We start from the raw sequence: 57,671 nt of genomic DNA, 5'->3' as shown, positions 1-57,671 counted from the left end.
AGTTGCAGTTTCAACAGATACTGAGCAATCTCACTGGGGGTGGTTACAATTAGATAAAAATAATGGTGGTATTAAAGGTATTACTTATCCTTTAGTAGCAGACACAAACAAAACCATTTCTAAGAACTATGATGTTTTAGCTGGAGATTATTTTTATGACGAAAATGATATGCTACAAGCTGAAGGAGAGTTAATTGCTTACCGTGGTTTATTTTTAATAGATAAAGAAGGTATTGTACGTCACCAAATCGTAAACGATTTACCTTTAGGCAGAAATGTAGATGAAGCTTTACGTATGGTTGATGCTTTACAATTTACTGAAGAAAATGGTGAGGTTTGTCCAGCAAACTGGAATAAAGGAAAAGAAGGAATGAATGCTACACATGAAGGCGTTGCAGATTTTTTAGAAAAACATGTGAACTAACACACTGTAATCAATATGCAAAAAAAAGCCTACTAAATATTTAGTAGGCTTTTTACTTTAAATAGAATTTCTAACTTATTTATTCTAAATCAAAACGATCAAGATTCATCACTTTTGTCCAAGCGGCTACAAAATCGTTTACAAATTTATCTTGACCATCATTTGCTCCATAAACTTCGGCAACTGCTCTTAACTCTGTATTAGAACCAAAAATTAAGTCGGCGCGTGTTCCAGAGAACTTCATGGCGTTGGTTCTTCGGTCACGACCAATAAACTCTTTATCTTCAGATGTTGTCGCTTTCCAAGTTATTGAAAAGTCAAGAACATTAGTAAAAAAATCATTAGTTAAACTTCCAACATTATCAGTAAAAACACCGTGTTTAGAGCCATCATAATTAGCACCTAAAACACGTAAACCTCCAACAAGTACTGTCATTTCAGGAATTGAAAGTGTTAGTAAGTTAGCGCGATCTACTAATAAATCTTCTGCAGCAACATTTAATTTTGAATTCATATAATTTCTAAATCCATCTGCTAGCGGTTCTAAATATCCAAAAGATTCTAAATCAGTTTGCTCTTTAGTAGCATCTCCTCTGCCTTGAGAAAAAGGTACACTAATGTTATGTCCTGCATTTTTAGCAGCCTCTTCTACCCCTGTATTACCAGCAAGAACAATTAAGTCTGCCATAGAAACAGTTCCACTAAATTCATTTTGAATGCTTTCTAACGTCTTTAAAACATTATCTAATTCGGCTGGGTTATTAACTTCCCAGCTTCTTTGAGGTTCTAATCTAATTCTACCTCCATTTGCTCCTCCACGTTTATCAGAACCTCTATAAGTAGAAGCAGAAGCCCATGCCGTAGAAACTAATTGTGATACTGATAACCCTGAAGCTAGAATCATTTTTTTCAATGAAGATATATCTAAATCACTTAATGTATAATCAACTTTAGGAATAGGGTCTTGCCAAATTAATTCTTCCTGAGGAACTTCTGGTCCTAAATAGCGATCAATTGGTCCCATATCACGATGTGTTAACTTATACCATGCTCTAGCAAAAGCATCTTCAAAAGCTTTGTGGTCGTTATGGAAACGTTTAGATATTTCTAAATACGTTGGATCAACTTTTAAAGCCATGTCAGCAGTAGTCATCATTAATGCTTGCTTAGCATTTGCATCACCAGCTTTTGGAGCCATTCTCGCATTTGATGCTGCAGTTGGTGTCCATTGATGTGCTCCTGCAGGACTTTTAGTTAATTCCCAATCATAATTTAGTAGTACATCAAAATAGTCATGATCCCATCGCGTTGGATTTGGTGTCCAAGCACCTTCAATTCCACTTGTAATAGCATCATCTAAAACTCCTGTTCCAAAAGTATTTTTCCAACCCGTACTCATTTCTTCAATAGACGCTCCATGCGGCTCTGCACCAACATATTCATCCGGATTAGCAGCTCCATGTGCTTTGCCAAATGTATGTCCGCCAGCAACTAGTGCTACAGTTTCCTCATCATTCATTGCCATACGCCCAAACGTTATTTTTATATCATGAGCAGATTTTAATGGATCTGGATTTCCATTAGGTCCTTCTGGGTTAACATAAATAAGCCCCATATGTACGGCTCCTAAATGCCCTTCTAAATCACCATCACTGGTATCATATCTTTCATCATTTCCTAACCATTGATTCTCACTTCCCCAATAAATGTCTTGTTCTGGCTCCCAAACATCTTCTCTTCCTCCAGCAAAACCAAATGTTTTAAAGCCCATAGACTCTAATGCACAATTTCCTGCTAGAATCATTAAATCTGCCCAGGAAATTTTATTTCCATATTTTTTCTTAACTGGCCACAATAATAATCGTGCTTTATCTAGATTTCCGTTATCTGGCCAACTATTTAATGGAGCAAAACGTTGATTACCCGTAGCGGCTCCCCCTCTACCATCACCAACACGATAGGTTCCAGCACTATGCCACGCCATACGAATCATAAACCCACCATAGTGACCATAATCTGCAGGCCACCAATCTTGAGAATCTGTCATTAAGTCAATAACATCTTGTTTTAGAGTTGCATAATCAACACTATTAAAAGCTTCGGCATAATTAAAATCTTCTCCCATAGGATTAGACTTAGTAGCATTTTGGCGTAGAATATTCAATTTTAATTCATTTGGCCACCAATCTCTGTTAGAAGTTCCCCCACCAGCTGGCTCTTTTTGAGCTCCACTCATAAATGGGCATTGACCGATGTCTCCATTCATTTTATTGTTTTCCATTATTATAGTTTTATATTTTTGATTTCATAAAATTAGCATTTAATCCGTCATAATCAAAATTGATTGTTCCTATAACAAAATAGAAATTGCTTATTATTCAGTCTTATTAAATATTTCAAAAAATGAATTAAAACACCTATTTTTACAATTCACTTAATATATATATAATGGCAAAAATAACTTTAGGAGGAAACCCAGCAGAAACGTCTGGAGATTTACCAAAAATAGGCTCTCAATTATCAAATTTTAAATTAGTAGCGGTAGACCTTTCTACAAAAACTCTAGATGATTTTAAGGGTAGTAATCTTATCTTAAATATTTTCCCAAGTGTAAATACAGGAGTATGCGCTACTTCGGTTAGAACATTTAATAAAACTGGTGCTTCGCTAAACAATACTAAAGTGTTATGTATTTCCAGAGATTTACCTTTTGCTCAAGATCAATTTTGCGGTGCAGAAGGATTAGAAGACGTTGTAATGCTTTCAGATTTTAGAAACGGAGATTTTGGTAAAACCAACGGGTTAATCTTTACAAATAGTGCTTTTGAAGGATTGCTTTCAAGAAGTATTATTGCTGTTAATGCTAAAGGAGAAGTTATTCATACAGAACAAGTTTCCGAAACTGGAGATGAACCTAATTATGAAGCTGCTTTAAACGCATTTAAATAGTTTTAATAGAATTGATTTGAAAAACAAAAAAGATTCCTTTTTGGTTAATCGATTAAAAAGTGTTGGTTATGCTTTTAAAGGAGCTATACTCCTATTAAGAACTGAAGCTAGTATCAAAATACAGTTTGTTATTGCTCTTTTTGTAACTATAGCAGGATTTATTTTTAATATATCAACTAACGAATGGATTATACAATGCTTAGCTATAGGTATGGTTATTAGTATTGAAGGTGTAAACACTGCCATCGAGGAAATTGCAGATTTTATGCACCCAGAACGTCATGAAAAAATTGGACTTATAAAAGATATTGCTGCTGGCGCTGTTTTTATAGCTAGTATTTTTGCTATAATAATTGGCTTTATAATATATATACCAAAGATTTTTTAATATACTATTACCGCTAGGATAAACGTTAGTAATTTGTATTTTTGTCGAGTTGCTTTTACAACTCATTTTAAATTAAAAGTTTTTCGTTTACACGGAAAGAAAACATGGCCAAGAAAAAAACTAAAACCAACAAAGCACCAAAGCGAAAAATTAAAAAACCTAATTTTAAGTTATCTAGTCAGCAAAAGCTTGTATTAGGTAGTTTCTTAGTTATTCTAGGCGTACTTTTATGCATTGCTTTTATTTCTTTCTTCTTTACTGGTGAGGCAGACCAAAGTAGTTTATCAAATTTTACATCTCGCGAAGAAAAAACTCAAAATTGGTTAAGCAAAAGCGGAGCTTGGTTAAGCGATTTATTTATACAACGTGGTTTTGGAATCGCTTCATTTATATTTTCTGGACTAATATTTCTTTCTGGCGTTTATGTTTTAATGGACTTAGGTAAAGCAAAATTACGCAAGCATTGGTTCTGGGGCATTTTAATTATCATTTGGCTGGCAGTACTTTTTGGTTTTTTTGGTAATAAAAATGATATACTTGGTGGTACCATAGGCTACGAAATTAATACCTTTTTACAAGACTATATTGGTAAAATAGGTACTTCTCTCCTACTTCTATTTGGGTTAATCACCTATTTAGCTGCTCGCTTTAAAGTTACATTTGAAAGTATTACAAAACTTTTTAAATCTGCCAAAAAAGATATAAAAGATGAGTTCTCTCAAGCTAATGATGAATTTTCTATACCATTAGATAATAATTTATCTGAAGAAGCCGAAGCTATTAAAACGGCATTTGATATTCCTTTAGAAAATAAAGATCAAACTGTAAAAAAGGAAACCAAACCAGAAGTAGTAACACCGTTAGAAGTAAAAATAAGCGAAGAAGAGGTTGAGTCTGAATTAGAAATGAAGGTTGAAGAAGTAGCAGAAGAGCAATCTGAAACTGATAATCTCGCTAATAAATTGGTTGAAGACTTTGGGCAATTTGACCCAACTCTAGAATTAGGTAATTATCAATTTCCTCCACTCGATCTTCTTAAAAAGTATGATACAGAAGGTATTACAATCAATCAAGAAGAACTTGAAGAGAACAAAAATAAAATTGTTGAAACTTTAAACAATTACAAAATAGGTATAGCCAGTATAAAAGCAACCATTGGTCCTACCGTTACATTATATGAAATTGTTCCAGAGGCTGGAGTACGTATCTCAAAAATTAAAAATTTAGAGGATGATATAGCATTATCACTTGCTGCACTTGGTATTCGTATTATAGCACCTATCCCAGGAAAGGGTACTATTGGTATAGAGGTTCCAAATAAAAACTCAACGATTGTTTCAATGCGATCTGTAATTGCTTCAAAAAAGTTTCAAACTTCCGAAATGCAATTACCTATTGCTCTAGGTAAAACGATTAGCAACGAAACTTTTGTAGTCGATCTTGCAAAAATGCCACACTTACTTATGGCGGGGGCAACAGGACAAGGAAAATCAGTTGGATTAAATGCGGTTTTAACATCTCTTTTGTACAAAAAGCACCCAGCTGAAGTTAAGTTTATTTTGGTTGACCCTAAAAAAGTTGAGCTTACTCTTTTTAATAAAATTGAACGTCATTATTTAGCAAAATTACCAGATAGCGAAGACGCCATTATTACAGATAACACTAAAGTAATCAATACATTAAATTCATTATGTATTGAAATGGATAATCGTTATGAGTTACTGAAAAATGCATTATGTAGAAATATAGCAGAATACAATGCTAAATTTAAAGCTAGAAAATTAAATCCGAATGATGGTCATCAGTTTTTACCATACATTGTTTTAGTAGTTGATGAGTTTGCAGATTTAATTATGACTGCTGGTAAAGAGGTGGAGACACCTATTGCGCGTTTAGCACAATTAGCACGTGCTATTGGGATTCACTTAATTATTGCGACACAACGTCCGTCGGTAAACGTTATTACTGGAATTATTAAAGCTAATTTCCCTGCACGTATAGCTTTTAGAGTTACTAGTAAAATAGACTCACGAACCATTTTAGATAGCTCTGGTGCAGATCAATTAATAGGGCGTGGAGACATGCTATTTACTCAAGGTAATGATGTTATACGTGTGCAATGCGCCTTTGTAGACACACCAGAAGTAGAAAGAATAACAGAATTTATTGGCTCTCAAAAAGCATATCCAGATGCATATCAATTACCTGAGTATGTTGGTGAGGAAAGTGGCACAAGTCTTGATATAGATATTTCAGATAGAGATAAACTGTTTAAAGATGCTGCAGTAGTTATTGTTACTGCGCAACAAGGATCGGCATCTTTATTACAACGAAAATTAAAATTGGGATATAATCGGGCTGGTAGAATTATAGATCAATTAGAAGCTGCCGGTATTGTTGGTCCATTTGAAGGCAGTAAAGCCAGACAAGTATTAATATCAGATTTAATTGCTCTTGATCAGCATTTAGAAAATGAAATATAATTTAAAAATGAAAATGAAAAAATTTATAACCCTATTATTAATCATGCTTTCTGCAAGTGTATTTTCTCAAAGCAAGGGAAAAGCTTTATTACAAGAAGTATCTGCAAAAGTAAAAAGCTATGATAATATTTCACTAGATTTTAAATATGTACTTGAAAACACTTCTGAAAACATAAAACAAGAAACACGTGGTGATGTGGTTATGGAAGGCGAAAAATATAGGTTAAATATTTTAGGAATTACTCGCCTTTTCGATGGAAAAACCATGTATAGTATTAGTCCTGAGGATGAGGAAGTGACTATTTCTTCTGATAATACTGATGAAGAAGATAATATTACTCCAAGTAAAATGCTATCGTTTTATGAAGATGGTTATACATACTCCATGGATATAGAACAGAATATAAAAGGCAGAAAAGTACAATATGTAAAATTGACACCTATTGATTCAAATTCCGAAATTAAGCACATTCTTTTAGGAATTGATAAACAAACAAAACACATATATAACCTGATTCAAATAGGAAAAAACGGAACAAAAACAACACTTACTGTTAATTCTTTTAAAACAAATGAACCTTTGTCAAAAACCTTATTTACCTTTGATAACAATAAGTATAAAGACTATTACATCAATAAATTAGATTAGGTGTTTTTGTGAAAATTCTTGACCGTTACATACTAACCACATATTTAAAAACTTTTCTCAGCGTGTTTATAATTCTCATGCTGATTTTTGTTTTACAAGCTATCTGGCTATATATCAAAGAGCTAGCGGGAAAAGATTTGGACATTGATGTTATACTTAAGTTTTTATTATATGTTACTCCTACATTAATTCCTTTAATTTTACCACTTACTATTCTTCTTTCGTCTATAATGGTGTTTGGTAATTTTGCTGAAAACTATGAGTTTGCTGCCATGAAATCAACTGGTATTTCTTTGCAACGTGCCATGTCTGGTCTTAGTATTTTTATTGTAGTAGTAGCTATGGTAACTTTTGTTTTTTCAAACAATATTATACCATGGGCAAATTATAATTTTTATAATTTAAGAACAAATATTAAAAAAACTAAACCAGCACTTGCTATAGCCGAAGGTCAATTTAATCAAATTGGGAATTACAATATAAAGGTTGAAGAAAAAAGTGGTGATAGAGGTCAGTATTTTAGAGACGTATTTATACATATTAAAGGTAATAATGGGAAGAAAAACAGAACTACCATTAAATCTAAAACCGGAGAACTTGCAAGTGAAGAGACTTCAAATGTATTAAAGCTTATTTTATATGATGGTAATTATTATAATGATATACCTCGTAAAAAACCAAACGAAAGAGAAAAGCATCCTTTTGCAAAAAGTAAGTTTGAAAAATATACTATTAATATAGATTTATCTCAGATAAATACTGAAGTAGATTTTGAAAACAAATCACATTCAGATAGATTTAACATGCTTAATTTAAGCGAATTAGACTACACTATAGATTCGCTTACCCAAAAAAGAAATAAAACCCATCAAGATCTTTCTAAAAATTTATATCAACGAACTAACATTTCAAGGTTAAAAAATATTAACATAAAAAAGCATAAAAAAGAACCTAAAAATGATTCCATTTATACTGGAGAAATATTAGACCTTTTTGAAACTAAAAACAAATCTCAACTTCTTGATTTAGCATTAAGAAACATAAAAAGCACAAAACAAATAATTCAATCTAAAAAGGCAGAACATAAGTTATCAAAAATAAATTATAACAGACATATAGTTTCTTTTCACGAAAAATTGGCATTAGGGTTTGCATGTATCATTTTATTTTTTGTTGGTGCTCCCCTTGGTGCACTAATTAGAAAGGGAGGTTTAGGATTACCTATGGTAATTGCTATACTATTATTTTTAACTTACCATTTCATAGGTATTTTTGCAATAAATAGTGCAAAAAGTGGCGATTTCAACCCTGTACTAGCTAGCTGGTTTTCTACTCTAGTTATGCTTCCTTTAGGTGTGTTTTTAACAAAAAGAGCAACTGAAGATAAAGGTATTGCAGAAGGAGCTGGAATACTTGAAATGCTTAAAAAGTTCTTTAGACTAAAGAAAACTGTAATTAATCAAAAAGAAGAAATCTTTAATTCAAATTCTTCTGAATATAAAGATTTACAGGCTTATGAAAATAATAAATTAATTGATATTATTAAAAATTATAGAGAATATAGTTATTCATCAAAATATAGAAATACAGCTTTATCAATAATAAACTCTAGAGGTATTTCAAATCAACAATTAAAGTTTTCAGGGGATTTTTATAATCATAAAAAAGAAGAAACTATACGATTAAAAAACAGTTTTGAAGAAGATTCAAAACTAGCTTTGATTTTATATTTAATATCAAATATATTAACTATACCAGGAGCTATACTCGAAAACAATAAATTTCCATTGCTTGGAAGCATTTTAATTATCATTGGTTTAATAGTGTATGTATTGTTTTTATTTGCTCTGATAAAATCATTTATAAGTAACTCTAACTTCTATAAACATATTAAAAAAGACTCGTTTTCTAATGCTCTCTTATTCATTATTGTTGGACTTCCGCTATACTTCTTTATATACATCTATCAAAAAAAGAGAATGGAAGAAGAATTGTTTATTAAAGAAGTTTCTGCTTCAAAACCAAATTTAGTTTCAGAAGATGTTAATATCAATACTGAAGCTAAAAAAAGTAGAAAAGACTACAATGCGCATTCTAAATTTGCAATTATACTGTACGGTATTGGTGTTGTTTTATTAGTACTATTCTTTGTGTTTAAAAACAATAAAATGCCATCGCTACAATCGGCATCAATTCAACTTAGTATTGTAGCTTTATTCCTTTTCATTATATATTATTTAAAATCGATTCTTAATTTAAACAACTTTTATAACCATATTGATAAGAAAGAGAAAAAACCGAGTATTATCCTTTTAATAATTGGTCTTCCTTTATATATGATAGTCTATCCTTTTTTAAATGTGAAGATTAAAGAAGACTTAAAGCAAAATTGTTTAGATAGTTTAAAATAAGCAATATCTTTGTACTATGATTTTAGAACCTATGACAACAAATAAAACTTCGGAATTTAAACTGAATACAATCCATGAAGCAATAGATGATATCAGAAATGGAAAAGTAATTATTGTTGTTGATGACGAAAACCGTGAAAATGAAGGTGATTTTGTGGCCGCAGCTGATAAGGTTACCCCACAAATGATAAACTTTATGGCAACTCATGGTAGAGGTCTTATTTGCACTCCGCTTACCGAAAATAGGTGTAAAGAACTGGAACTTAATATGATGGTTCGCAATAATACAGACCCTATGGAAACTGCTTTTACTGTATCTGTAGATTTAAGAGGAAATGGAGTAACAACAGGCATTTCTGCAAGCGATAGAGCAAAAACGGTAAAGGCGTTAATAGACATAGACACTAAACCTTTTGAACTTGGTAGGCCTGGGCATATATTTCCTTTAGTAGCTAAAGAAGGTGGTGTTTTACGACGTACAGGACATACTGAAGCGGCTATTGATTTTGCACGTTTAGCAGGTTTAGAACCTGCTGGTGTAATAGTAGAGATTATGAATGAAGATGGTACTATGGCACGTTTACCACAGCTTATGAAGGTTGCGAAGAAACTAGATTTAAAAATTGTTTCGATTGAAGATTTAGTTGCGTATAGAATGCAACACGATTCATTAATTGAGAAAAAAGAAGATTTTCAAATAGAAACTCGATTTGGAAGTTTTCGTTTAAGAGCATATAAGCAAACTACTAATAATCAAGTGCATATAGCTTTAACAAAAGGCCAATGGAAGGACAACGAACCTGTACTTACCAGAATAAATTCTACTCTAATTAATAATGATATTCTTGGTACACTTACTAATAATGTAGATAAGCAACTTGATAATATGTTTAAGCTTATTAACAGTAACGGTAAGGGGGCAATTATTTTTATAAATCAAGAATCTCAGTCTATGAATATTTTGAAGCGTTTATCCTTTTTAAAGGAAAGCCAAAGTCCAAATAAAGTTTCCAAAGCACCAAAAATAAATATGGATAACCGAGATTTTGGTATTGGTGCACAAATTTTACACGACTTAAATATTCATAAATTAAGTTTGGTCTCAAATACCGAACAAACCAAACGTGTTGGATTAATTGGTTATGGTTTGGAGATTGTAGAGTATGTGAAATATTAAAACACTATTCTTCACAATATCTTAAATCGTTATTTATATTTAAATAATTTTATTTAAAACCTATAAACTCTTCTTCTGCTTCAATAATAGATTTGACATAGTCTTTAAAAGTAGAATAATCTTCTGGAGTAATCGCATTTGCTGGTGTTTTTGAATGCCTTTCAACTCTTAAGTGATTATCATTAATTAGTTTAAAGCTAACACTGTAAGAATGGTCTTTATAGGTAAATGTATTGCTCTTTGGGATTTCAATAAATTTTTGTCCTTCTTCAATAAAAACATCATAGTAATTATAATACTCATCAATATTCTCATATTTAATATATTCAATTGGGTAATAACGTTTATCAAGGCTTACAATATTATTTGTGTATGGGTTAGAAACCTTTGGTAACTTAAAAATATTAATAGAACCTATTTTATTAATTTTTTTATCAATTGTCACCTCTGATGTATATTTAATAATTTTATCATCGTCAATTCTATTCGCATTATATAATTTATTTAATACAAAATCTTCATTAATTAACCCCTTTAGCTCATCAAAAATAGATTTTTTCACCACTTCTTCATTTGGTTCTGATAAAACACTTGCATAATACGAATTTATATGTCCTTTAAACTCTGTATCTATGGTCATATTAATTTTGTTTTCTTTGACAAAAACATCAACTTTATTTGTAAATACTGATTTATCTCTTGTAACATCATTAAGCTTAAACAAATCATATTTTTTAACTTCCCCGTTAGTCTTAAAAGGGATTTCTAAAGCGGTAGCCCCTCTTAATGAATTAGGTAAAGATTTATATGGTAAGTACTTATCTGTAAGCTCTAAAAACTGCTCTTTTTCATTAATTTCAACTTTTACAATACAATGATTAAAATCTGTGCTAGGAAGTATCAAATTATTTTGGCCATAATCAGAAGTTAAAACCAACACTAAATTTGCATTCAATTGCGCCATATTTGCTAGAGTGACATATAACGTTGAAAAATCTTTACAGTCGCCTAAATTTGTTTTTATAGTTTTTGTAGGTTTTTGAGGCACAAAACCACTTTGTTTGAAATTTACATAGCTATAAGTAAAATTGTTTTTAATGTAATTGTAAATTGCTTTAGATCTTTCATCTTCAGAAAGCTTTAGATATCCATTTGGAAAAATTTTATTAAATGCCTTTTTTACAGTAGACGTTTCTTCAATGCTAGCTCTTACTAAATCTGAATACCAAACTGCGATGTCATTCCAACTTGGTATTGTACTAATATGCAAATATCTAGCAATATCTTCATTGTTAGGCATATAGTCTTCAGTTTGAGCTAAGCCTTCTAAACCTTCAAGACTCCAATCGTACACATCATAATTTCCTATTTGAGATTTTTTAGGCTCTAAATTTCCATTTACAGCTTTGTAAAATATCTTATGGTTTTTTGGTACAATTAATTTTAGTGAAGTTTTTACTGTAGGGTGAAAAGAATCAAACATGAATTTATCTGTATAATCCTTATAAAATCGACCAGTACTAGAAAAAGAACCTTCATAATCTATGTGAACAACATCACCTGTAGAGAGCCCATTAAAAACTAATTTTGATCCACTTTTTTCAGCTGGAACTACACTTTTATCTTTTTTAACAATCTCAGATTTACTTATAAAATAACTACCAGATAATCCTAAATTATATTCTTTGAATGATTCAACTCCTGCATCAGAAGTTATTTCATAAATATATGTAGTTCTGTACCTTCCTCCTCCTTCACTATATAATTCTACTGTATAATCATCTAGCAAAATATTATATCCGTAGTTATTAGTTTTTATTTTTTCACGATTGCTTTCAATGTATGAATAAACATTTTTCAATGCAAAGTCGTTTATAATATTCGATTCATTCTTTAAGTCTTTAATTTTTTTTCTTAAAGAACTCTTTGCACTGTTAAATCTCAATGATTTTTCGTATGCTTGTATCGCTTCTTTGTTTTTGCTTAATTGCACTAGCGCATCTCCTTTTAATTCTAGTGCTTGAAATGAATAAGGGAAATTACCCAATGCCATATCAATATATTTTAATGATTCTTTATAGTTTTTATAACTATGAAGTTTTTTTATAACCTTTATTAAATATAAATTATCTGCGGACAAGTGTTGTAGATTTTTGGTATATAGCTCTATAACCTTATCTTTTTTATTTAATTTTTCGTAATACCTTGCTAATTGTGTTATAGCCGACATGTCAAAATAGCGTTTATTTATATCTTCTAGCAATGCCTTTGTTTTGTTGTCTTCTTTAAACAAAGAGGAATATAAAGGGGAATATGCCAATAATAATCTCAAATTATCTTGAGATAATTCTAAAAGTGAGTCTAGATTTTTTCTAACGTTTATTAAATCTTCTTTTCTAGCATAATAAATAAAATCAGCTGTTAAACGTAAAATATCATTATTTACAGTTTCTTTAAATTGCTTTAAAAAAGCTTCTAATTCACTTATAGACATCCTATTTAGTTCTCTAAAATCTATTACTTTTAAAACTAGTGGCAAATAATAGTTTGGATCATCTAATTCTAAATTCTTTTTTAATTCGTTGTAGCTTGTTGTATCTCCTTCGCTGCTATAAATTAACATTAGCATTTTTCTAATTAGCGAACTTTTTGGGTACTTAATAATATAAGGGCTTAGTAAATCCTTTGCTTCCTTTTGCTTAGAATTACGTAAGTAAACACCATTTAAACAATACACATAAAAAAAGTTATTTGGTTCTTCCTTTATTTTATTTAAAAAATATGTCTCAAATTCATTATCTAAAATTTCTATATTTAATTTAGATCTGTCATTTTTATTATAATCTGTAACTGTCGATGAGTAAGTTATTCCTTCTGGCTCTTTACCATTTTTATCTATAAACTTTGCTATGAAATAACTTGAAGAATTACTTTCTGCTAGTTTAAATAATAATCTATTAGTTCCTTTAGGTATTGTTAAGTTTAGCTTATATGCATCTAACTCTGTTATAACGTCTTCTGTGTTTTCGAATACAATAACATCATTCAGCCATACTTTAAAAGCTGACCCACAGCCAATTCGTAGCGAAACCTCTTTATCTGCCTTTGCAGTAACAAATGTTTGTGCATAATTTACACCAGACCCAAACTCCTCGTGATTTGTAAAAAATTGGTATGCTTCTTTTGCATTATTTGATTTATACCAGTTAACATAACCATTACTTTTAGCATCAAAGTCTGTTTTACTAAATGGAAGTGTTTCTGGAGGGTAATAACTGTCTAAACCACTTTCGTTAAGGTTTTCAAAAACTCCACAATATTCCCAATCTTTAATAACTTTAATAGAATCATTTAAGCTAAAATAGCGTTCCCAATTATTACTATGGCGAGCTACAACGGAATTTAAATAAATAATCGCATCTTTAATTGTAGCGTTTGTAATTTTTGATTTTGAAACTTCTTCTAAGATTCTTTTATTTTTACCATTTAAGCCCGTTGCCAAATAATTATCAAAAAAATAGGTTTTATTCCATAAAGCATATAAATAATATTCAAAATCTTTTTGACTTAAAACCTTGTTAATGAATGGTTTGTTAGAAAAAAACTGTCCATTCTCTTCTCTTAAAATCTCATTAATCACCAACCCTTGTAAATCATCACTTTTTAAATTTTCAAAAATAGAATTTGCAGACTCTCTATCGTTATTCAACAACTTATTCCAAAACTCATTGTATGTGTTTTGGGAATAAATTGAACTAAAAGTAAATAATGCACATAGAAAAATTAGTGTATGCTTTTTCATAGGATTAGGTTAAAAAATATTAATTATATGTTTTCGGTAATTATTTTGACCATTTTAGTAACTCTTTGCTTTACTTCATCTTCTGTCCAAGACAATTTTATTAAACAAGATATGTTCCTAGCAATGTAGTGGTCAGACTGCTCAAAAGTTTTTGTTTGAAGATAATTTAAACCGTTTTTAACCTCTTCAGAAATTGGATACAACGATTTTATTTTTTTAAGGTGCTGCCATTCTCGTATATAATGCCAATTGTTATCGAAATAATGAAAACAACCATCAATACCGTTTTCTTTTAAAGCTTCCGAAACTTTTCTTGAAACCTGTAAATCTGGTAAAAAGAAGCTTAAAAAGGAATAGCTTTCTTCTCCGCCTTCTGGAACGGTTCTGAAGGTAATTTCTGGAACTTCTGAAAGCGCTTCACGAATTATAGTATAGTTTTTCTTTTGAATTGACACAAACTCATCTAAACGTTTTAATTGTGCTAAACCAACTGCGGCATGCAATTCTGAGATTCGAAAATTATAACCTAAAAACGGATGGGTTTCTGCTCCTCTGTCATTACCTACATGGTCATGGCCGTGATCTGAATAATGATCTGCATGTCTATAATAGTCTTCATTATTTGTTAGTACCGCACCACCTTCTCCTGCAGTAATTATTTTTACAAAATCGAGTGACAAACAGCCTAAATCGCCAATACTCCCTAATGGCTTCCCTTTGTAAGTTGCTCCAGTTGCTTGTGAAGAGTCTTCAATAAGAATTAAATTGTGTGCTTTACAAATATCTTGAAGAGCTTCTAAGTTAGCCATACTGCCACACATATGTACTGGCATGATAGCCTTTGTCTTAGATGTTATTGCTTCTTTAACTTTATTTGGACATAGTGTTAAGGTATCATCTATATCTACTAAAATAGGAACAGCTCCAAGCATCATAATAGCTTCAAAGCTCGCCACGAAAGTAAATGTTGGCATAATAACCTCATCTCCTGCTCCTACTCCTGCAGACGCTAAAGCTACAGATACTGCTGCAGTTCCGCTAGATACTAACTGTGCGTGTTTTACTTGTAATTGCTGCTCTAATTGTTTTTCTAGTGATTTGGCTTTCCAATGTCCGTTTCGCATACCATCGAAACCATAGCGCATTAATACGCCATTATCTAAAACATCATTTAATTCTTCACGTTCGGCTTGTCCAAATAATTCAAATCCTGGCATAACTTTATTTTTATTTTATGTTGGGTGCTTTTGCGTTAGGGATTGTAGTGAAAATCCTTTTTTATTTTTATTGAAAAAGATTGTAGCGTAAAGCCCGACCCTTGTGGTAACGCCCAATATTTATAGTTCTATAATTGTTTCTTCAATTGGTTTTCTTACTTTTTTGAAAGACGAAAACATGTCGTCTTTTGCCCTATAACCTACAGGTAGCAATAATACAGATTTTAATCCGCTTTCTTTTAATTTTAAAATAGTATCGTATCTTTCTGAAACAAAACCTTCCATTGGACAAGAGTCTATACCTTCTACTGCACAAATTGTCATTAAATTACCTAAGGCAATATATGCTTGATTTTTAGACCATTGTTGACGTTCATCAATAGACTTATTACTCATCATTTCTATGAGGTCTTTTCTGTATGGCTCCAAAATACTGTCTGGCGTATTTCGTATTGTTTTTATATTTTTATAGTAATTATTTATGTCGCTGATTTCAATATTATCTTGAACACAAATTACTAACAGATGAGATGCCTCTAAAACTTGATTTTGATTGTATGAATGTTCGACTAAGGAAGCTCTCAAGTCTTTATTTTCAATAATTATTAAGCGTAAAGTTTGCAACCCGAAAGATGTAGCAGTTAAGTTAAATGCTTGCTTTAAAATGTTTAACTTTTTTTTAGTTAGTTTTTTATCGGCATCAAACTTTTTAGTGGCATAGCGCCATTGCAACTGTTTTATAGTATCCATTTTTACTCTTTAAATTTATGCAAAAATAAGGTTTGAAATATTCTTTTTACTATGAAGCGAGATAAATTAAACTTAAATATACATAGGCAAAATTTATTTTTAAAAAAGTAGATTTTTATTTGAAAGAATTAAAAAAGGGTTCTATATTTGCACCCGCATTCAAGGAATACTTGATGAGACACTACTGGAGAAATGGCAGAGTGGTCGAATGCGGCAGTCTTGAAAACTGTTGAGGGTCACACCTCCGGGGGTTCGAATCCCTCTTTCTCCGCTGAAACGATGTTTCAAAAGAAACATAAAATTTCAAAAACCCTTTAAACTCAGTGTTTAAAGGGTTTTTCTTTTTTTGGTTATTTTTAAAAAGCACCTAAATGCGCATAGAACAGTTACCCTATAGGTTACCCTCTAGTTTTTTAGGTTCGATTCCAACCCCTAGGGTAACTACTTTTTAAGAATTCGTAGCGAATTCGCCTAAAACACTAGGCTATCAAAATGTTTTTAAATCAATTAGTACTAATTTAAAAACTAAGCTATGCTTAAAATTATTTATTTTATCAAATCGGAAAAGTCAAATAAAAATGGTGAATGTCCCATTTATGCCAAAATTTCTTATCAAGGAAAAAGCATTACAATGAGTACCGGAAAATATATTACCAAAGAAAGGTGGAACTTTACAAGTCATCTTCGAGCCTCATTAAAAATACAAAAAGAAAAGGTTATTAAAGCATCATTGGACTCATTAGCAATGCTATTTGAAACTAAATTCAATTTATTACTAAAAAATCATGCTACTATTAACCTTAATGAAATTAAAATTGACATTCTTGGAAAAAAACTAATTAAAGCTAAAACCAAAATTGGTCTACTAGACATATTTAATATCCATAATAAAGATTTTGAAAGAAAAGTGAGCTATGGAGAACGTTCTCCAGCTTCTTTACAAAAATACTATCGAGCCCAAGACTTAATTAAAATATTCTTACGTAAAAAATACAAGATTGAGAATATAGCTGTGGAAAAAATCACTGGTGCTTTTATACATAATCTCGAATCTTTTTTGAAGTATGAAAGCGAATATCAAGGCAGGATTGGGATACAAAATAATTCGGTAGTGAAGTATTTTAAAACTTTTAAAACCGTATGTAATTTCGGAATTAAGCTAGACCTAATTGTTAAAAATCCTTTTTCAAAATATGACGGCAAATTACAGAAAAAGGATGCTACATTTTTAACACAAGATGAATTGAATAAAATTGAAGAAAGAGTCTTTAAAGTTGAACGGTTGGAAAAGGTAAAAGATATATTCCTTTTCAGTTGCTACACCGGTTATGCACCTATTGATGCTGAAAGCTTAACATCAGAGAATTTAATCTGTAGTAATGATGGAGATTTATGGATAATTACAGACAGAATTAAAACTGGTATTAGAGCTAATGTCCCTGTTTTACCTCCAGTTCAAAGAATTATTGAAAAATACAGATATAAGCAACTAATACTAAATTCCGTATTGTTCCGTATTGTAGGTATTGTCCGTATTATTTTTATTCAGTTCAATTCGGATTGAGTACATCCATATCATATACGGAATTCCTAATAATGAAAGTAAAATAAATTTTTTGAGGTTTTACTTAAATATCTTTTCGTCAACTCTGCTTTCAAAGTTTTCTCAAATTAGAATAAGTTTTTAGAATGTATTATTAAAAATGGAGAAAAAATTCAAGTCTTGAATGTAAATTGCGGAATGGATAAATATATGATTGAAAAAAAGATTACCCTTTTAGTTAACCTAGGTTCTCTTAAAAAAGCAAGTCCTTAATATTACTAGTGAAATCCGTTTAAGTTCCGGAGTGAGAGCCACTATACAATACACCCCATATTTTACTCTTTTTAACTAATATTAATCAAACTTAACTAGCATAATCATTTAATTTATAGTCTAATTTATATATTTGAATTTGTAATCTTTTTATCTTATCTCATATGAAAACAAAACTACTTTTTATACTTTTATTTTTCTATTTTCAAATAAGCTTTGGACAATGGACAAATCTTAATACCGGTATTAATGATGATTTGACTAGTGTTGTTTTTTTTCAAGATAACGGTTTAGTTTCTGGCTCAAAAGGCTTGTATTACACATTAAATGGTGGAGACGGTAGTTTAAACTGGCAACGTTTTGAAATTTCAGATAACATTCAAAATTCTACGCTATATAACAATACTGAGTTTACAGCCTGTTATTCGAACCCAGAAAACACTGAAAGTAGTTTTAAAGTATATGCCACTGGACAAGACAAGGTCAATAAAGTAGCCGTATTGATGAGTATTGAATTTCCTTCTATGGCTTATGAAATAGTTAGTCTAAATGGTATTATTGATTCTAGGCTTGAAGACATTAAATATTCTACTCAAAGAAAAAAATATTATGCAGTTGGTAATAACTCTTTATTGATTTATTTTACTGATAGTGTCTTAGAATATTCAAAAGTTGAAGTAAATAACAATTATGGAAATTTTACGTCTTTAAATTTTGATCGATATGGCTATAACCCAATAATTGGCTGCCAAGAAAGATATCTTGATTTTGATGCTCAAAGACTTACTTTTGATGTTTTTGAAACACCAGGGGTTTCACATAAAGATGTTATATATTCACCAAATAATCCTAACTTTATATATTCGGTTAGTAATCAATATCTTTTATATGGTGGCTCTGTTATGTATCCCAGAAACAACTACTTTTATGGCCCATTAAATGGCAATGAAATATTTAGATACGGAACTAGCGAAAGACTTTTTGTAGGTACTGATCATGGAATTTTCATTTCAAATAATGGAGGAGGTATTCTTCAATGGCAACCAAGTTCTAACAATTACTTCATAAATGATTTCTGGAACACTAATGGAACACAAGTTTTATATGCATGTGGTAAAAATGGTGTGGTTCTAAAAAACGAGATCCCATTAGAAGAAGTTGAACCTTATGCTGAAATTAAATTTAGTGGAGGCTGCTTTACTGAAGGATATTCACACAATATATCAATAATAAAAGGAGATACGCAGAGTTGTGAATGGTATGTAAACAATGAACTTGTATATAGCTCCTGCGATAAAAGCTCAATTTCTTACAAATTCTCTAATCCAGGAGAATATGAAATAAAACTGATTTTAAATTATAATGGTACAATTAAAGAAATAGTTAAAAACATCCATATTGTTATAACCCCAAAAATAAACAAAACAATTTCTATTTCAGATGATATTTTATGTAAGATTGAAACCACTGAAATTTTTATTGAAAATTCAGAGCCAAATGTCCAATATATTCTTAAAAACAAAGAAACAAATGAAGTTTTTGGTACAAGCCCAATAGGAAATGGCGGCACAATAAATTTTATAACAAGTCCCATAGATTTAACAGGCGAATTTTATTTTACTGCTAAAAATGTTTTAGCAGATTGCTCTATAGATTTTACAGATTCATTCACAATAACCGTAGAAGAAACTAAAGCAGAATTTGTAGCTTCTCTAATCAATGCCAAACAAAATGAACCTGTTGAATTTTATCAACACGCCACAGATGCACAAAACTTTAGCTGGAATTTTGGGCCCAATGCAAATGCTTCAACTTCTAACTTAGAAAACCCAATTGTTTCTTATTCTGCTGTAGGTGATAATACTGTAGATTTAGAGGTTTGGTCTAATGAAGGTTGCTACGATGAAATTACTGCGCTGAAAGGCCCCTATACATATGAAGATGAAGGGCATACCGAAGATTGCTGGATACTTGATTCTCCTGATATATCCTCTATGTTTTCAGTTTCAGATGGCTTTATTGTAACAGGTAACAATAAAGCTCAAAATTTAAATTCGAAAAAGGGAACTAATTACGTTTATAATCATACTGGAGGATATGCTGCAAAATATGATTTTAACGGGATTTTAAAGTGGATAGTTTACACAAAACCTAACGATAAGTATACTGATACTTATGGCACTATTCGAAAGGGCATTGAAGACCAAGAAGGAAACATATATTTAGTTGGAAATTCAATAGCTTCATTCTATGATTCAACCGGGAAAGAGACTAAATTAAAAAAGAATTTTTTTGATCAAAATAAAGGATATTATATAACTAAACTTGATTCAAACGGAAAATTAATTTGGTATATGCATATAAAGTACAGTTATGCACTCGAAAAACTTTTTATTGACAAAGAAAATAATTTAGTGATTACTGGGCAATTAAATTACTATAATGATTCACCAATTTATGATATATATTTAAACGGAAATTTAACTGATACTATGTCGGTACATCCAAAGCCTAATGATGGATTACCCTACTTTAGTCATTTCATTGCAAAATTTAACTCTGATGGTTCCCTAATTTGGAATACAAATATCTTTATAAGTGATAGTGGTGGTAGTCATTCTATTGTAAATGTTGATTTTGATAATTTAAATAATCTATATCTTACAGGGACCTTTAGAAGAAGAATTGCTTTTTGTTCTACAGGCAGCAATGTTAATGAAACGCTTCTTTCTGGTGTTGATAATTCTGGAGAAGTTTTATACTTGGCAAAGTATAATAACCAAGGCATATTACAATGGAAACTAAGGAGTAGAACCTTTAATTCTTTGCTTGACGGCACACGTCCCTCTTCTATGATTACCGATGGAAACGGGAATTGCTATGTAACAGGTGGAAACGCAATAAATGGGTCTTATTCTGCCGAAATAGAAAATTACATTCACACATTTGAGAATACAGATGGTTCTTTAACGCAAGAAAAAGTAGGCAGCTTTTTTGTAGCTAAGGTTAATACAAATGGAATATGTGAATGGATTAGAGGTGGTGTCTTTTCTTATTATGGAAACCGTTCCGATATCATAAAAAATGGTGAAGAAATTTGTGTTTTAGGAAAAATATCCGATAGAGTAGAAAAATCCGTTGAAACCGTTTTTAAAGACTCTAATGGAAACAGTATAACATTAAATATTAATAGAAATGATTATTTTATTGCCATTTATGATGCTTCAGGAAATATAAAAAGAATCATACAAAACGGTGAAAATGGAGATAATGTTTTTTCCAACATGCAACATTTTAGTAATAAATCGACTAATTTTTTTAAAGGCAAAGGAAATAATTATTATTTAAGTTTTCATTGCAAAGTTGATGACGCTGGAGAAAGTTACAGCAATTTTGGTAATATTATTGCACCTTCAAATGACTATTTTGGCAAAGTGACCCGTTTTACTGAAGACTGTGGCATTATTTATTATCCTACCCTATTATCTAATGAAAAATTTAATGTAAACTCCTCAAATTATAGTGTTTTCCCAAATCCTACTCAAGATTTTTTAAATATTACATCTAATTCTCAAATAACGAAATTAGAGGTCTATAATAGTTTAGGACAAATTGTTTTATTAGAATTAAATAAAGCTTCTATAAACGTTTCCTCATTAAATACTGGGCTTTATTTTATAAAAATAGAAGATATACTTGGAAACTCAGAAACTAAAAAGGTTGTAAAAAAATAAAAACCTCTCATAAACAAAAAAGCGTCCCCTTCTTCAATAAAGAAAAAAGGAAAGCTTTCCATCGGTTCAACTACATAAACCTATAACAAATACTAGGTGTTTACTAACAACACAACTTCTTTTAATTTCCAAAAAAGCCCTAAACAGTTAGTTACCCTTTTAGTTACTCCAGGCTCTTTTGAAAAATCAACCGCTTAATACCACAGGTAAAATAGAGGTAGGTTCTAGAGTGTGAGGTTCTAGAGGAGGGAAAACATTTCATTTAAGTTTTTAAAAATTCTTACACTAGATGTACCTTTCATTATGAAGTTATCAAGACATAAAAAGGAAAGTTTTTTAAGGACTTAAAACTCCTGCGAAGATTACTTTATAGAACGTTTAAGAAATATTTTATTTCGATAGCAATAGATACAGCATATTCTTCCTGCAAAAGTAATTATTTAAAGAAACCTTGTGGTTTCAATCAATTGATAGTTTTCAACCTCACTCAAATACCTAGTAAAAAAGGTGTTAAAATTTGAAAAAAAAACAAAAAGATTGTATATTTAAATTCTCCCTTAATTTTCAATCGACGACAAGACAATAGAATTCTTGTCACTCCAAAGAAAGTATATGCTTTTTAATACAAGGTATTTACCCTATCATTTAATATAATTATTTAATAATACTAGTTATGCCAAAGAAAAAAATAATTAACGCACATGCTCATGTGTTTACAAGTCAATTTGTACCTCCGTTTTTGGCCAAAACCATTATTCCATGGCCTTTGTATTATTTTATTCACACACGGCATGTCGTAAATCTTGCCAAACGCTATTATAGTTATAAGCATGCTTTAAAATTTCCAAAGTTTAAAGGTTCAGATAATGATCAAGACAAGGATAAGGAATGGAATAGGATATACAAGCTTAGACAAGAAGAACGCGATAGTGCTATTAGAAGGTTCAATTTTAAAAATAAACCATATCTATATTACCCATATAAACTGTTTGTACTTTGGTTATCTGTAGTGGCCGTTATCTATGCAATAACAGTTATGGCTAGCATTTTTGGTTTGGATGAAACTACCTCAAAAGTTATTGAATGGATAAAAAATAAAATGGGAACGTATTACCTCTATTTTGAGATATGTCTATGGTTAAAACTTTTGTGGGTTGGGGTGATTATGGTTTTTATAAACTGGAGCCGAAGGACAATATGGAGCCTGATTAAAGGGCTCTTTCCTGTTTTTAACAAGATTGTCAGTACACAAGGTATGGAACTTTTAGAGCGTTATTTACTCATGGGAAGATTTGCTCTTTACAAAACGCAACAGAAAGTTGCAGAACGAGCCTTACACCAGTTACCGCCTGATTCTGATATGGTTATCCTCCCTATGGATATGGAGTTTATGGGGGCTGGTACACCTAAATTAAGGTCTGATTTATTAAAAAAGAAGGATGAAAAAATAGCAAATGGTTGGCATGAAGACGATTTTAAAGACACTTATAAATACCAAATGCGAGAGCTATGGGAATTTGTAAAAACAAGAAGAGAAAACGAACATGAGGAACAATACCATCCATTTCTGTTTTTAGACCCTCGACGAATTAAAAAGGAAGGAAAAGCATTTTTCGATTATAAAATAATGAACAATAAAATGGTGCTTAAACCTTGTTTTGTGAAAACCTATATGGAAGATAGAGCTTTTAGCGGTTTTAAAATTTATCCGGCTCTGGGTTATTATGTATTTAATGAACATTTGCTTCCCTTTTGGCGTTATGCCTCTGAAAATAATATTCCTATTATGACACATTGTGTTGTTGGTGTGATTTACTACCGAGGTAAAAAGAAAAAGGAATGGAACTTCCATCCTATTTTTAAGCAGCATTATAAAGATAGACGTCATAGTCCAGCAGAACCTATGTTACTGCCGCAGCAAAAAAATGTAGAGTTTCAATTCAATTTTACACACCCAATGAATTACCTGTGTTTATATGAAGAACGTCTTTTAAAACAGGTTTTAGCAAAGGTGAAGGATAAAGAAATAAGGAACTTGTTTGGATATAAAGACTCCGAAACACCACTTAGTTATAATTTGAGTAACCTTAAAATTTGTTTAGCACATTACGGTGGTGAAGAAGAATGGACAAAGTATTTGGAGACGGATAGAGATGTTTACACACGTTCAATAATAACTAAACCAGATGAAGGGATAGAATTTATACCAGAAGAGTTGAATGATCCTATATCTTGGGATAAAATTAACAGCCTATGGTTTGATACAGATTGGTATGCTATCATTACAAGTATGCTTATGAAGTACGAGAATATTTATGCTGATTTAAGCTATATTATTAGCAAACCATCTATTTACCCATTGCTGAATGAAACTTTACAAAAAGGGACCAATTACGAAGCTCAAAAAGAGATTTATGATGCAGAGACCATTAAGAACAAAAAAGCTTCTCATATGCAAGGTAGAAACAGATTGCGTAGTCATATTCTTTATGGAACAGATTTTTATGTGGTTAGAAATCATAATTCCGATAAAGACTTATTTATTGAAACTAAAACAGCTATAGACGAAGAAAGCTTTGATTTAATAGCCAGAGAGAATCCAGATAATTATCTATCCCGTCAATAATTTTAGAATATTATGATTTATATAGATAGACAATCCGTTAAAAAGCCAGCCATTCTTGATTCTGAGCGAATGAAACAAGAGTTTGAAAAGTTGAAAGCTTTTTATGATATAAATAATATTAAAAGTGATTTTAAGCGCTATAAATTCAGCAGAATAACCGATCAGAAAGAGGTAATGGATGCTTTAGAGCATTTATTTAATGGAAAATGCGCCTACTGCGAAGATCCAATAAAATCAACAAGTAAAGGGGATAATGACTTATATAGACCAAAAGATGGCTCCATGAATATAGATGGCTCTTTTGACCCAGATCACTATTGGTGGTTGGCCTATGAATGGTTGAATATGTATTTATCTTGCTCCGCATGTAACAGAAGATACAAACGAAATAATTTCCCGGTAGAAGGAAATCGGGCAGCGGTTATGGGGGATCTATCTGTTGAGAAGCCTTTACTTTTAGATCCTTGTAATCCTAACGACTTTTTAGAACAGCATATTGGATATGAAAAAGAAGAAGCCATTGGTTTTACGAAACGAGGTCAGCAGACAATAAAAATACTGGGGCTAAACAGAAGTGCTTTACGCCGGCAGAGACGTCAAGAATTAAGGAATTTAGCTAAATTAATAGCGCAATATAATGAGGTTAAATCACTACCCAATTTTGACACCTCAAATAGTATTGCTCTAATTAAAGATCATACAGGGCTTTCAAGTCCTTTTTTAGACTGTAAATGGGGCAATTATAAGTCTCAACTTCTTGAAGTATATGGAAATGAGATTCCAGAATACTTGCCTTTTTACGGAGAACAAGAGCCATCTAGAGAAAGTAATACTGGAAGCGCCAAGAAAAAGCAAAAATCTAGAAAATCGTATTCTTTAGATAAAATGGGTGATGAAGGTAAGAGCACGTATTTTGGACAGAGTAGATGGATTACAAAAGTTAAAATAAGTAATTTTAAGATTATTGAAGATTTAGAACTAAGTTTTGCTGAAAATGAATCTGAAGAAATAATTGAACCATGGATGGCCCTTTTAGGTGAAAATGGCACCGGAAAAAGCACCATTCTACAAGCTATTGCATTAACACTAGCGGGTCAAGAACGTTTGGATAAGCTAGATCTAAAGGCTAGTGCTTTTGTGAACAGAAATTCAGATGTAACAAGTGGTTGGGTTAAGATGTATTTAAACGATAGAACTAGGCCTATTACTCTTAATTTTGATAAATCAACTAACTTATTTACTGTCACTCCAAAAGCGCCACAACTAATTGTTCGTGCTTATGGAGCCACTCGTTTATTTTCGAAGAGTTTAGACAATTTACATAGTAAAGATTTTACGTTTTTAGAAAATCTTTTCAATCCTTTAAAACTATTACTAAATGGTAATAAATGGCTTACAGAAAAAATTAAGGATAACGAACTGTTTCAGGAAATCACAAAGAGTTTAGCAGATTTATTGTCGCTTGATGATGATCAGTATTTTTATCCAGATCAAGATGAAGAAGGCAACCAAATTGTATGTTTGAAATTATATGCAAATAAAGAAGGGATTTCCTTAGATGAGTTAAGCGCAGGCTATAAAGCTATTTTAGCTCTAGCATTAGATATCATGATGGGCTTTGGCAAAGTGTGGCCTTCCATATTTAACGCTCAAGGTATTGTTTTAGTGGATGAAATAGGGGTGCATCTTCACCCACGTTGGAAAATGCGTATTATTTCTGCGCTTAGAAAAACGTTTCCTGGTATTAACTTTATAATTGCTACACATGAACCTCTTTGTTTACGTGGTTTAGAGGAAGGAGAGGTTATTTTAATACGCTTAGATGAAAACAAAGAAATTGAGATTGTGACTGATTTACCCTCACCTAAGAGCATGCAAGTAGGGCAATTATTAACTTCTATCTTCGGACTCTATACAACTTTAGATCCAGAAATGGAACGTAAATTTACAGAGTTTAATGAATTGCAATCGCTAAGAAAACACACTGAAATTCAAGAGGAACGTTTAGAAGGATTGAAATTAGAATTAAAGGATCATTTAATTGAAGATTCATTAACTGGTAAATTACGTCCAAATACCTTGCTAGGTGAAACTATGGATGAGGCAATAGCATTTAAAGCCGTTGAAAAGGAATATGCTAAAGATGATGAACGTTCATTAAAAAAGGAATTAGAATCACTTAGTGCAGATGAATTAGATGAAATAAAGTCTTTATGGACCAATAATTAAAGAAGTTCAAATATGATAAAGATAGACCGCCCAAAACGCCCAAATATTTCAATTTATACAACAAAGAATACTAATCTTGATAGAAATCAAGACAAGGATAATGCATTGCGCGAAACCCTTAAGTTATTAATTGATGCCAATGTAGAACATTTTAAGGACATTTTCGAGAGGTTGGAAAATGGAAAGAAATTCACAAAGGCTGAAGCAGAAACATTAAAAGCTATTGCCTTTTTTGCTGATACCAATAATTTCAATAATGACAAAAAACTTACTAAGAAAACTAATTTAAAGTTTAGTGTTTATAAAAACGCTAAGCTAAAGGAAAATTTAAAGATCGTTTTTAACGATAAATGTGCTTATTGTGAAAGTAAACTTGCCCACGTCACACCTCCTGATATTGAGCATTTTAGACCCAAAGCTGCAATAAACCCTTTTACAAATCAAATAGATGAAGATCTTATTTATCCTGGTTATTATTGGTTAGGCGCAGATTGGGATAATTTACTTTGGTCCTGCCCGCTATGCAATAGAAAAACAAAGCAGTTAATTCCTGATGCCGTTGAACTTGAGCCTTTAGGTAAAAAAAATCGATTTCCGGTAATAGCTAATCGAGTTAGAAGTCATCATGAACTTATTAGTAAAGAAGAACTTGAACGCTTACTTATTGATCCTTGCAAAGAAAATCCAGCAGACCATTTAGAATTTCAACTAGATGGAACCGTTAGATCTAAAATAGATAACCAAGGTAACCCTAATGCTATGGGAGAAGCATCTAAAAAAGCTTATGCTTTAAATAGACAGGATTTGGTAATGGCAAGAAGAAAAGAATGTAAAAGACTTAAAGTAGATTTAATAGGAATACGAAATACGCTGAAACTAATAATTCGGGAAAATGATCCAGCGAAAAAAAGGAAGCACAAAGAAGAGTTTAATATAATGAGGGAAGCTATTAATGACGAGTTTGCTGTGGATTCACCATTTTTAGCACAAAAGGAAGTAATAATCAGCGATTTTTTTGAAAGAGAAGGCATAGCCTCGATTGGTTTTACAAAAGAAGGACTATTGGATTAGTTAATTTTTACATTGAAAATTTAAAAAATTCAACTTTCGTTTCCTTACTGCAAGAAGTTTGTAATTCACTAAATTTAAAAATCTTACTCTTCTATCAATTCTGTTTTCTAACACATCTAAATTTAATATAAAACACATAAATTATTATATAACCTTGTAAACCATAGCAAAAGAGAATGTCAAGATTTAGACGCTTCTTCTGTACTAAGCCTGAACTATTCTAAATCCACAATTAATTGAGACATAAACCTATCTTCTGAAGGCGGTTTTTCTCCATACATAAAGCTTTTCATTTTAAACTTTGAGTCTTTATTAAGAACAATGAGTTCTAAATAACCTGTGGTGTTTTCGTCAATATTAGGATCAAAAACTTTAGAGGCAGTAATAAATAAATTGGCTCCAAAAAATCGGGTAAAATCTCCTCCACTACCCTTAGTGATAAAATTAATATTAAAAGAATTTAAAGCTTTAGTCAAATCTTTACCAAAACTGGACAAACGCCTCATTGTTCTCTTAGGGTCACTGGCCGCATTTTCTTTGGCTTCCCCTATTTTTATAGCCGAATTAATAACTTTTTCAATAAGCATTTCCTCTTTACCAACCAGTAAGTTTAGGTAAAATTCAAAATCTTCACTAGTCTCTATTCTTTCTATAATTTCTTGTATGCTATTATTTATATTCCTAAACCTTTTGGCTCGTTTTTTTAATTCGGGGTCTGTAGAGTTTTCTAATTTATTATGTAAAGTTGTTATTGTTTTGGCCAGATTAGTTTTTAGTGAATTAAAATCTTTTATAAGATCATAATAATCATAATCATAGCCATACATTACTGGGAGTGAAGCATATAAAATCACTGCTTGTAGTTTTTCAAGAGCATAACCCTTTGTTAATAAAACTTCATTCTCAAAAGCCGTTATAAACAATAGTTCTCTTAGTTTAGATTGCAAGGCTCCTGATAGTTTTTTGTATTTATCATCTTTTTTCTTAGTAGGTGCACTATACCAAGCCCTCCCAAGATCTGAAGACATTTTTACTGTCATACGAATTAGAGTATTACCAAGCACTTTTTTCCTTCTATGATTTGATTTCAGTTGTTTTACCCAATTGGTTTTCGTTAAATCCGTTATTTCAGAAAAAGGCTCTTTAAGATTTATCTCGATAAAGGGGTCTATAATACGAGTTAAAAGTTTCTTGCTTAATGCTTTTTCTTGATATTTGAAATCAAATGAAACTTTAAGAGACTCTTTTTCTACTCCAAAGTCGTTCTGCTTCTTTTTACCAAGGTAATCCCCCATGATAGCAAGCTTAATAAATTCGCGGTTCTTTTTAATGGTATCACTAGATTCGAATTCGTACATAATGAACCTACCATCAACTTCGCTCATAAAAGTACCTTTAACAAAAGATTCATTTATACGTGTAAAATCTCTTTTTACCCCAGGAATACTTAAAGAAAATGTTTTCTGCTTTTTAACTCTATGGGTTAAAACGCCTTTTGATAAATGAATTCCCTTTATTTCATTAGTGAGTAAATTCCCATAATCACCTTTAAGCAGTGCTTGTAGGCCATTAGTTGGGTTTGTATCTGCATTAAAACTAAAGGAAGCATCAATAAGGGCGCTATGCTCTTTTTCTTTTTGATACGTAAAAGCTAACGATAATTCATATTCTTTTTGAAGGGCAGTCTTTACCTTTTCCAGGATCTTTTCGCCTTTTTTATGCATATTTTCTATAAAGGTATTTATAGCTTTAAGCTCATCTATAAGTTCCTTTTGACCATCAAAGAGGCTTTCTAATTTTCCTTTAAGCCAATCACTTAATTCTTTTTCATCTGCGAATTTTGCTGCTTTTTTAATTTTACCTATAGATAGTTTTTCTGAAATTTCTTTATGAAGATTCTTAATTAAGGCTTCAAAATCTAATAGTTCAGAGGTTTTTAGTGCTTTTTCCTGAAGCTTTTTAACCAATTCTTGATCGCCAACGAGGTCAAACAAATCATCAAAAGGTACTATGGATTCAAGAACCTGTCCTAGTGCCGTATCATGAAAACCGGTATCTTGCATTTTTTCTTCTAAGAACTTACTAACTCCTGTATCCGGGTTTCCAAGATCTTTTAATTCTGTCTGTAAAGACTGAAGATCTACAGATGTATTGTCCTTTATAAGCTTGAAAATAGCTTCACCTCCTTCTGCTCCAACGGCATCCCATTTTTCAAACAAATCATTCAACGTTTTCTTTGCATCTTTTATAATATCAATTTGGGTGATTTTTTTGACAATATCTTCTGTTATCCCAAATAATTCATCTTTGAGATTATCAGGATTACTATATTTTCTAATATCTTCCAAAATCTGGCCATGATGAATTCCTATGGTAGCCTTAATAAGATCTTCTACGGACAATTCATTAAACTCTCCTAAATCAGCCTTACCCCAAGCGTTTAAACCAGCAGCGAAATTCCATCCATTTAATTTTCTTTTATAAAGTTGCACTCTAATAGTTGGTACTTCTTCAGGTCTACTAACTACTAAAGAGAAGTTATTTTGCAGATTAAGACCAATACTAATTTCGGCTGCTAATTTGGCTTGTAGACTTACAGTTCCAGAAAAATTCGGATTTTGAGATTCTTTTTCCCAATCAAAATCAAAACCGGCTTGTGCACCTAATTTCGCATTTAAAGCTCCTTCTCGCTCCATCACTAAAAACGTACCAGGACTTAGATCATTGGCTCTTTTAACTCTACTAGGAGATTGTAATTCACTTATGAGTTGTCCTATCGCAGAACGAATACGCTCGGTTTTAGCAAGTTTTACTATTACAGCTGCACGTTTCTTTTTAGAGGCACTTACACTTGCAGTGGTAGATACTGAGCCTAAAGGCCATTTCCCTTCTGCTTTTCCGCTTATAGTATAGTTAAAGGAGAATACCCCATAAGCAAAACCATTGTCAAGTTCTGGTAGTTCAACGTTAAGCGTATCATTAATTAATAAGTCTTTTACGGCCTCTTCAGCTGTATCGTAAATAGCAATCTTTAAACCAGCTTTGGCTTCAATACTTACTTTAGGAATATCTTTAAACTTTAATTTTTCTGTATCTCCCGATACAGTTAGTTCTCCTTCACCCAATATAATTGGTAAGGATATTTTATTTAAACGGTTATTAATTATAACTGCCTGATTTGAATTTATTTCTATTCCTAAATTTGCGTTATTCTCAAATAACTCGATATTCTTTTCAAAGAGTATTACTTCCATTTTTACAGTTGATGTTTTAATTATTTATACTTTAGTTTGGTGTTTGTTTCTTTGGGTTTGGTTTTTCATGTTGTAATGAACTACGTAGCTTAATAAGTTTATTTAATACATCAAACCAAAATGGGGAGCCAAGAGAAATGGCTAAGGCTGTAAGGATATAACCCCATAAGTTTTTATAAAACCCTTTAGAAAAAAACACGTAGGATAGTTTGTAGTAAGCAGAATTAACAGGGATTTCACGTTTATCAAAATCCTCTTTAGTCACCGGAAGAATGGCATTTTTTAAATGTATGGTGTCAGCAGATTTATTGGCTTCCAAATAGACATCAATGGTGTCACATTTCTTAAATAAGCCAAATAAATACGTCTTCTTAATTACCTTTAATGGATAGTCAAACCTGACTGCATCTTTTTTTAGACTATCAAGAGAATTAACCACACTTAATTGCTCAGGTATTTTCCAATTGGTGCCAATGATGTTTTGAGCAGAATAAATATCATCATTAATCACTTTAGCTACATTGATTAATGAATCACGTACTTCTTGAAATCTTTCATCTTCTTCTACAGTTGGTGACTTGTTAATTGCATCGTGAGCAGGATTATTAATTTCCTTGTTTTCTTCTCCTTTATCCTCGTCTGGTTTTGGAATCTGCTTAACCTCTTGAAAATCGTTGGAATATTCCACGGCTAGCTCAACAAGTTCAGCTCTAGCATCTGGGTCCTTAGATAACTTTTTAACAATATTGATGGTGTCTGCATTAAAACTTACAGCTAGCACAAACCCCACAATAAAGAGTATATACTGCACCCTACGCTTAAACCAACCTGTTGAACGCTCCATAGTATCATTAAACCATTGTTCTAATAAAAGTTTAAACTCATCTACTTTAGTATCGGCATCAGTTAATAATGACTCTATGTGCTTTCTAGTATCGGATTCCTTAGGTAATAATGCTAGTCCCGCCTTAATCTTCGCGTCAAACGAGGCATCTTCAAATAATTGTTCTAAAGGTTGCCTCCTCTTTACCTCACCTCCATTGATGAGTTGCTGCATGGCATTTAAGTTTCTTTTTAAACCAATATTATTTGGAAATACCTCTGAAGCAATGCCCAACTTTTCTATATCCGTTCTTTTCTCAAACCAACCCTCAAAAGTTTTGCTTTCGTCCTCAATTTCATTATATGCTTTCATAAAAACCGAGGTTTCATCAAGCAAAATAAATTCTTGCTTTAGAAGGTTAGTATCAACTCCAAATTTTTTAAATAAAACAACGATGGAAATATCTGAATTGAGACTATCGACCAATGCCTTCGAAAAATTCTTGGGAGACATATAAGATGGTTTATTGGCTATGCCACCACCTCCTAAGTATTTAATGATTGGCTGATTGTAAAATAAATGAAATAGTTCTGGATCCTTTAGGTTACCTGATCTTCCTGAAAACTTTAAAAACGTATTCCATATTTTTAAAAAAGCTCTTGGAATAAGATTTATTAAGTTTTTAAAAAAGCTCAACCAATAAGAATCTTCTATTTTATTATCGAACCATTTGGCATGCCTTTCATTCATAAGCATACGTCTCAACGCATACCTTAGATTTCTAGCGCGAAGTCCTAGAAATGAATTTATAATTTCCATTATTACCGTGGCAAAGAGACTATATAAGAGATAAATGAATACTAGCCCAATTACTACATCTAATGCTACACTTCCAGTCATGATTTCACAATTTTAATTTATGGAAATAACTTAATAGCTTCCCTTAAGGGAAATAGATTTGCAGTAAATAATTCTTTTAGGAGAATTTAAATATAAGTTTTTTTTTACTAAATATGAATTATTGTATGATTTTTTTTATCTTTAAGTTAATTTTTCCAACTCTAAATCTCGCAATCAAATGTCCAGTCTAATATTGGAAACCCATTAACTAGATAATAAAAAAACTAAACTCTAACTTAAAGAATTAGAAAAACCTGAATATCAATAGATATTATTAATCATCAATAGTTTTAATTTTGATAATTAATTATTTTTAAATACTTTTAGTACTTCCCTAGTACATTAATTAATAATTAGTATAAGAATTAATAATTAGTATAAGTTTTTTTGCTTTCACTAGGGTCTTATTACATGGTAAATTATTTACCACTCTTCTCTTTTGTTTAGTAAAAACTAATAATTACAAATCATACTGCTTGGGTATTCTGTAATTCAACAAGTTATAAATAATGGTTAAAAAAATATTCTTAATTATTGTCATTGTAACTATGAGTTCTTGCAACTCATATCTAGTGTATTGTGGAGAAAGAAATAATAAATCTTTTATCGCAAGCGACAGTCAATTGAAACAGGAGACTCAATATAAATATTATAATACAATTGAAAACAAAGAAATTGCTAAAAAAATAAGAATACCTGTTGTTTTTCACGTCCTCTATCGTAATAGCTCAATGAAGATTAGTAAAGAATCTATACAGTCTGAAATAACGGTTTTAAATGAAAATTTTTCAGCTAGTAATAAAGAGATAGACAACATAGTTCCTGACGAAATAAAACACAAAATAGGCACGGCAAATATTGAATTTTATTTAGCACAAACAGACCCTCAAGGGAATGTCACAGATGGAATAATATATAGAAAAACCAAAAGAAAGTTTTACTCATTCGCTAGGCCTATTTTTTATGCAGATCCGTTATGGAACCCAAAAAAATATATGAACGTGTATGTGGGGAACGTTAGAGTAAACAAATTTAAGAACACAAGTGGTTACGTTGATCATCCAAGAATATGGAGGTCTCCTGAAAAAGATGCAATAGCAGTTAGCTACAACCGAATGGGTAAAGGAAATAAATTACTCACTCATGAAACTGGTCATTGGCTTGGTCTTCGCCATATTTTTGAAAGAAAGAAAAAATGCGACTTAGTGGGAGATGGTATTGACGATACTCCTAACCAAAAAACAGCCACAAGTAATTGTCCTGATTCTAAAATACAATGCGGAAATCCTATTTATTTTTTCAACTTTATGGATTACTCTAGCTGTCGAGTTATGTTTACAATAGACCAAGTTGATAGAATGCATAATGTTATTTATAAATATAGAAACGAATTGATAAGATTAAAATAACTATGTTCATTCTATCAGGTCTTATAAGATAAAATTAGTTTCATAATACTGATTAAATAAGATTTTCTCTTTTTTTACATTAGAACATTTGATACTTAAGAAAAAGTGGTTACCCTATAAGTTACCCTAAGGCAACTTAAAAAATGGGAAGCCTTGAAAACACTAGGATAAATTAAAGAGTTACGGAGCCTCTTTCTCCGCTGAAACCCTTGTAAATAGTTTATTTTCAAGGGTTTTTCTTTTTAGTTAACAATATCCTTCATGAAATATTGATTTTTAACAAGCCATTTTAGTAATCATACTTATTGTTTTAACCCTGCAATTAATACAATATTTCTTCAAGGGGAAGATGTTTTATCCTATAACACTACTAAGCTTAAACATTGGTAAATACATCGCAATTAAAATTACACCAACTAAAACTCCAACAATTAAAATTATAAAAGGCTCCATAATAGTAGACAACATTTTAGATTGCTGCTGTACTTGCGTGTTATATTGCATATTTAATCTATCAAAAATAAATTCGGTTTGATTCGTTTCTTCTGCAACTTTAACAAGTGCTATCATTTTATCATCAAATAGTTTATGCTGGCTTAAACTTTTACTAAGCGATTCTCCTTTCAAAATATGTTGCTCAACAATTCCCAAAGCATGCTGAAGTGGATGAAAATTAATCATTTGCTTAACTAACTGGATACTATTTACTACTGGAACTTTTGAAGCTGTAAGTAACGAAACAGCTTGGGTAAATTGAGATAAATACACTGTTTTAACAAAATTCCCTATAAACGGGAGCTTTAAAATAAGCTTATCTTTTAATTGTTTGAAACGCTTTTTTTTATTTAAAAACGATTGTGAGGTAATAATAGCTATTATTATAAAAAGCAATATTAATCCATAGCTTTGCATAAATTCTGATACTTTAATTATAAGCTTAGTTATAGTAGGCAATTCTACACCTTGCTGTTTAAAAATGTCCTGAAACATAGGCACTACATAGTTTAACATAAATGCCACTACCAAAATCGCTGTGCTTAATATAATAACAGGGTAAGTTAACGCGCTAATCAAGTTTCTTCGCTGCTCGTTCTTTCTAGCGAAAAAACCACCTAATTGTTCACTAACTCTAGCTAATGTTCCAGTTTCTTCACCAATCTTTATGGAGTAATATTCGTAACTAGTAAATTGATTATTTTTACTTAAAGCATCTGACAAACTTTGTCCAGATACCACATCTAAACCTATCTTATTTAAAACATCTTTATTTTGTTTTTTCTTCTGAGAATTTTCAATAAGCTCTAAACCTTCTTTTAACGACACTCCAGCTTTTAACAGAACACCCAACTCGGTATAAAAATCTTCCTTTATTTTATTAGAAAAGGTGTTGTTAAATAATGTAATTTCCTTTTTTAAAAAAGAAAGGTCATTATTAGCTTCTTTTTTTGTTGGTGCTTGTTTTGCTATGTTATCTAACTGAAAGGCCATTAATTCATAAATTGGTTAGCATCGTTTTGTTTAAAAACAAACACTGGTTGGTTTTGGAATGTTTTTGAGGTTTCAAATTTTATAGCATCTACTCTCCCATTGGTTGTTTTGTCTCCATCAAAAAAGAGTAATTTATTATGTGTTGATATATTAAATGTATCTAACTCTTTAACGATATAGTCTGTTGCAAATTTATAAGTAGTAGTTTTTACATCAGAAGTAAAAATTAGTTCATCATTAATCATATTATATTCAATTTCAGAATATCTATTAAAGTCTAACCATAATGATTGCTCGAGTATATTAAGCTCTGTGTTTTTATTAAAATTATTTTGAATGCCAGACATATGCCTTTGAACTAAGGTTAATACAGAAAAAGCCATACCAACTACAATACTGGTCAAAATAATAACAACAATCATTTCGCTAAGTGTAAAAGCCTGTATTTTGTGTTTAGTAATCAATAGTTTCTTTTAAAATATTTTGATTTGTACTAGAGTTCTCGGCTTTAAATAATATTATATTTTGAGTGCTATTTTTATCAGAAACAATAGATATTTCCCACTGCTTATAATCATCATAATAAGGTAAACTTAATTTATCATTAAGGTATAAGTAATTAAGTTCACTTAAATGTGCTTCCACTCCTCTTGTATTGTTTTTAACGGTGTTTGAAAACAAATTGTTCAATATCATACTCGCTATCATAAAAACAACAACAATTAAAACTGTAGCTACCAGTGTTTCCATTAAAGTTGATGCTCTAATTTTTTTTAATACAACCATTTTGCAACATCATTTTTAGAGTTTTCAAAAGGGAGCCCGACATACTCTTCTGCTAGATTATTAACGATTATCGTTCCATTATAAATGTGATTTTGATATACTGACCCAGATTGATTTGCCACAAAGCCAGAAGTAAAAACACTGCCAGAAATGCTTCCTAATAGCTCTAAGTTTCTATTACAATACACTTCTCCTATTATAGTCGCTTTTTCATCAATTAGTATTTGAGCCTTATAATTTTTTGTGGTTCCTAAAAAAATAACACTTCCTTTTATTTTTGAACCTTTCTTTATTTTTATAAGCGGAGTTTCTTTATGATTAGTAGCTTCATGTGAATTAGTTTGCATTTTTTCTTTTAAAACCAAGGCTGTTGGATAATTTAGTTTGCAATTATTACCAATAGTAATTTCCTTAGTCGCAAAGGCTTGAAATACACCTTCAACATTATTTTTAATCTGAATTATTGGAGCTACTATAACCACATCTTTTAAATTAGAAGTTGCATCAACTATAATTCTGGCTTCAGATTGCACTAAAATATGTCCTGTTAATGATACTTCTGAAAGAACAATTGTTTCTCTACTATATATAACTTGTAATGGCTTGTAGAACGAATTTAAATATGTTCTTTTAATACTTAAATCTAAAAACTGATTTTCATCTATATTTCTATATACTTTATTAATAGTTGCAATTTGATTTAATGTTTCTTTCTGAAGTTTCGGCAAAGATTGACTTGTTTTAGCATTACCATAGATAAGTCGATTTCCATAATATGAATGTCCAGAAATATTGCCCGTCCTAACACCTTGTTTTGGCAAATAGACACCTCCTTGAATTCTTGTATTTCCAACAACTACTAAAGGTCTATTTTGCTCCTCTAGATAAAGTGCTGTTCGGTTAACATTAGGTTGAGACGCTCCAGTTAAAGCTATTTTTTTAAAGGTTTTATTTTTTATATTGGAAACAGCTATCACTTTTTCAAAAACACCCCAAAAACCTCGATGTACTTTTAAAGTTTTATAAGCTTCGTCTTGTAAATTAACTAGCACGGTATCGTTTAATTGAAGCTTATGTTGCAAAGCATGATTAATGCCTTTATCTGTATTATTAATGGTTTCTATAACAAAACCAGTTTGGGCTTTAAAGGTTTTATGAGTATGTAATAAAATAATAAAAGTTGATAACAACAAAGCAATAACTACTACAATAAATGTGGTAAGTTGTAAAGCTCCAGCTTTCACTCGATAATCGAGATTTAGATATTTCAAAGTTTGTTTCGCCTTTTTTAATACCTTCCTATTATCAATGACTAGATAACTTACTGCAAAGTGATTTATTTTTTTAATAAACCTCATGTTTTTGGAATGGTTTTCCTGTTACCTTTATAGCTTAATATAACATGCGTATTATTCCCTCTAACTAATTTTACCTCATTAATAGTTTGTCCTAATTTTATTAAATGTTGCTGATTATCAATAGAAATAATAAACACTTTTACTTTACTATTTTGATTAGAAATAATACCATGGTATATTATTGGTTTCCAAACTAAAACCGTTTTGGGCTTTGGGTTTTTAGGTGCAGACTTCTTTTTAACCAATAACGTTCCTAAAAAAGGATCTCTGTTAACCGTTTTAATAGAAAACGTGTCTATTTCTGTTCTAATTTTTGGATTAAAGTTTGCATCTATATTTTGCTGAGCAATATCTGGCAATGTTGGATTTGCAACTGATAGAATTTTGTAGCCTACAACACCCCAAACACCTAACACCAATGATAATAATATATATGTTTTCGTTTTATTCTTCAATCTTCGCTTTTAATAATTTTTCTACTAGTAATATTAGTTTTTCATTTTTATCTTCTAGAGATTCAATACGTTTCTCTTGCTCAATAGTATAAAGCATTAACTCTTCTATTTTTTGTAGTAATTTAGAATCCATCTCTCCTAAATAGATACCATCTTTTTTTACTTCTTCTGCACTTGGGATATCTTGTAAGTGTCCTTTTTCTTTTATATGCTGTTCTACTTCTTTTAGGGTTGGTAGTTTATAAGAATCTTCAAAAACAAAATCGCTCCAACCTATTAAATCAACTTTAACTTCTTTGGTGTGAATGTTTCCGTTTACTGCGAGTTTAGCATCTGGAGTTGTGGTGCCGATGCCGATATTGCCATTTTGGTTAATGGTTAACCCTTTACCTTTATTAAAAATACTAAGATTATAACCATCTCTACTTACATTTAATCCGATAGATTTGTTGTTACTACTACCATCACCTATCCACCAAACTTCATCTCCACTTTTATCATAACCCCCTAACCAACCATAAAAAGCATTGGCAGTATCTTCATGAGCAGTGTTTTGTAATTTTATGATTGCTCCATTTCCTGCTACATGTAATTTTGAATTTGGTGAAGCTGTACCTATACCTATATCTCCATCTGACTGAATAGTAAATTTATTTGCATAAGAAGATTCATTTGTTGAAAACCCAAAATACATCACATTACTTTCCGCCCACCATTTCCATTGGTGACCATAATTAGTCCGATTAAGAATATAACCTCCATTGGAATAATTAGAGTTTTTAAGTTCTATATTTGGTGACGATGTTCCTTGTACAACTAACTCGTGTGCTGGACTAGTAGTGCCTATTCCTATATTACCCACTGGAAGCGGTGGTGTACTTTGTGCTTGAGATTGCCATACTATAAAATTAAAACAGAAAATTAATATAAGTTTTTTCATGATACAATTATTCTTTAGATTTTTCTAGTTCAGTAATTCTATTGAGTAATATATCTATCTGCTTTTGTTGCTCAATAGTATAAAGCATTAACTCTTCTATTTTTTGTAGCAATTTAGAATCCATTTCTCCTAAATAGATGCCATCTTTTTTTACTTCTTCGGCACTTGGTATATCTTTTAAATGCCCTTTTTCTTTTATATGTTGCTCAACTTCTTTTAAGGTTGGCAGCTTATAAGAATTTTTAAAAACAAAATCACTCCAACCTATTAAATCTACTTTGACTTCTTTGGTATGAATGTTTCCGTTTACTGCGAGTTTAGCGTCAGGAGTTGTGGTACCGATGCCTACATTGCCAATTCCAGTTACAATAACCTTATCAATTCCTGATGATCTTAACCTAAGCAAATACCCATTTGTAGTTGCCGTGTTATTAACGGTCAGTCCATAATTTGTCATAGACGTTGAACTATTTTCAATTGTTAAACCATTTCGGTTCCCATCATTAAAAACATGTAATTTACTTGAGGGATTTGTAGTACCAATCCCAACATTACCAGAATTAACAAATGTCATTAGCTTACCTGCTCCAACAGTACTTCCTTGAGATATGTATAACCTATTGTCATGCCCATGGCTCAAATGAAAAACAGAATTACCATTATTAGGTCTAAAAGTAATAGCAGACTCATTATTGTAATTAATCCAAATTCCTTTATTATCAACTGTGCGAACGTCTAATTGACTAGCTGGAGCTGTTGTTCCTACTCCTAAATATCCGTTACTTTTTATAAATAAATGATTCGCATTAAAAGCACCAGATCCCGAAAAAGTTAAGCCTCCTAAAGAAGAATGTTTGATTGCAGCATTGGAATACCCAGCTCTATGAAATGACAGCACAGCATCTCCAGCATCACTGTTTTGTAGCTCTAAAGTATGAGCACCAGTATGCCAGTGAGAACTAGTAACAGTGCCAATATCTGCTGTAATCGTAGTTGTACCGTTTACATGTAATTTCTCATCTGGTGTTGTCGTTCCAATCCCAACTTTATCACCTGTATCTGTTACCTGCGAAAACCCAAAAGGAGTTATTATTAAACTTAAAACAATTGCTATTCTTTTCATTTTTTATGATTTTATTTTTGCTTCTATTTCTTCAACCCTTTCCAATAAAGTTTTTAAAACTTCATTTTCTTTTTTGAGAGATTTATTATTCTCTTCTATAGATTCAATTCGCTTTTCCTGCTCAATAGTATAAAGCATTAACTCTTCTATCTTTTGAAGTAATTTAGAATCCATTTCTCCTAAATAGATGCCATCTTTTTTTACTTCTTCGGCACTTGGTATATCTTTTAAATGCCCTTTTTCTTTTATATGTTGTTCTACTTCTTTTAGAGTTGGCAAATTGTAAGAATCTTTAAAAACAAAATCTGCCCAATTAGCATAAGTAGCTACTTTTACTTCTGTGGCAGCTATTTTACCATTTACTCCTAGTCTAAAACCTTTGGTATCTGTGGTGCCGATGCCTAAGTTTCCTAAGGCATCAATTCTAACACGCTCAATATTATCGTCCTTAAAAATGAGAGAACCTGTACTACCTGCTCTAAACTGCCATAGATTCCCTGTGCTATTAGCTAAAGACAATTGGTTATTTGTTGTGTCTTTTATTTCCAATTTAGATCCTGGAGTAGTTGTGCCAATGCCGACTTTTCCGTCAGCTCGAACCCGCATAACTTCAGCATTATTAACCACCCACCTTTGGACGGTATTATTAGTACTAGAATTTGATATCTCTACCTTTAGCCCATTAGAAGAGATTCCAGTATCAGTATTTTTAAAGTTGGCAATAAAGTCAACAGGAATTGCTTTTTCTATTTGAAGTGCAGCACTTGGTGTAGTTGTGCCGATACCTACATTACCATTATTCTTAATTATCATTTTATCTGATGCAGCTGATGTCTCTGAAACAGTTCTAAAAACTGCAATATCTCCAGATTTAGATCCAAAATACAGAGCACTACTACCGTAAATTTCGTTTGGATCTAATAATAATATACTTCCATTATCGCTGTCAAGTGTTAAATAACTATTATTTGGAACCCATTTACCTCCTAGAGTATTTCCAGGCCTCTTAACTTCTAATTTTGCAGATGGTGAATTTGTGCCAATACCTATATTTCCGTTAGATTTTAATCTGAAATATTCTATTCCTGAATGATGTAGTCTAAAATCACCAGACAAATTATCAATACGCCAATCATTAGAATTAATTGGACCGTCCAATTTAATTTCACCTCCTTCTGTTGAGGTAGTTGCATTAACTCGTAGATAATTAGACATTATTGTTCCATTAACGTCTAATTTTTCATCTGGAGCTGTTGTCCCAATACCCACATTACCGTTTTGAGGGTTAATAATAAATCGAGTAAAATTATCAACGCCACTATACCTTGTGCCTATCCTAAAAAGATTATCAGGAGCGACACCGCCCCAATCCGCATTAAACCCAATATAGGCTCCTGTTTGTCCGCCATCTTGTTTTAATTCAATTCTTGGATTATCAGCTTCGTTGTTATTATCGGTATCTGCTTCAATTTTTAGAGTAGCGTCTCCAGAAGTTCCAGAAGATACCGTTTCTACAACGGTTTGAGCGTTTAATTGTAAACTTACAACTAAACTGAGGGTAAAAATGATTGTTATTCTTTTCATGATTTATTAATTTTTATTGAATGATAAAATTTCGGGTTGTATAATTTGTTTCGTGTATAGCATTTTTAGCTTTTACACGCCACTGGTAGTTTTCTTTTTCTAAACTGCTTACAGAAAAGGTGGTTTCTGTAAGTGTTTTATCTTCTAGGGTTTTAGCTGGGTTTTCAAAATTAGGCGTGGCTATTTGTAACACATATTCTGTTGCACCGTCAATAGTTTTCCAAGAAAAATTAATCGCTTCAGAATTACTAAACGTTGCATTGTCAGCTGGTGCCGATAATTCAACCGGTGTATTACTTATATCTGGAACTACTGCAGTATCCAAATCAAAACTTATAACTGTATATGCTGTTTGATAATCAGAATTTCCTGCTCTAACGCGCCATTGGTAGCTTCCAGAGTCTAAGGTTTTGGTAAAACTTGTTTTAGCTAGAGTAGAATCAACTAGTATTTGAGTTGCATTTACAAAGTTAGGAGATGCTACTTGAATTTGGTAAGTTTCTGCTTCTTCCAAAGCATCCCATGTAAATGTTATTTCGTTTGTTTTTAAAATAGCATCATTAGTAGGCGCTAAAATGGAAACGGTTTTGTTAGAGATATCTACAACTTCTATAATATCATCACAGGCTATAACGCTTAAAAGCAAACAAAAAATTAATGTTTTTATCTTCATCATCTTAAAGTTTAAAATAATTTATCTTCTTTTTTGCTCGATTGGAAGACCGATACGTTTTATTTGGGCAACTATTATAATCGGTTACAAAATCAACAATATTTAATTGGTGTTTTTTGTTTTCTTGCCAACAGCAATTAGCGGTGTTATAAGCAAAAACGACACCTTCGCTAAAATGAATAATTTGCTTTTCTGCGCCGGGGTTTTCTATTTGTAATGCATAGGTTTTAGCTTTTGTTTCTACTAAAAAAATAGCATCGGCTTGTTGAACTGCTTCTAAAATTTCTGAACTAAAAGCTACAGATATATTCGTTACTATATTTGCTGACGTTTTATTAGTTAAATAATCTTTTATACTTTGATTACTCTTTTCGTTTAGCGCTTTAATAAGATTAACCTTATCAGCTATTTTAAGTTGAATGTACTTAGGCTTAACTTTTAAAGAATCTACATAACCAACATTAGGGTTAGCCGATTGTAATACGTTTGCCTTTAAGAATGTTTTATAGGTTTGTTTAGTAAATGGGGTTACCAATGCAGATACCTTTATTGGGTTTTTATAAGTTGGTACTGCTGCGCTATTAAAGCCAGATTGTAATATAAAATCTTTATCTGTGCCTATGGTTCCTAAAGCTACTTTATGCTTGGTTGCATTTTGAGCTTCTCCATAAATTGAACCTGTTTTACAGCTACAAAAGAGTAGCATTATAAAGGAAAATAGGTAAATATTTTTATTCATTTTTGTTCTTATTTAGAATAGAATAAAAATATTGGTTTTTACATTATTAGCGGTAAGCTAAAACCTTACTTTTAGTAAGGTTTTCCAGTTTTTTTTAATAAAAACTTGTGAGAGGCTGTTTTTTTAGATAAAAATGTGCTTTTTAATGCTTTTTGTTTTGAAAAGGCTTGAAAAAAGGTAGAATAAATTAACTAATGGTAATGAAAAATTTAATTATCTCTAAAACATAAAAAGCTACTCTATTTCTAAAGTAGCTTTCTCTATCTTATTTTCTTACTCTTGTTCGGCACTAGTTACAAACTAGCGCTAGCGGGGGGGGGTAGCCGTTACTTTGACAAACTAGCACCAGCAGGGGCAATACCATTTTCCATAGTACCTGTACTTGAATATATTTTACTTGTTCCTATAACTGTCAGTTAATTGCTTTTCTCATATTTTTTCTTACTTACTCTAGCTCGTAGATATTGCCTGTTCTGAGAACTTTTTTATTTACTAGGTCACTAGTCTCTATGATTTCAGCATTATCATCGTATAATTTGATTTTTGAATGTTTTAATTTAACTAATGAAGAATCAGAATCATTGTTATTACCCAGTATGCTTGTTGTATCAAAAATATACGTAGAAGATATCTCTCTATCTATGCTAATTTTAGAAATTACTCTTTTTTTTATTTGGTCATCTTCCCATAATAAAATCCTTTTTAGTATTCTTCCATTAGTAGGGTCTCCTATAAGTAAAGAGATTTTTCTTGTAAACGGGGGGTCAAAAAATCCAAGTAAAAAAAAATCATTTTTCCCATTAGAAGAAATAATCCCCATTGGATAATAGCTACTCCTCATATAACTTGAAACAAACTCACAATTATTAATTTCTGAACATATAAAGTCTTTGTACTTCTCAGAATCTAGTTTTACATTTTTTATGTTAAAAACAAAATTTTGATTAAAGTCTAAAGGCAAACTATATTCAATACTAAAATTAGATTTAAATTCGTTATATAGAATAGATTCAGTATTACCCGTATGACCAGTAATATTAACATGTTCCTTTTTTTTAGAACAACTTAAAGTACTCATACCAATAAAAAACATTAATAATATTTTTTTCATAATAAATTAATTATTTGGTCTAATTTCAGTAACAGTATATGTTCCTAAAGGTGTATTATTATCTATAAGACTATTACCGTTGTAATATAGTCTATTTAAATTAGTATCTATTCTGTCCCCAACGTTGTCCCAATAAGAATAATAATTTCCATGTACATCATTGCCCCTTCCTACTATAACTATATAATGGTCACTTAACACATTTAAGTTACCTACCACCCCTCCATGGTATTCTACTCCTGTCATAACGGGGAACCCACTATTCAAATTATCATCAATGGTTGTTAAAGCGAGAGGTACATTTGATGTTAAAGTTTTATAGTCACTTTCAGCCTTTTGTCTTGCAGTATCCACATATAAACCTACTTGCCCCCAATCCCAAGCAGGTGTTGCACCACCTACTCCACATTGCATTCTTGCAGCTTTTCCACAAACATGCCCACCATCAGCATAGGACACCCATTTTTTCCCATCTAAAACATTATCAATTGTATAAAATAAATCAGGTCTAAGAGTTCCTAATCTTTGTAGCATATTATTTATAGCTACATGAGACGAATTACTAGCATCATAAGACGTAGATAGAACCTGAGCATGAGTCCATTGCAAAAGGTCTGTTAATTCTATAACTTGATTTATTCCATCATTTACATGAACACTATGTCTTTTACCTTTGTCATCTGTATAAATATAATCTGTAGGTGGACTAAAGCCCCCATCAGGGTCAATTCTAGCAACAGGATTATTCCCCATCCCTAAATAAGGAGAATTAAACTGTCCCGCAGGGTCAGTAGTCAACCATCTTCCAATCCTACTATCCCATAATCTCAGTTCAAAAGCTTCTTTCCCAGTCTCAGGGTCTTTTTCCTGTCCTTGATATTTATAACGATAACCGTTAGGGTTATTATCTCTATTAGGCATCGGCATCCCAAAAGGATAGTAATCTGTTGCACTTACTATAGCTATAGGTGTACCAGTACTAGTTCTACCTGTTACAGCACGTACATTACCTAAATGGTCAGTTAACTGGTAATAACTTGATCCTCCGCTTCTATTATACACACCTAAGCGGCTTACACCATAAATGGTATGCTCTTTTACCGTGGCACCTTCGTATATGGCTAATGCCGTTCCTGAGGCATCGCGTACATAATAATCGGTTCTTGTCAATGAGATTCCTGTGTAAACTTCTTTTTTTACACGATGTCCTTTATCATTATAAAAAAACTTTACTAATGGGTTACCATCTTTTTTTACTTGAGTAACTAATCCACTTGCATTGTAAATATACTCAATATTTTCTTCATTATTTTTAATAAGTTGACCAATTTGGTTATACTCATAATTGTTTCCATCTTGATCATCTATGTCTTTACCCACTAACACTTGTCCTGCAGCATCATCTACTCGTTTTAATTGGTTAGGTTTTTCTGGGTTGTAACTGTAGTTTAACTGGTCCATCTTATTATCTCCTCCGCCAGCATCTCTATTACGGTTAAGGGTTCTTATATTCCCGTTGGCATCATAGGTAATATCAAATACATTATATTTCCCCGACTGGAATGTACTAGGTGTACCTGTAATTATTTTAGCGGTTACTTCTTGCCCTGTATTAGGCTTTGCATAAAAACCTGGCAACCAAGTAATGCTATTGGTGGCGTTAAAATTTTTGACAACACCTTCGTGTATATCATTATTCTGGATGTTTAATTTTGTTGCGTTTTCATTCGAATTTGCATATTGTCCGTTTATGGCATCCTTAAGCCAATTGTTTTTATTGTAATAATAGCTATAGGTTTGGTCTGTATTATCCAACTCTTTATTTTTCCAACGCACCCCTTTTATATTGCCGTTGTATTGGTTCTCTCCATAATTTGGTGTGCTTACGTTACTAACAGAACGTTTGTAATCATCAGCATGGTAATCAATTTGCATACTAAACAAATCATTAGCATCATTTCCAGAGTTTATAGCTTTCAACTGCCCATTTAGGTTATATACATAATCTATATTTTGTAAAGGCGTTCCTGTATTATTTTGAGGTGCTAACTCTATCTGTTTTAATGCACCTGTTTCATAATAGGTGTAATTGGCATGGGTTGTATACGTACTACCATTGGTTGATGTTTCTACCTTTATTAAACTGTTATCTACCGTATCATAGGTATACTTATGTATAAAACGCTCATTGGTATTATGCTTTTGAAAATCTACTTCAGTAACAGCACCTGTAATTTGGTCGTATTTATAATCTATAGTTTTAGCCCCTAATCCTAGTATGTTTTGTACAACCCATTTAACTCGCCCATACACATCGTAACTGTAATAGGTTGTTGTATTTACATTTGAGGTTTTTGCTACATTGCTTGCTAAAAAACTTGGATTACCGTACGTACTATGTACTCCAGATAGGTAACTTAAATCTGAACTTCCTAAGGCATCATAGGTGGTTTCTTGCTTTTCGGCAGTTATACTAGTGGTTACAATTGATGTGTCTGCATTTAAAGCAGAAAACGTTCCAGTAGCCACACCACTTTCTATGGGTCTGCCTAAATCATCATAGTTGGTATATGAGAATTCGCCTGCTGCCAACTGTTTTGAGTTTTGCGAAAAACGTATTTGTCCATCTTTACGATATTTAAAATTAGCAGTGCCTTCATCAGGGCTTGTAGTACTTAATAGTTGCCCAACAGCATTGTAACTGTATATAGTCACTGGCTTTTGTGCTTTTGTATTACCAACGGGTTGGTAAGACGCTATTAAACGTCCTGCTTCATCATACTCATTAAGACTATAATCGTAATAATTATCGTGGTAGGTTACACTTACAGTATTAGAGGGTGTTGTTGGACTATAACTTTCTAAATTAGTAATAGACACACGGTAAAATCCGTTTGTTAAACTATTAGTTGCTGATGCCGTAGCTTGCTCTGTAATAAGATTGTAAACCTCTGTTGTAATACCAGAAACTCCATTAATAGTAAACCCAGTAGTGCCTTTTGGCACATGTACATCTACAAATCCTTGTGTACTAATATCAACGGTGCTATCTGGGTTTAAAACGCCACCAACTCGAGCTGCCGCTAAGGTTTTACCATCAGTATCTGTAAAGGCCACGACTTCGTTACCATGCACATCTTTACTGATGGTTTTAATGGTTTTAATAGTATTATAAGCTGGATCATTAAATGCTTTGGAGCGTGATAATTCTTGTCCTGCTGGCATACTAAAAGTATAACCCTGTTTCCATTCTCCATTTTGTTTATTACCCCCTATAGATTTTAATGCCACTCCTGGGTTTAATTCGCTATAAATGGTTCGAGCAAAAGGGTAATCTGTTTCATCTTGATAGTTATTACCAGCTTGATAGCTATCTGTATTATTAGCGCTATAGTACCAACCTAAAGTATTGGTCGTGGTTTCTCCTATAGCTGTTGGGTTTTCTGGGTCATTTTCAAAATCGGCACTATCATAAGTATGGTTGTTTATGTTTCTTATAAAATCTGCCTTATAGGTTGGTGTCCCGTTAGTATTCACTGGGGCGCTTAAAGTGGATAATGCTGGTCGTCCCTGAGTATCGTAAAGAGTCTGGTTAGCCCAGGTACGATTTGTTTTAATATCCACACTTTGTGATTGAATGCCTTTTCCTAAACCATTGAAGTAAGCTTTCGAATTCGCTTTTAGATTACCGTTTATATCATAGGCTTTTGAGGAAATCCAATTTATGTTTTCATATAGATAATCAGCTGGACAGCCATAGTTACCAGTATTGGCGTCATCTGGACAACGATCGCTGTTGTTAGCTACATAACTGATTCCGTGCTGTGCTGGAGGTTCTGTACAACTCCATATAGGCTCTCCATATTTATCACCAAAAGTATCACCATCACTATCAGGGTACCAGTTTTTATGGCAGCTTTGCGCTTGTATTACTGGAAATCCGTTTACGTAGTTTCCAAATAGTTTTACACCTATAAGTTGTGTGCGCTGAGCACCATTATTTGCTTGACAAATAATTTGTATACCAAATTGCGATACATGCGTAATGGTTAACCACGAGGGCACATCTACAAACTCAAAACTTTCATTGGCACATGCTGGGTCATACTGCGTAAAAGTTACTGTAATGGTTTGTGTTCCTCCTTGGTATGCAAAGTTAACAGCATTTATGTTATCCATATAACAACTTTGCGCAAACACATTGGAGTTTGTATTAATCCCAAGGAACAAACATATAACGGTTATAAATCTTAGATTATTCTTCATGATTATTGGGCTTTATAATTATAACTATTTTCACTTACTTTTTTAAATCCACCGGTTACATTAGTATCGTCTATTACTTCGGTATAGGTAACTTTTAATCTGCCCGCCGAATCATATTCAAATTTAGAGGCTAATCCGTTATTTCCTATAATATACCAGAGTTCATCCCACTCATTGTAAACATAACTGGTCATTGATGAGGCTATTGGATGGAGCTTAAAATCGTCTGCATAAATAGTACCACTAGCAGAAGTTATATAAACCGTTTCTGCACCGATACTTAAATCTTCATAATGCGTTTTTTGCACCCAATTACCTGCAAATACTTCTTCCCCATTAAATGCTTTTGTACTTCCATTAATGTTAATTCTGGCACTAGTATGGGTTGCTTTATCTACCCACACTGATACTTTGTATTTACCTGCACGATGCTCACCAGAATTTAGGTTTACCTCAAATCCTTTTGCACCGGAAGCAACACTTATTGAATGTGTTCCCGTATGTGCTTTAGTAGCATTTTGTCCTGCTGATTTTACTTGTCCATCAAAATAGATAGTGTTATTGCCATTACTATCTTTAACAATATATTCAGCGCCACTATAGTACATTTCTGTGTACATAGCGTTTGATACTGCTAAAACCTTACTTTCTGCATCGCAAGTTTTAGTAGATGCATAATTATCATTAATATCCTTTACTTCTAATGGCATAGAATAATGATCGTATTGTGTAGTAGTAGATGTGTTTTTCCATTTAGAATTGGTTTGGTCAACATTTGGTCCAACTGCCCAATTAAAACTATCATCATCACCTACAAAGTTTTCGTAAATACCTGTAGTAGCGTTAACAGCTCCATCCCAAATAAAAATTTTGTGTTTACGCCATGTTTTTTGGCTGGCAGGAATCGCAGAATTTAAGGTTTTATTGTTATCATAATTTGTATAATCCCACTGGTTATTCCAAGTAGTAATACCAACACCTGTTTCTTCCCAATTGCTACCCACTTTTAAATAGGTTTTGGTCATGGCTTCTTGTGTGAGCATGTTTTTATTTGTACTATTATCAACTTTAGACCCCATGCCATAACCTCCTGACGGATTATATTCTGACTTTGTGTATGCAGGAATGAGTTCTGTTTTAAATTCGTTACCCTTGCTATCTATTGTGGTGGTTTCTAGGACTTGACCTGTATTTATATCATGCTTGTCAAAATTCGTTACTGTTTCGTAGTTATTACTAATAGTTTTTCTATTAAACAATTTGACAGGGTAAGTAAGCTTTGATGTATTTACTAAATTTAGATTAGATGTGGTTGTTCCCTGACCACTTACTCTCGTATAAACTCTTTCTAAAGAACTAAAATTCTCTTGAATAACATTATCGTTAGAACTAATAATATTGCCATAATCATTTATAGTTGAAGATAGGAGGTGATTATTTAAATTGAATGTTTTTTTTGCTTTAAGACTTCCAATTAACGATAATTTATCTTTAATAGTAAACCTTGATTTTTTTAAAGGAATGTTTTGATACGGTGAATTAACGGTAATAGGTAAATTATCAAGTACAGGTGCATCCTCTATAATATTAAAGAAGTCACCTAATGAATACTTTACTGTAACGCCTAAAGTATGTTTTGGCAAAACGTTGAAATTAAACTTATTTATAACATCAGACTTTACAACAGTAACATACTCATAAATTACCCCTGGAGATGGAATATAATTACCATATGGTATTTCTTTATAAAATTTAGACGGAGCAAAACTAGTAACACCAGAGGAAACATAACTTGGGTCATTTTGGGATATTGATGATCCAGGCTTATTGTAATAATAATCTGTAGTATACTTCCCGTCAACGATGATTTTTCTAACTCTTAAACCTCCGCCTTTAGCGTTATTATTGTTTAATTTTGAGAATAGTTTGATTTTAACCTTATCATTATCATTTCCTGGTCCTCCGCAATCAAATTCTCTCAACTCTTCTCTCCAGTTAGAAGTTCTAGTAACTACTTCATTATACCACCTATAAAAAACCCAATTTTCATTCTCACAATCAATATCCCTTCTTACATCACTCCCTGTAATAGTATTTGGCAGTTTAAATGTTATTTGGTTATTTGATACAAAAGTAATTTCACAATCATTAGAAACATCAGCCACCCGATGAGCACCATTATGGTCTGGATTCCACCAATATTGAATATCTAAATATTCGAAATCACCTACACTAAAATAATTTGTAAAATCTATATCTTGTCTCGGATCATTATTTTGATGGTTTCTTATTTCTACATATTTATTTCCAGACTCACTGCCAGTAAATTTTAATTCCATATTAAAATCAAACACAATACTTTTGGTTCCAGCTTCATATAAATAGTCATCACTTTCGTATACTACATCAATAACTCCACCAGTTGGTGTTGTTATTTTTGCTAAACTACCAGCTTTAGGGTTTAATTTATTATACCCCCAATCATCTTCTTGGTCTTTATTGTAAATTGATGAATTATAATTATACTTATAAGGAGGCATTACAGTTATACCATTTTTCCCTGAATAATTAACACTCTTTAAAGTTAGCTTTCCAGAATTGCTAGAATTAGAACTATTGCTAGCTAAAGAATAATCATAATTGAACTTTATTGATTTTATAGCTTTATTTTTTAAAGCCGTAAAATCAGAATCGTTAGTATCAATTATGTTAGAGAAATATTGTCCATTATATGTTGAATTTACATATGATATAAATCCAGTATCTACAGTATTATCATTTACAATTTTAACTCTTTCTTCAAAAAGAAAATCAGAACTTAAAATAGGGTTAATTTGTGAATTACTCATATTAGTAGAAGTTATATCTCCATTTCTCACAAGTAAAATTTCTTTTAAGCGTAGCGTTTTATGGCTAAATGATTCTGCATAAAACTTATTTGTAATATCAAAAACTGAATATTGACCAGGACCATGTGGGTTAGCAGTAGAAGAAATTGTCGAATAAGCTCCTGGGAAGTATTTTTCCCCATTTGTACCTGTGTATATTGGAACGTTAGGATCATAACTATAATAAATGGCGTTCTTTACTAGAGGGTTTATTTTACTATTTCCCACTTTACTTTTAATTGAATTATAATCACCACGTTCTTCTTTTATAAAAAAAGCAGTATGTGTTCTTGTTTTTATACTATTTAAATAATAAATATCTTTAACTCCCCAATTATAGCTTTTGGTATTTGCACCATATGTATAGCCCGTACTAGGAATTCTCCAAGAGTATCCATCAGACCATTTTCCATAATTAAACTTTACCCAATAACCATAGTCTTCCTCACTTAACTCATTATTACTATCTATATCTATATAGTCAGGACCTGTTATAGCAGTAAGCAACCAATGCGTTGCGTATGGACTTAAAGATTGTTGTTCAGAATATTTGTTATTAATATCATCATCATACTTAGTTGTTCTAGAGAATTTTTCTTTTTGATAAACAGGAATAGTATAATGATAAGTTTTACCATCAGAAACTGTTACTTTGAAAGCTCCAATACCATCTGGGTCTAAATCATTTCTATTTATATTCGTGCTAAAAATTAAGTTTGAATTATTAAGAATTTGTTCGTTTGTATATGATTCAATAAAGGAGCTTTGCTTTAATCTATTCTTATTAGAAACAAATCCTTCTTCAGAAATAATTTCAGAAATATTAACATTATTAGCAAAATCTGATGGGCTACCATTATAATTTATTGGATGTTGCCAAGAATTAATTGAAACGGAGTTTGATTTATGATATGATGAAAGCTCGTTATTTAAATGAAACTTTATACGATTGGATTCTGAGAGATTATTAATAGATTTTTTGAAATCATTTGTTCCAGAATTATTAAAATAATACAATGATTTTACATCTCTATTTACTCCGTTGACTTTGATTTCTTTATCAATAGTTAATATATCATTATGTATAAGGGCTGACTCTAATAAATAAGGTGTAATTGACTCTGAAATTCCTTGAGCAGAAATATTATATTGATCATAAGACACATAAGTTGGATTATTACTAGCTAGTTCTTCTTGAGGATTGATTGACCTATATGCAGTTTCAGAAGCATCAAATTCATGAAAAAAAGTAAGTTGTTTACTTTGTAAAATATTAGTTAATTCTCCTGCATATAAAAGTCCAGTACTTGAATATGTTTTTTCATCAAAGTGCCAATACTTTATTTTTTGTTTAGAGAATGAAAACTTTACAGGGCCAATAGTTGCATTAATTGATAATTTATCACTAGCTGAAATAGCACTGTAAGCAGCAGATCCATTGTTAGATGACCTATTACTACCATCGCCAACAATTGCTGAAGCCTGTATTCCTGTAGTGGTCTCGAGAGAAATTCCAACCCCATTCTTTTGAGACACACTAATTGTTCCTGAGACATCACCAATTAACTTAGATTTTGTTGAAAAACCTCCCTGTAATGTTAGACCGAACCCAGATTGAGAACTATAAGATAAATTATTATAACTAACAGAAAAGTTACCATTATTAGAATAACCCACCCCATAACTTGTACCATTAATATTAGCATTGGCATTTATAGAATAACTATGAGAAACCTCTCCTCCAAAGGCCCTATTTGAAGTAAAGTTTGCTTTTATTCCAACCGAATTTTTATCATCATCTCCCCAGCCAACACCAACAAAAAAAGAGTTAGAAGAGCTAACACCTCCAATATCATTAGTAATAGTAGAGTTTAGTCCTTCTCTCCAATCATCAGGTTGACCACTTACACTTCTATTGATAGCACCTGGGTTTAAACTCCACCCTAAGCCTACCCATGAGGCTTCTTGCTCCATAGCTATACCTGCATGATAAGATAGAGTAATTGGATAACCCCCTTCAGGACTTGGCACATTTAATAATGGTAGTACATAACTTAAATCACCTGTTGCTAGATTAACCATATCGGTAGCATCTACAGGTTCAAAACTAGCAGCTTCTGGTGCGTTAGGCCCCTGTGCATTAGTAGTTTTAACACATAAACTAAACAGCAGTATTGTAAATACAATGCCTATTTTTTTTGGAGTTTTTTTGTTTATCATAATTGTTCTTTATAAAGTGACACTTAGACTGCGCTCAGTACAGGCAAGCTTAGGGTTACAAAAGGTTATAATTTTAGTTTCTATTTTACAGATTGCAACGTTGTCTCGATAATTATCGGAATTCCCCGCAATGTTGTTATAGGTTTAATTCTGGTTCGTTTATTAATTTTTTTGTTGGTATTTTAAATTTCACTTCGCCGGTGTACAATCCTAAATCTTCAATGGTAAAATTTATATACTCATCTTTTAATACTTTTTCATCTCGTGGATAAACAAACATAATGGTGGTGGCCTTACTCATCCCGTACATACGTGGGTAAATAAAGTCAGCCATTTCTAGTGTGTCTTTACCTTGTGTATATACATGTACTTTCTCGTTCATACCAAAAGCAAGTTGGTTTACCATTTGCCCAAATTCGTTTCTGTTTTTTGGTGCAGCACTTAAAAGTTCTTTATTGTTTATACTCATACTTAAATTGAAATACATATACTTTTTGTACTTGTTGCGTAATGTTTCACATTTACTAGGCTCAGTATCAGTTATATTATCACCCAATTCTTGCTTTACCAAAACATCAGTTGGGCGATACATTAAAGTGTAGTCTACACCGTTTATGGTTTTATGCTGTGTATAACCGTTGGTTTCTTCTTTGATATAGTCTAGTAATGCAACTTCGTTGTTGAAAGTCTTTTGTTGACAGCTCGTTAAGAATAACGCCAGTAAAAACAAGTGGATTCCTGCTTTTACCTCAACTATGCTTAGCATAAATTTCGGAATGACAGATAGTATTTTATTTTTTATTTTCAATTTTTGATGTTTTGGTTTTTGAGTTTCTTCAACTAATATTAATGAGATTCCTCGTCGCTCAATGCTTCGCTTCGTCGGAATAACAAAAAAGCTTATTGACCTTCAAATTCTGCATTAAGTCCGTTTAAAACTTCTTGAGTTAAATCGGTTGCATCATCAGCATACATAATGTTTCCACCTCCACTAGCTCCAAATATTATTTTATGATTATTGGCTTTACCATATTCTTTTATATAATCGTTAATATCATTTATAACCGTTTGGGTAGATTTTTTATCTTCTTCCTGAATTTGCTTCTGAATCGCTTGTTGGTAATTATTTATTTGCTGTTGTTTATTCCCTAATAATTGTTGCTTTAGCTCCAACTCTTTTTTGCTCATTTTAGAGCGTTCTTTTTCGTAAGTCTTTAACTCCTTTTGCCAATCGGTCATTAAACTATCTACATTGGCGTTTAACGTTTTTGCTTTTTCTTCAAATTGGGCTTTTACCAATTTGGTACGTTTGTAACCATCAAGCAGTTTATTAACATCAACATAAACTAGTTCTGATGATGATTTCAGATAACATAGAGAAGACATTGATAATATTACGGCTAGAAAGGCCAAGGGTAAGGCTAATTTTTTCATTTGTTTTATAGTTTAATTGTTTTTATTAAATAATAAATTTTCTAATTTTTTAAGACGATTTATTAGTTCTTGATTTATTGTTTCCTGCTTTTCTAATTGCTTTTCTTGTTGAATAGTATAAAGCGTCAACTCCTCTATTTTTTGGAGCAACTTAATATTCATTTCTGCTAAAAACAGTCCATTATCCTGCATCTCCTTTTCTGAAGCTATTTCTGGAAGGTGATTGTTAGTTTTGATAAATTGTTCAACTTCTTTTAGAGATGGTAGTTTATAGTCATCATTAAAAACAAAGTCTGCCCCTGCATTTACTGTTACTTTTACTTCTTGCGCATGTATATTACCTGCTACTGTTAATTTAGAATCTGGATTTGTAGTACCTATGCCTACGTTGCCTCCATTTAGCCAAGTATCTCCACTACTTGCTATATTAGCTGTTAATACCCCCATGCCATCTCTAGCTTGAATATTGAAGTTATTAGAAGCATCAGAAAAAAAGCCAGACCAGTTATTAATACCAAATGAATCCGTCAAAAGTCCCCAGCCAGCTGAATCTGATGGTTTCTTTGTATGGAGCATTGCAATTGATGATGGTGTTGTAGTACCAACGCCAATATTACCATTCATTACATAAAAATTAGAATTTGCCTTAGTCCAAGTTCTATGTATTTCAAAAACATCTTTTTCTCCATCATTCCAGTGTCTATTTCTAAAAACAGCGTAATCTTGATCTCCATCATCTCTTGTGTGGAAAACCAACCTGTTTTGGTTTGGCCCATAATTTTCAGAAAAAATATAACTATCATCACCATTCTCAGATTTAAAAAAAAGTTTAGCTGAATGAACTCCTAAATCTAAAAATTGTAGGTTAGCCCCATTCCATTTTAAATAAGGACTAGCTCCAAAACTACCGTTACTATTAAATTGGACTTCTTGGTTGTTTCCTGCAGGATTTTGTGCTTGAATGCCAAGCGACATAAGGAATCCAAAAATTAAAGTTAAATGCCTATTCATTTCTTTTACTTTTTATTAATTCTTCTATTCTTTTAATTCTATCATCTTGTTTTTTTAATATATTTTCTATACTCTTAATTTTAGAGTCTTTCATTTCTAATTGCTTTTCTTGTTGAATAGTATAAAGCATCAACTCCTCTATTTTTTGGAGCAACTTAATATTCATTTCTGCTAAAAACAGTCCATTATCTAGCATCTCCTTTTCTGAAGCTATTTCAGGAAGGTGGTTGTTAGTTTTAATAAATTGTTCAACTTCTTTTAAAGAGGGTAGCTCATAATCATCATTAAAAACAAAGTCTGCCCCTGCATTTACTGTTACTTTTACTTCTTGCGCATGTATATTACCTGCTACTGTTAGTTTAGAATCTGGAGTTGTAGTACCGATGCCTACGTTATTAAGGTCATCAACTAATAAAGAAGAACCAAGGTTTTCGGCATTACCAGATATTAAAGCATTTGTAAGATTATTGCCAATAAAAGCATCCTCAATTAACCAAGTGGCTATAACTGCTTGTTCTGCTCCAGAGCTATTTGATTGCATCACCTCAAAAGCTATATGATTAGGTTCAGTATTGTTTGTAGAAATTCCAGATCCTCTAAATATAGCAGCATAAGGTCTTCTAGAGCTATAATCAATACCGCTTCCTAATTTAAAAAGCCCTAGTCTTCTTGCTGCATTTTTTAAATTTAAAGTAACTTGATTTTCCCATGCATCATAAGATGTTAATATTCCCAATTGCCCTCTTTGAAGGTTATTAAGGGCAATTGCTAAATTATCTGAAGCTACAGAATTACCATAAGTATCATATACTGTCGAAGACACATGCTGATGAGTACTAGCGTTAATAATAGTTAAACACAACCCCCTTCCTGCTGTATTAACAATATTTTGATTGTTAAGTTTTACTACTCTACTCTGGCTGTAATTGTATCCAGTTCCTTTAATGTAAACGCTTGTTTGAGCACTTAAACATAAGGAGGTTAACACAAAAAAGAACCAAGCAAATAATTGTCTAGTCATAATTTAATCTTTTAATTTTTGCTGTATTTTTTTTATAGTTTCTGATTGCTCTTCAATAAGTTTTTGCTGTTGAATAGTATAAAGCGTCAACTCCTCTATTTTTTGGAGCAGCTTAATATTCATTTCTCCTAAAAGAAGTCCATTATCCTGCATCTCCTTTTCTGATGCTATTTCAGGAAGGTGATTATTTGTTTTAATAAATTGTTCAACTTCTTTTAGAGATGGTAGTTTATAGTCATCATTAAAAACAAAATCTGCGCCCGCGTTTACTGTTACTTTTACTTCTTGTGCATGTATATTACCTGCTACTGTTAGTTTGGAATCTGGAGTTGTAGTACCGATGCCAACGTTACCAGTTTCAACATATACATCATTTTCGAAATTTGTCTTTAACTTATTTATAAGACCAAAACCTTGACTGAGATTGTTATTTATATTTTCTCCAATTATTATGGTCGATTT

Annotated in this window: 37 protein-coding genes and 1 tRNA gene (2 of these 38 cut by a window edge); 14 read left to right on the top strand and 24 right to left on the bottom strand. The window is 31.7% G+C overall.

Features of this window, described 5'->3' with window-relative positions:
• A protein-coding gene (locus tag M3P09_RS07755; protein ID WP_099565745.1) for a peroxiredoxin crosses the window boundary here: on the top strand, positions 1 to 424 show its 3' portion. The gene continues 215 nt to the left of window position 1, outside the view; 424 of the gene's 639 nt are visible here — the last part of the coding sequence; its start codon lies beyond the left edge, outside the window; its stop codon occupies positions 422 to 424.
• A gap of 79 nt (positions 425 to 503) precedes the next feature.
• On the opposite strand, the gene katG is transcribed toward M3P09_RS07755, so the two are convergent.
• Positions 504 to 2,705, bottom strand: a complete 2,202-nt coding sequence (gene katG, locus M3P09_RS07750; RefSeq protein WP_249972675.1) for a catalase/peroxidase HPI — start codon at positions 2,703 to 2,705, stop codon at positions 504 to 506.
• Between the two features lie 167 nt (positions 2,706 to 2,872).
• Between katG and tpx the strand changes: the two genes are divergently transcribed.
• From tpx to ribB, 6 genes are all read left to right on the top strand, one after another.
• Positions 2,873 to 3,373, top strand: a complete 501-nt coding sequence (tpx, locus tag M3P09_RS07745) for a thiol peroxidase (RefSeq protein WP_249972674.1) — start codon at positions 2,873 to 2,875, stop codon at positions 3,371 to 3,373.
• Positions 3,374 to 3,389: 16 nt separating this feature from the next.
• Positions 3,390 to 3,761 (top strand): diacylglycerol kinase family protein, encoded by a 372-nt coding sequence (locus M3P09_RS07740; protein ID WP_249972673.1) that lies wholly within the window; start codon positions 3,390 to 3,392, stop codon positions 3,759 to 3,761.
• A 104-nt stretch (positions 3,762 to 3,865) separates the two neighbouring features.
• Entirely contained in the window at positions 3,866 to 6,244 is a 2,379-nt protein-coding gene (locus M3P09_RS07735; protein WP_249972672.1) for a DNA translocase FtsK, read from the top strand.
• Positions 6,245 to 6,257: 13 nt separating this feature from the next.
• A complete protein-coding gene (gene lolA1, locus M3P09_RS07730; RefSeq protein ID WP_099566159.1) occupies positions 6,258 to 6,893 on the top strand; it encodes an outer membrane lipoprotein periplasmic chaperone LolA1 in 636 nt (211 codons plus the stop codon).
• A gap of 8 nt (positions 6,894 to 6,901) precedes the next feature.
• Positions 6,902 to 9,304, top strand: coding sequence for an LptF/LptG family permease (locus M3P09_RS07725; RefSeq protein ID WP_347709806.1), 2,403 nt, complete (start codon positions 6,902 to 6,904; stop codon positions 9,302 to 9,304).
• A 31-nt stretch (positions 9,305 to 9,335) separates the two neighbouring features.
• On the top strand, positions 9,336 to 10,481 hold the full coding sequence (gene ribB / locus M3P09_RS07720; protein ID WP_099566158.1) for a 3,4-dihydroxy-2-butanone-4-phosphate synthase: 1,146 nt from the start codon (positions 9,336 to 9,338) through the stop codon (positions 10,479 to 10,481).
• 49 nt (positions 10,482 to 10,530) lie between these two features.
• On the opposite strand, the gene M3P09_RS07715 is transcribed toward ribB, so the two are convergent.
• The 3 genes from M3P09_RS07715 to M3P09_RS07705 all read right to left on the bottom strand — a co-directional run bounded on the left by M3P09_RS07715 (position 10,531) and on the right by M3P09_RS07705 (position 16,250).
• Entirely contained in the window at positions 10,531 to 14,283 is a 3,753-nt protein-coding gene (locus M3P09_RS07715) for a transglutaminase domain-containing protein (protein WP_249972670.1), read from the bottom strand.
• 23 nt (positions 14,284 to 14,306) lie between these two features.
• A complete protein-coding gene (locus M3P09_RS07710) occupies positions 14,307 to 15,500 on the bottom strand; it encodes a DegT/DnrJ/EryC1/StrS family aminotransferase (protein WP_249972669.1) in 1,194 nt (397 codons plus the stop codon).
• Between the two features lie 120 nt (positions 15,501 to 15,620).
• The gene (locus M3P09_RS07705; protein ID WP_249972668.1) at positions 15,621 to 16,250 is read right to left on the bottom strand and encodes an NAD(P)H-dependent oxidoreductase; all 630 of its coding nucleotides are present in this window, start codon (positions 16,248 to 16,250) and stop codon (positions 15,621 to 15,623) included.
• A gap of 186 nt (positions 16,251 to 16,436) precedes the next feature.
• Between M3P09_RS07705 and M3P09_RS07700 the strand changes: the two genes are divergently transcribed.
• The 6 genes from M3P09_RS07700 (at position 16,437) to M3P09_RS07675 (ending at position 27,726) form a co-directional block, all read left to right on the top strand.
• Positions 16,437 to 16,521 (top strand) — tRNA-Ser (locus M3P09_RS07700).
• A gap of 261 nt (positions 16,522 to 16,782) precedes the next feature.
• The gene (locus tag M3P09_RS07695; RefSeq protein WP_249972667.1) at positions 16,783 to 17,814 is read left to right on the top strand and encodes a site-specific integrase; all 1,032 of its coding nucleotides are present in this window, start codon (positions 16,783 to 16,785) and stop codon (positions 17,812 to 17,814) included.
• A gap of 416 nt (positions 17,815 to 18,230) precedes the next feature.
• Positions 18,231 to 21,800 carry a T9SS type A sorting domain-containing protein gene (locus tag M3P09_RS07690; RefSeq protein ID WP_249972666.1) on the top strand — a complete coding sequence of 1,190 codons (3,570 nt, stop codon included), beginning with the start codon at positions 18,231 to 18,233 and terminating at the stop codon, positions 21,798 to 21,800.
• Between the two features lie 673 nt (positions 21,801 to 22,473).
• Positions 22,474 to 24,426: an amidohydrolase family protein gene (locus M3P09_RS07685; RefSeq protein WP_249972665.1), complete on the top strand. Its 1,953-nt coding sequence runs from the start codon at positions 22,474 to 22,476 to the stop codon at positions 24,424 to 24,426.
• 12 nt (positions 24,427 to 24,438) lie between these two features.
• The gene (locus M3P09_RS07680; RefSeq protein ID WP_249972664.1) at positions 24,439 to 26,655 is read left to right on the top strand and encodes an AAA family ATPase; all 2,217 of its coding nucleotides are present in this window, start codon (positions 24,439 to 24,441) and stop codon (positions 26,653 to 26,655) included.
• A 12-nt stretch (positions 26,656 to 26,667) separates the two neighbouring features.
• On the top strand, positions 26,668 to 27,726 hold the full coding sequence (locus M3P09_RS07675) for an HNH endonuclease family protein (protein ID WP_249972663.1): 1,059 nt from the start codon (positions 26,668 to 26,670) through the stop codon (positions 27,724 to 27,726).
• Positions 27,727 to 27,941: 215 nt separating this feature from the next.
• On the opposite strand, the gene M3P09_RS07670 is transcribed toward M3P09_RS07675, so the two are convergent.
• Together M3P09_RS07670 and M3P09_RS07665 are read right to left on the bottom strand one after the other, a co-directional pair.
• Positions 27,942 to 30,980, bottom strand: coding sequence for a hypothetical protein (locus M3P09_RS07670; protein WP_249972662.1), 3,039 nt, complete (start codon positions 30,978 to 30,980; stop codon positions 27,942 to 27,944).
• 31 nt (positions 30,981 to 31,011) lie between these two features.
• Positions 31,012 to 32,703, bottom strand: coding sequence for a hypothetical protein (locus tag M3P09_RS07665; protein ID WP_249972661.1), 1,692 nt, complete (start codon positions 32,701 to 32,703; stop codon positions 31,012 to 31,014).
• Between the two features lie 548 nt (positions 32,704 to 33,251).
• Here M3P09_RS07665 and M3P09_RS07660 point away from each other — a divergent pair.
• On the top strand, positions 33,252 to 34,112 hold the full coding sequence (locus tag M3P09_RS07660; RefSeq protein WP_249972660.1) for a M43 family zinc metalloprotease: 861 nt from the start codon (positions 33,252 to 33,254) through the stop codon (positions 34,110 to 34,112).
• 354 nt (positions 34,113 to 34,466) lie between these two features.
• Here the strand turns inward: M3P09_RS07660 and M3P09_RS07655 are convergent, their stop codons facing one another.
• The 18 genes from M3P09_RS07655 to M3P09_RS07570 form a co-directional block, all read right to left on the bottom strand.
• Complete coding sequence (locus M3P09_RS07655) at positions 34,467 to 35,600, bottom strand: type II secretion system F family protein (protein WP_249972659.1); 1,134 nt, start codon at positions 35,598 to 35,600, stop codon at positions 34,467 to 34,469.
• The gene (locus M3P09_RS07650) at positions 35,600 to 36,064 is read right to left on the bottom strand and encodes a PulJ/GspJ family protein (protein ID WP_249972658.1); all 465 of its coding nucleotides are present in this window, start codon (positions 36,062 to 36,064) and stop codon (positions 35,600 to 35,602) included. The genes M3P09_RS07655 and M3P09_RS07650 overlap by 1 nt, the downstream gene beginning before the upstream one ends.
• On the bottom strand, positions 36,054 to 36,386 hold the full coding sequence (locus tag M3P09_RS07645) for a hypothetical protein (protein WP_249972657.1): 333 nt from the start codon (positions 36,384 to 36,386) through the stop codon (positions 36,054 to 36,056). Before M3P09_RS07645 ends, M3P09_RS07650 begins: the two co-directional genes overlap by 11 nt.
• Positions 36,374 to 37,744, bottom strand: a complete 1,371-nt coding sequence (locus M3P09_RS07640) for a hypothetical protein (RefSeq protein ID WP_249972656.1) — start codon at positions 37,742 to 37,744, stop codon at positions 36,374 to 36,376. The genes M3P09_RS07645 and M3P09_RS07640 overlap by 13 nt, the downstream gene beginning before the upstream one ends.
• Complete coding sequence (locus M3P09_RS07635) at positions 37,741 to 38,199, bottom strand: hypothetical protein (RefSeq protein WP_249972655.1); 459 nt, start codon at positions 38,197 to 38,199, stop codon at positions 37,741 to 37,743. The genes M3P09_RS07640 and M3P09_RS07635 overlap by 4 nt, the downstream gene beginning before the upstream one ends.
• Positions 38,189 to 39,139 carry a tail fiber protein gene (locus tag M3P09_RS07630; protein ID WP_249972654.1) on the bottom strand — a complete coding sequence of 317 codons (951 nt, stop codon included), beginning with the start codon at positions 39,137 to 39,139 and terminating at the stop codon, positions 38,189 to 38,191. The genes M3P09_RS07635 and M3P09_RS07630 overlap by 11 nt, the downstream gene beginning before the upstream one ends.
• Before the next feature lie 7 nt (positions 39,140 to 39,146).
• Positions 39,147 to 40,262, bottom strand: coding sequence for a hypothetical protein (locus M3P09_RS07625; RefSeq protein ID WP_249972653.1), 1,116 nt, complete (start codon positions 40,260 to 40,262; stop codon positions 39,147 to 39,149).
• A gap of 3 nt (positions 40,263 to 40,265) precedes the next feature.
• Positions 40,266 to 41,846, bottom strand: a complete 1,581-nt coding sequence (locus tag M3P09_RS07620; RefSeq protein WP_249972652.1) for a hypothetical protein — start codon at positions 41,844 to 41,846, stop codon at positions 40,266 to 40,268.
• Positions 41,847 to 41,859: 13 nt separating this feature from the next.
• Complete coding sequence (locus M3P09_RS07615) at positions 41,860 to 42,522, bottom strand: hypothetical protein (RefSeq protein WP_249972651.1); 663 nt, start codon at positions 42,520 to 42,522, stop codon at positions 41,860 to 41,862.
• Position 42,523: 1 nt separating this feature from the next.
• Entirely contained in the window at positions 42,524 to 43,258 is a 735-nt protein-coding gene (locus M3P09_RS07610) for a hypothetical protein (protein ID WP_249972650.1), read from the bottom strand.
• Between the two features lie 445 nt (positions 43,259 to 43,703).
• Positions 43,704 to 44,351, bottom strand: a complete 648-nt coding sequence (locus M3P09_RS07605; RefSeq protein WP_249972649.1) for a hypothetical protein — start codon at positions 44,349 to 44,351, stop codon at positions 43,704 to 43,706.
• A gap of 24 nt (positions 44,352 to 44,375) precedes the next feature.
• The gene (locus M3P09_RS07600; RefSeq protein WP_249972648.1) at positions 44,376 to 48,548 is read right to left on the bottom strand and encodes an RHS repeat domain-containing protein; all 4,173 of its coding nucleotides are present in this window, start codon (positions 48,546 to 48,548) and stop codon (positions 44,376 to 44,378) included.
• An 89-nt stretch (positions 48,549 to 48,637) separates the two neighbouring features.
• On the bottom strand, positions 48,638 to 53,743 hold the full coding sequence (locus M3P09_RS07595) for a hypothetical protein (RefSeq protein WP_249972647.1): 5,106 nt from the start codon (positions 53,741 to 53,743) through the stop codon (positions 48,638 to 48,640).
• A 136-nt stretch (positions 53,744 to 53,879) separates the two neighbouring features.
• Positions 53,880 to 54,551, bottom strand: a complete 672-nt coding sequence (locus M3P09_RS07590) for a hypothetical protein (protein WP_249972646.1) — start codon at positions 54,549 to 54,551, stop codon at positions 53,880 to 53,882.
• Positions 54,552 to 54,643: 92 nt separating this feature from the next.
• Positions 54,644 to 55,177: an OmpH/Skp family outer membrane protein gene (locus M3P09_RS07585; protein WP_249972645.1), complete on the bottom strand. Its 534-nt coding sequence runs from the start codon at positions 55,175 to 55,177 to the stop codon at positions 54,644 to 54,646.
• Positions 55,178 to 55,189: 12 nt separating this feature from the next.
• Positions 55,190 to 56,188, bottom strand: coding sequence for a tail fiber protein (locus tag M3P09_RS07580; protein WP_249972644.1), 999 nt, complete (start codon positions 56,186 to 56,188; stop codon positions 55,190 to 55,192).
• A complete protein-coding gene (locus M3P09_RS07575; RefSeq protein WP_249972643.1) occupies positions 56,181 to 57,209 on the bottom strand; it encodes an interleukin-like EMT inducer domain-containing protein in 1,029 nt (342 codons plus the stop codon). The genes M3P09_RS07580 and M3P09_RS07575 overlap by 8 nt, the downstream gene beginning before the upstream one ends.
• 3 nt (positions 57,210 to 57,212) lie before the next feature.
• On the bottom strand, positions 57,213 to 57,671 hold the end of the coding sequence (locus tag M3P09_RS07570; RefSeq protein WP_249972642.1) for a tail fiber protein. The gene runs 690 nt beyond the window's last position; the window shows 459 of its 1,149 coding nt (coding positions 691–1,149); its start codon lies off the right edge, out of view — the gene reads right to left on this strand; it ends in the stop codon at positions 57,213 to 57,215.

This window comes from Jejuia spongiicola (assembly GCF_023502325.1).
Classification (GTDB): domain Bacteria; phylum Bacteroidota; class Bacteroidia; order Flavobacteriales; family Flavobacteriaceae; genus Wocania_A; species Wocania_A spongiicola.
This window is presented reverse-complemented; position numbering and strand designations above follow the sequence as displayed.

Coding starts and splice junctions, on each gene's coding strand:
- M3P09_RS07710 (WP_249972669.1), bottom strand. CDS start 15,500: ATGCCAGGATTTGAATTATTTGGACAAGCCGAACGTGAAGAATTAAAT.
- katG (WP_249972675.1), bottom strand. CDS start 2,705: ATGGAAAACAATAAAATGAATGGAGACATCGGTCAATGCCCATTTATG.
- M3P09_RS07675 (WP_249972663.1), top strand. CDS start 26,668: ATGATAAAGATAGACCGCCCAAAACGCCCAAATATTTCAATTTATACA.
- tpx (WP_249972674.1), top strand. CDS start 2,873: ATGGCAAAAATAACTTTAGGAGGAAACCCAGCAGAAACGTCTGGAGAT.
- M3P09_RS07680 (WP_249972664.1), top strand. CDS start 24,439: ATGATTTATATAGATAGACAATCCGTTAAAAAGCCAGCCATTCTTGAT.
- M3P09_RS07695 (WP_249972667.1), top strand. CDS start 16,783: ATGCTTAAAATTATTTATTTTATCAAATCGGAAAAGTCAAATAAAAAT.
- ribB (WP_099566158.1), top strand. CDS start 9,336: ATGACAACAAATAAAACTTCGGAATTTAAACTGAATACAATCCATGAA.
- M3P09_RS07615 (WP_249972651.1), bottom strand. CDS start 42,522: ATGATGAAGATAAAAACATTAATTTTTTGTTTGCTTTTAAGCGTTATA.
- M3P09_RS07735 (WP_249972672.1), top strand. CDS start 3,866: ATGGCCAAGAAAAAAACTAAAACCAACAAAGCACCAAAGCGAAAAATT.
- M3P09_RS07670 (WP_249972662.1), bottom strand. CDS start 30,980: ATGGAAGTAATACTCTTTGAAAAGAATATCGAGTTATTTGAGAATAAC.
- M3P09_RS07685 (WP_249972665.1), top strand. CDS start 22,474: ATGCCAAAGAAAAAAATAATTAACGCACATGCTCATGTGTTTACAAGT.
- M3P09_RS07640 (WP_249972656.1), bottom strand. CDS start 37,744: ATGAGGTTTATTAAAAAAATAAATCACTTTGCAGTAAGTTATCTAGTC.
- M3P09_RS07630 (WP_249972654.1), bottom strand. CDS start 39,139: ATGAAAAAACTTATATTAATTTTCTGTTTTAATTTTATAGTATGGCAA.
- lolA1 (WP_099566159.1), top strand. CDS start 6,258: ATGAAAAAATTTATAACCCTATTATTAATCATGCTTTCTGCAAGTGTA.
- M3P09_RS07690 (WP_249972666.1), top strand. CDS start 18,231: ATGAAAACAAAACTACTTTTTATACTTTTATTTTTCTATTTTCAAATA.
- M3P09_RS07645 (WP_249972657.1), bottom strand. CDS start 36,386: ATGGTTGTATTAAAAAAAATTAGAGCATCAACTTTAATGGAAACACTG.
- M3P09_RS07605 (WP_249972649.1), bottom strand. CDS start 44,351: ATGTTTTTTATTGGTATGAGTACTTTAAGTTGTTCTAAAAAAAAGGAA.
- M3P09_RS07660 (WP_249972660.1), top strand. CDS start 33,252: ATGAGTTCTTGCAACTCATATCTAGTGTATTGTGGAGAAAGAAATAAT.
- M3P09_RS07620 (WP_249972652.1), bottom strand. CDS start 41,846: ATGAAAAGAATAACAATCATTTTTACCCTCAGTTTAGTTGTAAGTTTA.
- M3P09_RS07655 (WP_249972659.1), bottom strand. CDS start 35,600: ATGGCCTTTCAGTTAGATAACATAGCAAAACAAGCACCAACAAAAAAA.
- M3P09_RS07715 (WP_249972670.1), bottom strand. CDS start 14,283: ATGAAAAAGCATACACTAATTTTTCTATGTGCATTATTTACTTTTAGT.
- M3P09_RS07580 (WP_249972644.1), bottom strand. CDS start 56,188: ATGAATAGGCATTTAACTTTAATTTTTGGATTCCTTATGTCGCTTGGC.
- M3P09_RS07595 (WP_249972647.1), bottom strand. CDS start 53,743: ATGATAAACAAAAAAACTCCAAAAAAAATAGGCATTGTATTTACAATA.
- M3P09_RS07625 (WP_249972653.1), bottom strand. CDS start 40,262: ATGAAAAGAATAGCAATTGTTTTAAGTTTAATAATAACTCCTTTTGGG.
- M3P09_RS07610 (WP_249972650.1), bottom strand. CDS start 43,258: ATGAATAAAAATATTTACCTATTTTCCTTTATAATGCTACTCTTTTGT.
- M3P09_RS07575 (WP_249972643.1), bottom strand. CDS start 57,209: ATGACTAGACAATTATTTGCTTGGTTCTTTTTTGTGTTAACCTCCTTA.
- M3P09_RS07600 (WP_249972648.1), bottom strand. CDS start 48,548: ATGGATAACATAAATGCTGTTAACTTTGCATACCAAGGAGGAACACAA.
- M3P09_RS07585 (WP_249972645.1), bottom strand. CDS start 55,177: ATGAAAAAATTAGCCTTACCCTTGGCCTTTCTAGCCGTAATATTATCA.
- M3P09_RS07705 (WP_249972668.1), bottom strand. CDS start 16,250: ATGGATACTATAAAACAGTTGCAATGGCGCTATGCCACTAAAAAGTTT.
- M3P09_RS07665 (WP_249972661.1), bottom strand. CDS start 32,703: ATGACTGGAAGTGTAGCATTAGATGTAGTAATTGGGCTAGTATTCATT.